Origin of the sequence: Lactobacillus xylocopicola (assembly GCF_033096005.1) — a bacterium.
Lineage (GTDB): Bacteria > Bacillota > Bacilli > Lactobacillales > Lactobacillaceae > Lactobacillus > Lactobacillus xylocopicola.
On sequence record NZ_AP026803.1, the window covers coordinates 1,110,001 to 1,166,731 of the forward strand.

The 56,731-nt window shown below is 45.4% G+C and carries 63 protein-coding genes, 1 other RNA gene, 2 pseudogenes and 1 other annotated feature (2 of these 67 running past the window's edge); of the genes and pseudogenes, 4 read left to right on the forward strand and 62 right to left on the reverse strand.

Annotated elements, in window-relative coordinates; all coding sequences use genetic code 11:
* The 16 genes and pseudogenes from R8389_RS05520 to R8389_RS05595 all read right to left on the reverse strand — a co-directional run.
* Positions 1–348, reverse strand: partial view of a hypothetical protein gene (locus R8389_RS05520; protein WP_317637036.1) — the 5' portion only. The gene continues 171 nt to the left of window position 1, outside the view; only the first 348 of its 519 coding nucleotides appear in the window; its start codon is at positions 346–348; its stop codon lies beyond the left edge, outside the window.
* Between the two features lie 171 nt (positions 349–519).
* A complete protein-coding gene (locus tag R8389_RS05525) occupies positions 520–1,881 on the reverse strand; it encodes a DEAD/DEAH box helicase (protein WP_317637037.1) in 1,362 nt (453 codons plus the stop codon).
* Positions 1,874–2,830 (reverse strand): DHH family phosphoesterase, encoded by a 957-nt coding sequence (locus R8389_RS05530; RefSeq protein ID WP_317637038.1) that lies wholly within the window; start codon positions 2,828–2,830, stop codon positions 1,874–1,876. Before R8389_RS05530 ends, R8389_RS05525 begins: the two co-directional genes overlap by 8 nt.
* A gap of 58 nt (positions 2,831–2,888) precedes the next feature.
* On the reverse strand, positions 2,889–4,025 hold the full coding sequence (gene dinB / locus R8389_RS05535) for a DNA polymerase IV (protein ID WP_317637039.1): 1,137 nt from the start codon (positions 4,023–4,025) through the stop codon (positions 2,889–2,891).
* Positions 4,018–5,466 (reverse strand): glucose-6-phosphate dehydrogenase, encoded by a 1,449-nt coding sequence (gene zwf, locus R8389_RS05540; RefSeq protein WP_317637040.1) that lies wholly within the window; start codon positions 5,464–5,466, stop codon positions 4,018–4,020. The genes dinB and zwf overlap by 8 nt, the downstream gene beginning before the upstream one ends.
* A gap of 138 nt (positions 5,467–5,604) precedes the next feature.
* The gene (gene yajC / locus R8389_RS05545; RefSeq protein ID WP_317637041.1) at positions 5,605–6,012 is read right to left on the reverse strand and encodes a preprotein translocase subunit YajC; all 408 of its coding nucleotides are present in this window, start codon (positions 6,010–6,012) and stop codon (positions 5,605–5,607) included.
* A 66-nt stretch (positions 6,013–6,078) separates the two neighbouring features.
* Positions 6,079–7,074, reverse strand: coding sequence for a Holliday junction branch migration DNA helicase RuvB (gene ruvB / locus R8389_RS05550; RefSeq protein WP_317638256.1), 996 nt, complete (start codon positions 7,072–7,074; stop codon positions 6,079–6,081).
* 62 nt (positions 7,075–7,136) lie between these two features.
* Entirely contained in the window at positions 7,137–7,721 is a 585-nt protein-coding gene (gene ruvA, locus R8389_RS05555) for a Holliday junction branch migration protein RuvA (protein WP_317637042.1), read from the reverse strand.
* Positions 7,722–7,725: 4 nt separating this feature from the next.
* A complete protein-coding gene (gene mutL, locus R8389_RS05560; RefSeq protein WP_317637043.1) occupies positions 7,726–9,603 on the reverse strand; it encodes a DNA mismatch repair endonuclease MutL in 1,878 nt (625 codons plus the stop codon).
* A 2-nt stretch (positions 9,604–9,605) separates the two neighbouring features.
* On the reverse strand, positions 9,606–12,206 hold the full coding sequence (mutS, locus tag R8389_RS05565; RefSeq protein ID WP_425604623.1) for a DNA mismatch repair protein MutS: 2,601 nt from the start codon (positions 12,204–12,206) through the stop codon (positions 9,606–9,608).
* 115 nt (positions 12,207–12,321) lie between these two features.
* On the reverse strand, positions 12,322–12,969 hold the full coding sequence (pcp, locus tag R8389_RS05570; RefSeq protein ID WP_317637044.1) for a pyroglutamyl-peptidase I: 648 nt from the start codon (positions 12,967–12,969) through the stop codon (positions 12,322–12,324).
* Between the two features lie 26 nt (positions 12,970–12,995).
* Positions 12,996–13,919: pseudogene (locus tag R8389_RS05575) on the reverse strand (DUF979 domain-containing protein).
* Positions 13,919–14,586, reverse strand: a pseudogene (locus tag R8389_RS05580) (DUF969 domain-containing protein). Before R8389_RS05580 ends, R8389_RS05575 begins: the two co-directional pseudogenes overlap by 1 nt.
* Before the next feature lie 159 nt (positions 14,587–14,745).
* Positions 14,746–16,371, reverse strand: coding sequence for a chaperonin GroEL (gene groL / locus R8389_RS05585; protein ID WP_317637045.1), 1,626 nt, complete (start codon positions 16,369–16,371; stop codon positions 14,746–14,748).
* Between the two features lie 16 nt (positions 16,372–16,387).
* The gene (gene groES, locus R8389_RS05590) at positions 16,388–16,672 is read right to left on the reverse strand and encodes a co-chaperone GroES (protein ID WP_317637046.1); all 285 of its coding nucleotides are present in this window, start codon (positions 16,670–16,672) and stop codon (positions 16,388–16,390) included.
* Positions 16,673–16,841: 169 nt separating this feature from the next.
* Positions 16,842–17,477, reverse strand: a complete 636-nt coding sequence (locus R8389_RS05595) for a redox-sensing transcriptional repressor Rex (RefSeq protein ID WP_317637047.1) — start codon at positions 17,475–17,477, stop codon at positions 16,842–16,844.
* A 223-nt stretch (positions 17,478–17,700) separates the two neighbouring features.
* Here R8389_RS05595 and R8389_RS05600 point away from each other — a divergent pair, with 223 nt between their 5' ends.
* The gene (locus R8389_RS05600) at positions 17,701–19,617 is read left to right on the forward strand and encodes an ABC-F family ATP-binding cassette domain-containing protein (RefSeq protein WP_317637048.1); all 1,917 of its coding nucleotides are present in this window, start codon (positions 17,701–17,703) and stop codon (positions 19,615–19,617) included.
* Positions 19,618–20,012: 395 nt separating this feature from the next.
* The gene (locus R8389_RS05605) at positions 20,013–20,417 is read left to right on the forward strand and encodes a GNAT family N-acetyltransferase (RefSeq protein WP_317637049.1); all 405 of its coding nucleotides are present in this window, start codon (positions 20,013–20,015) and stop codon (positions 20,415–20,417) included.
* Between the two features lie 61 nt (positions 20,418–20,478).
* Here R8389_RS05605 and tsaD read toward each other — a convergent pair whose 3' ends face one another.
* The 38 genes from tsaD to R8389_RS05795 all read right to left on the reverse strand — a co-directional run bounded on the left by tsaD (position 20,479) and on the right by R8389_RS05795 (position 47,926).
* A complete protein-coding gene (gene tsaD, locus R8389_RS05610) occupies positions 20,479–21,528 on the reverse strand; it encodes a tRNA (adenosine(37)-N6)-threonylcarbamoyltransferase complex transferase subunit TsaD (RefSeq protein ID WP_317637050.1) in 1,050 nt (349 codons plus the stop codon).
* A 16-nt stretch (positions 21,529–21,544) separates the two neighbouring features.
* A complete protein-coding gene (gene rimI / locus R8389_RS05615) occupies positions 21,545–22,105 on the reverse strand; it encodes a ribosomal protein S18-alanine N-acetyltransferase (RefSeq protein WP_317637051.1) in 561 nt (186 codons plus the stop codon).
* On the reverse strand, positions 22,071–22,811 hold the full coding sequence (tsaB, locus tag R8389_RS05620; RefSeq protein WP_317637052.1) for a tRNA (adenosine(37)-N6)-threonylcarbamoyltransferase complex dimerization subunit type 1 TsaB: 741 nt from the start codon (positions 22,809–22,811) through the stop codon (positions 22,071–22,073). Before tsaB ends, rimI begins: the two co-directional genes overlap by 35 nt.
* A gap of 23 nt (positions 22,812–22,834) precedes the next feature.
* A complete protein-coding gene (locus tag R8389_RS05625; RefSeq protein ID WP_317637053.1) occupies positions 22,835–23,353 on the reverse strand; it encodes a folate family ECF transporter S component in 519 nt (172 codons plus the stop codon).
* A 54-nt stretch (positions 23,354–23,407) separates the two neighbouring features.
* Positions 23,408–24,145: an acyl-[acyl-carrier-protein] thioesterase gene (locus R8389_RS05630; RefSeq protein ID WP_317637054.1), complete on the reverse strand. Its 738-nt coding sequence runs from the start codon at positions 24,143–24,145 to the stop codon at positions 23,408–23,410.
* A gap of 9 nt (positions 24,146–24,154) precedes the next feature.
* Positions 24,155–25,009: a 16S rRNA (cytidine(1402)-2'-O)-methyltransferase gene (gene rsmI, locus R8389_RS05635; RefSeq protein ID WP_317637055.1), complete on the reverse strand. Its 855-nt coding sequence runs from the start codon at positions 25,007–25,009 to the stop codon at positions 24,155–24,157.
* Positions 25,010–25,021: 12 nt separating this feature from the next.
* Positions 25,022–25,357, reverse strand: coding sequence for a DNA replication initiation control protein YabA (gene yabA / locus R8389_RS05640; protein ID WP_317637056.1), 336 nt, complete (start codon positions 25,355–25,357; stop codon positions 25,022–25,024).
* Between the two features lie 7 nt (positions 25,358–25,364).
* Positions 25,365–26,225 (reverse strand): DNA polymerase III subunit, encoded by an 861-nt coding sequence (locus tag R8389_RS05645; RefSeq protein ID WP_317637057.1) that lies wholly within the window; start codon positions 26,223–26,225, stop codon positions 25,365–25,367.
* Positions 26,225–26,548 carry a cyclic-di-AMP receptor gene (locus tag R8389_RS05650; protein WP_317637058.1) on the reverse strand — a complete coding sequence of 108 codons (324 nt, stop codon included), beginning with the start codon at positions 26,546–26,548 and terminating at the stop codon, positions 26,225–26,227. Before R8389_RS05650 ends, R8389_RS05645 begins: the two co-directional genes overlap by 1 nt.
* A complete protein-coding gene (gene tmk / locus R8389_RS05655; protein WP_317637059.1) occupies positions 26,548–27,201 on the reverse strand; it encodes a dTMP kinase in 654 nt (217 codons plus the stop codon). Before tmk ends, R8389_RS05650 begins: the two co-directional genes overlap by 1 nt.
* Before the next feature lie 103 nt (positions 27,202–27,304).
* Positions 27,305–27,532: a YaaL family protein gene (locus tag R8389_RS05660; protein ID WP_317637060.1), complete on the reverse strand. Its 228-nt coding sequence runs from the start codon at positions 27,530–27,532 to the stop codon at positions 27,305–27,307.
* Complete coding sequence (gene recR / locus R8389_RS05665; RefSeq protein WP_317637061.1) at positions 27,532–28,131, reverse strand: recombination mediator RecR; 600 nt, start codon at positions 28,129–28,131, stop codon at positions 27,532–27,534. The genes R8389_RS05660 and recR overlap by 1 nt, the downstream gene beginning before the upstream one ends.
* Positions 28,132–28,461, reverse strand: coding sequence for a YbaB/EbfC family nucleoid-associated protein (locus tag R8389_RS05670; protein ID WP_317637062.1), 330 nt, complete (start codon positions 28,459–28,461; stop codon positions 28,132–28,134).
* Positions 28,462–28,480: 19 nt separating this feature from the next.
* Entirely contained in the window at positions 28,481–30,286 is a 1,806-nt protein-coding gene (dnaX, locus tag R8389_RS05675; RefSeq protein ID WP_317637063.1) for a DNA polymerase III subunit gamma/tau, read from the reverse strand.
* A gap of 52 nt (positions 30,287–30,338) precedes the next feature.
* An RNA gene (gene ffs / locus R8389_RS05680) (signal recognition particle sRNA small type) lies at positions 30,339–30,436 on the reverse strand.
* A 26-nt stretch (positions 30,437–30,462) separates the two neighbouring features.
* Positions 30,463–30,990, reverse strand: coding sequence for a tRNA adenosine(34) deaminase TadA (tadA, locus tag R8389_RS05685; RefSeq protein WP_317637064.1), 528 nt, complete (start codon positions 30,988–30,990; stop codon positions 30,463–30,465).
* Positions 30,990–31,610: a class I SAM-dependent methyltransferase gene (locus R8389_RS05690; protein WP_317637065.1), complete on the reverse strand. Its 621-nt coding sequence runs from the start codon at positions 31,608–31,610 to the stop codon at positions 30,990–30,992. Before R8389_RS05690 ends, tadA begins: the two co-directional genes overlap by 1 nt.
* Before the next feature lie 187 nt (positions 31,611–31,797).
* Positions 31,798–32,163, reverse strand: a complete 366-nt coding sequence (gene rplL, locus R8389_RS05695) for a 50S ribosomal protein L7/L12 (RefSeq protein WP_317637066.1) — start codon at positions 32,161–32,163, stop codon at positions 31,798–31,800.
* A gap of 42 nt (positions 32,164–32,205) precedes the next feature.
* Positions 32,206–32,715: a 50S ribosomal protein L10 gene (gene rplJ, locus R8389_RS05700; RefSeq protein WP_317637067.1), complete on the reverse strand. Its 510-nt coding sequence runs from the start codon at positions 32,713–32,715 to the stop codon at positions 32,206–32,208.
* A 41-nt stretch (positions 32,716–32,756) separates the two neighbouring features.
* Positions 32,757–32,879, reverse strand: a sequence feature (ribosomal protein L10 leader region).
* A 29-nt stretch (positions 32,880–32,908) separates the two neighbouring features.
* Entirely contained in the window at positions 32,909–33,577 is a 669-nt protein-coding gene (phoU, locus tag R8389_RS05705; RefSeq protein WP_317637068.1) for a phosphate signaling complex protein PhoU, read from the reverse strand.
* A gap of 14 nt (positions 33,578–33,591) precedes the next feature.
* Positions 33,592–34,347, reverse strand: coding sequence for a phosphate ABC transporter ATP-binding protein PstB (gene pstB, locus R8389_RS05710; RefSeq protein WP_317637069.1), 756 nt, complete (start codon positions 34,345–34,347; stop codon positions 33,592–33,594).
* Positions 34,348–34,359: 12 nt separating this feature from the next.
* Positions 34,360–35,157, reverse strand: a complete 798-nt coding sequence (gene pstB / locus R8389_RS05715) for a phosphate ABC transporter ATP-binding protein PstB (RefSeq protein WP_317637070.1) — start codon at positions 35,155–35,157, stop codon at positions 34,360–34,362.
* A 9-nt stretch (positions 35,158–35,166) separates the two neighbouring features.
* Positions 35,167–36,060 (reverse strand): phosphate ABC transporter permease PstA, encoded by an 894-nt coding sequence (gene pstA, locus R8389_RS05720; RefSeq protein ID WP_317637071.1) that lies wholly within the window; start codon positions 36,058–36,060, stop codon positions 35,167–35,169.
* 6 nt (positions 36,061–36,066) lie between these two features.
* Positions 36,067–37,059 carry a phosphate ABC transporter permease subunit PstC gene (gene pstC / locus R8389_RS05725; protein WP_317637072.1) on the reverse strand — a complete coding sequence of 331 codons (993 nt, stop codon included), beginning with the start codon at positions 37,057–37,059 and terminating at the stop codon, positions 36,067–36,069.
* A 1-nt stretch (position 37,060) separates the two neighbouring features.
* Positions 37,061–37,927 (reverse strand): phosphate ABC transporter substrate-binding protein, encoded by an 867-nt coding sequence (locus R8389_RS05730; RefSeq protein WP_317637073.1) that lies wholly within the window; start codon positions 37,925–37,927, stop codon positions 37,061–37,063.
* A gap of 204 nt (positions 37,928–38,131) precedes the next feature.
* Positions 38,132–38,824, reverse strand: coding sequence for a 50S ribosomal protein L1 (rplA, locus tag R8389_RS05735; protein ID WP_317637074.1), 693 nt, complete (start codon positions 38,822–38,824; stop codon positions 38,132–38,134).
* A 72-nt stretch (positions 38,825–38,896) separates the two neighbouring features.
* Positions 38,897–39,322 carry a 50S ribosomal protein L11 gene (rplK, locus tag R8389_RS05740; RefSeq protein WP_317637075.1) on the reverse strand — a complete coding sequence of 142 codons (426 nt, stop codon included), beginning with the start codon at positions 39,320–39,322 and terminating at the stop codon, positions 38,897–38,899.
* 125 nt (positions 39,323–39,447) lie between these two features.
* The gene (gene nusG, locus R8389_RS05745) at positions 39,448–39,996 is read right to left on the reverse strand and encodes a transcription termination/antitermination protein NusG (protein ID WP_317637076.1); all 549 of its coding nucleotides are present in this window, start codon (positions 39,994–39,996) and stop codon (positions 39,448–39,450) included.
* Positions 39,997–40,097: 101 nt separating this feature from the next.
* On the reverse strand, positions 40,098–40,268 hold the full coding sequence (secE, locus tag R8389_RS05750) for a preprotein translocase subunit SecE (RefSeq protein ID WP_317637077.1): 171 nt from the start codon (positions 40,266–40,268) through the stop codon (positions 40,098–40,100).
* A gap of 5 nt (positions 40,269–40,273) precedes the next feature.
* A complete protein-coding gene (rpmG, locus tag R8389_RS05755) occupies positions 40,274–40,423 on the reverse strand; it encodes a 50S ribosomal protein L33 (protein WP_317637078.1) in 150 nt (49 codons plus the stop codon).
* A gap of 168 nt (positions 40,424–40,591) precedes the next feature.
* On the reverse strand, positions 40,592–40,807 hold the full coding sequence (locus tag R8389_RS05760; protein ID WP_317637079.1) for a P8 family protein: 216 nt from the start codon (positions 40,805–40,807) through the stop codon (positions 40,592–40,594).
* Positions 40,808–40,883: 76 nt separating this feature from the next.
* A complete protein-coding gene (locus R8389_RS05765) occupies positions 40,884–41,459 on the reverse strand; it encodes a sigma-70 RNA polymerase sigma factor region 4 domain-containing protein (RefSeq protein WP_317637080.1) in 576 nt (191 codons plus the stop codon).
* 192 nt (positions 41,460–41,651) lie between these two features.
* Entirely contained in the window at positions 41,652–42,404 is a 753-nt protein-coding gene (gene rlmB, locus R8389_RS05770; RefSeq protein WP_317637081.1) for a 23S rRNA (guanosine(2251)-2'-O)-methyltransferase RlmB, read from the reverse strand.
* Positions 42,391–42,816, reverse strand: coding sequence for a Mini-ribonuclease 3 (locus R8389_RS05775; RefSeq protein WP_425604670.1), 426 nt, complete (start codon positions 42,814–42,816; stop codon positions 42,391–42,393). The genes rlmB and R8389_RS05775 overlap by 14 nt, the downstream gene beginning before the upstream one ends.
* A 10-nt stretch (positions 42,817–42,826) precedes the next feature.
* On the reverse strand, positions 42,827–44,254 hold the full coding sequence (gene cysS, locus R8389_RS05780; protein WP_317637083.1) for a cysteine--tRNA ligase: 1,428 nt from the start codon (positions 44,252–44,254) through the stop codon (positions 42,827–42,829).
* A 161-nt stretch (positions 44,255–44,415) separates the two neighbouring features.
* The gene (gene gltX / locus R8389_RS05785; RefSeq protein WP_317637084.1) at positions 44,416–45,921 is read right to left on the reverse strand and encodes a glutamate--tRNA ligase; all 1,506 of its coding nucleotides are present in this window, start codon (positions 45,919–45,921) and stop codon (positions 44,416–44,418) included.
* A 76-nt stretch (positions 45,922–45,997) separates the two neighbouring features.
* Positions 45,998–47,374 carry a DNA repair protein RadA gene (gene radA / locus R8389_RS05790; RefSeq protein ID WP_317637085.1) on the reverse strand — a complete coding sequence of 459 codons (1,377 nt, stop codon included), beginning with the start codon at positions 47,372–47,374 and terminating at the stop codon, positions 45,998–46,000.
* On the reverse strand, positions 47,375–47,926 hold the full coding sequence (locus R8389_RS05795; protein WP_317637086.1) for a dCTP deaminase/dUTPase family protein: 552 nt from the start codon (positions 47,924–47,926) through the stop codon (positions 47,375–47,377). It lies immediately after the preceding gene.
* 111 nt (positions 47,927–48,037) lie between these two features.
* Here R8389_RS05795 and R8389_RS05800 point away from each other — a divergent pair, with 111 nt between their 5' ends.
* Entirely contained in the window at positions 48,038–48,346 is a 309-nt protein-coding gene (locus R8389_RS05800) for a hypothetical protein (protein ID WP_317637087.1), read from the forward strand.
* A gap of 298 nt (positions 48,347–48,644) precedes the next feature.
* Positions 48,645–49,991 (forward strand): aminopeptidase C, encoded by a 1,347-nt coding sequence (gene pepC, locus R8389_RS05805; protein ID WP_317637088.1) that lies wholly within the window; start codon positions 48,645–48,647, stop codon positions 49,989–49,991.
* Between the two features lie 73 nt (positions 49,992–50,064).
* Here pepC and R8389_RS05810 read toward each other — a convergent pair whose 3' ends face one another.
* The 8 genes from R8389_RS05810 to R8389_RS05845 form a co-directional block, all read right to left on the reverse strand.
* Positions 50,065–50,358, reverse strand: coding sequence for a nucleoside triphosphate pyrophosphohydrolase (locus R8389_RS05810; protein ID WP_317637089.1), 294 nt, complete (start codon positions 50,356–50,358; stop codon positions 50,065–50,067).
* 27 nt (positions 50,359–50,385) lie between these two features.
* Positions 50,386–51,891, reverse strand: coding sequence for a UDP-glucose--hexose-1-phosphate uridylyltransferase (gene galT, locus R8389_RS05815; RefSeq protein WP_317637090.1), 1,506 nt, complete (start codon positions 51,889–51,891; stop codon positions 50,386–50,388).
* Between the two features lie 13 nt (positions 51,892–51,904).
* Positions 51,905–53,071 (reverse strand): galactokinase, encoded by a 1,167-nt coding sequence (locus R8389_RS05820; RefSeq protein ID WP_317637091.1) that lies wholly within the window; start codon positions 53,069–53,071, stop codon positions 51,905–51,907.
* Positions 53,072–53,266: 195 nt separating this feature from the next.
* Positions 53,267–54,202 carry an AAA family ATPase gene (locus R8389_RS05825; protein ID WP_317637092.1) on the reverse strand — a complete coding sequence of 312 codons (936 nt, stop codon included), beginning with the start codon at positions 54,200–54,202 and terminating at the stop codon, positions 53,267–53,269.
* Between the two features lie 102 nt (positions 54,203–54,304).
* A complete protein-coding gene (locus R8389_RS05830) occupies positions 54,305–54,979 on the reverse strand; it encodes a 2,3-bisphosphoglycerate-dependent phosphoglycerate mutase (protein WP_317637093.1) in 675 nt (224 codons plus the stop codon).
* 4 nt (positions 54,980–54,983) lie between these two features.
* Complete coding sequence (locus tag R8389_RS05835; RefSeq protein ID WP_317637094.1) at positions 54,984–55,160, reverse strand: DUF308 domain-containing protein; 177 nt, start codon at positions 55,158–55,160, stop codon at positions 54,984–54,986.
* 9 nt (positions 55,161–55,169) lie between these two features.
* Positions 55,170–56,057 carry a cation diffusion facilitator family transporter gene (locus R8389_RS05840; protein ID WP_317637095.1) on the reverse strand — a complete coding sequence of 296 codons (888 nt, stop codon included), beginning with the start codon at positions 56,055–56,057 and terminating at the stop codon, positions 55,170–55,172.
* Between the two features lie 55 nt (positions 56,058–56,112).
* Positions 56,113–56,731, reverse strand: partial view of a histidine phosphatase family protein gene (locus R8389_RS05845; protein ID WP_317637096.1) — the 3' portion only. It continues 62 nt past the right edge of the window; the window shows 619 of its 681 coding nt (coding positions 63–681); its start codon lies off the right edge, out of view; the stop codon is at positions 56,113–56,115.

Sequence of the window (56,731 nt, forward strand, 5' to 3'; positions counted from 1 at the left end):
CAAATAATTTTCAATTGCTTGCGCATATTCCTTACGTAAGTTATGGTAAAAGATTCGTGGATCCTTTGAAATTAACCGAATATTAGCATAAAAAATTTTGTTTTTTTTGATTTTTTCAAGCATGCGGAAAAACATTTGCGTAATTGATTCTCCACTATTAGAACGCAAGGTTCTTCTAATCTGAATTTTCAGCACTTCCGTAAACATGTCACTCATATTGTGGTATCGCAGGTAAAAAAGCCGCCGACTGATAGCTGCATCTTCACAAAAATCTACTACCCGGTACCTTTTTCGCGAACAGTTTGATAATTTTTCCAGCAGTACTTGCTCATGTTCAATAACTTCCATATTTCCTCCTTTTGCCTAAAATGTATTAATTTGTAATCTAGATAGTTTAAATTTATCAGTTTTTCGGCAACTTAACAAGGCTAACTGTTAAAAAATACCATAAATTTTATTTGCAGTAATCATTAGTTTAATCAAATAAAAAGACAAAACTGAAAATCCAGTTTTGCCTTTTTATGCTTGGCTATCATGGCGTGCCTTACGCTGACGCATTGCCTTTCTAAGCTGATGACGCTGCTCAAGCTTACGTTTCTGGGCCCGATCACGCTGAATCACCTGTTTGATTTTTTTCTTATAGCCAGGTTTGCGCTTATTTTTGACCTTTTTTACATAGCCTTTTACCTTAGTGTCAACATCATGAACAGTTGCACTACGGTCACGGCGACTGCGGTAGTGTTTACGCGGAACTAATTCCTCATTTTTGATTTCCACAAAATCAAAGTGAATCCCCATCTTTTCCAAGCCCGCAATACTCTTCATTTCATCTTCACGAATTAAAGTCACGGCATGACCAGACATCCCATTGCGCCCAGTCCGCCCAATACGGTGCACCACAAATTCCAGATCACGCGGAAGCTCATAATTGACTACTAAACTAACACCATCAATATCAAGGCCGCGGGCGGCCAGGTCTGTAGCTACAACGTACTGGTACTGATCAGCCTTAACCTCGCGCAGGGTGCGCTTACGTTCACGCTCGGTAATCCCGCCATGAATCTTAGCAACGCGTAAGCCTTCGTCCTGTAAGAAACGTGTTAACTCATCAACCGTTTGTTTGGTATTAGCAAAAACCAAAGCCAAGTAGGGCTGCCCCATCGTTAATAGTTGGTATAAAACCCGCTTGCGCTTCTTCGCACCAACGTCAATTAGGTCATTTTTTATAGTTGGCGAAATTACAGCCGGATTATCGATAACAATCTGCTCTGGCTTGGACATGTACTTACGCAAAAAATTGCTTAACTTAACTGGAATGGTCGCCGAAAATGCAGCAAAGGTAGTACTTCTAGGCATTCTCTGGGCAATGAAGTCGATATCGCTCAAAAAGCCCATATCTAAAGTCATATCGGCCTCATCAATGACGAAACTTTTTACCTCATCAAGGGGTAGTAGTTTCTTTTCCACAAAATCATGTAAACGCCCCGGTGTTGCAATAACCACTTGCGGTTTGTGATTAGCTAGTTTCTTCAGCTGGCGGTCACGGTCACTGCCCCCCGCAAAGTGTGCAATTGAAATATTGAGTCCCGTCGCATCACGCAATTGCCGGGCAACCTGATAGAGTTGTTCTGATAATTCACGACTAGGAGCAGTTAAGATGGCCTGCGGGTACTCCAAACCTTCATCGAGCTCATTCAGCACCGGAATTAAAAAGGAGTGAGTCTTGCCCGACCCAGTAACAGCTTGGACTACTGTATTCTGACCCGCCAGTAAAACCGGAATCACTCTTTCCTGAACCGGCGTTGGGGTACTGAAGTTAATCTTGGTCAGGCCCGACCTAACGGCAGGTTTGAGCTGTTCATCTTGAAAAATATTACTCATGCTTCTCCTGGTATTTCTTAGTTACTTCAACCAGTTCAGCAAAGACCTGCTTTACTTCCGCCAGGTCCTTAGCATTGGCACCACTGGCTAGAGCGTGACCTCCACCATCATGTTGGGCGGCTAAGTCATTGATTACAGGACCCTTGGACCGGTAATGCACTCTGAAAGTACCGTCTGGCTTTTCTACAAACACGTTCCAAGCAATGATGTCCTTGATTCGGCCCGGGGTAGAAACTGTACAAGCTGCCTGTTCCGCATCAACTCCGACCTTATCCAACATTTTTTGGGTTAAAACAGCATAGGCGGCACCACTAGGATCAACCTTCATGCTATCCAATGTCTCTGCCTGTAACTTAGCTTGCTCAAAGGTCACATCGCTAATGTTACGGGCAATTTCGTTAATGTCGATCCCGGTTGATGTCAACTTTGCGGCCACTAAGAAGGTATGAACATTAGTTTCTGAATACATAAACCGCCCAGTATCGCCTACAAGACCAGCATATAAGGGATATGCAACTTCAGCTGTCAGGGGCAAATTTCGCTCCATAATGAATTCAGCCACAATTTGCGAAGCAGCAGGGGCATCTTCTTCAACGTAATTCAGGTCACCGTATGGTTCAACGTTGGGATGGTGATCAATCTTAATTAGCACTTTACCATGGTCATATAACTTATTAGCAATGCGAGCCGTGTTACCGGTATCGGTCGTAATTACCAAAGCACCATGGTAGTCTTCTTCCTTGACGTCATCCATTTTATTAATCCAAGCCAGGTCACCCTCATCATTGTCGCCAGCACACAGAATCCGCTTGTCAGGAAATTCCAACTTTAATGACCGTGCAAGTCCAGCTTGCGAGCCTAAAGCATCTGGATCTGGGCTGGTGTGACGATGCAAAATAATGGTGGAGTATTCCTCGATTTTTTGATAAATCTCTGCAAATGTGTTCATTTAATTTCTCCTTAAAAAATATTCTTTAGTACTTTAACTATTTTACCAGAAAACTTACTCAATCTGTAAACAAGTCTAAAGTAATGTTCTCGAAGTCTGCCTCAGAAAAGTCCGTTGCGGTAACACCAAGCAATCTGATACCAACATTTAAGAATTGCGTGGCCAGAGGATCAAACAGGGCGCGCGCAGCTTCATAAATTTCAGTTGAAGCATTGGTCGCATGGTCTAACTTATGACGCTTAGTGACTGTTTCAAAATCATTATTGCGAATTTTCAAAACAATAGTGTTAGCAAAAAATTCACGATTTTGCAATTTCTCCGACAAGTCAAGGGCGTAATTCCTGATGTTGGTCAGGGCTACTTGCTCATCATAGACACAAGGCTCATAAGTACGCTCAATTCCAATTGACTTACGATTACGTTCATTATCAGGGACTACTCGCGACAAGTCAATACCATTAGCATGCGCAGCCATCATATAACCCGCACGATTGAATTGATCAATCAGCTGGCGAACATGCATTTTTTGCAAATCACCACCGGTATAAACCCCCAGCTCAGCTAATCGAGCCTGTGTCTTGGGACCAATACCGTGAAAGTTAGCAATTTTTTGCCGGGCTAAAAATGACTTGGCTTCACTTGGCAGAATGACTGTCCGCCCAAGGGGCTTCGAGTACTCCGACCCCATTTTGGCTAAAAACTTGTTATATGTTGCACCGAACGAACAGTTCAAGCCAACTTCTTTTCTTATGCGTGCCTGCAAATCAATGGCCAGTTGAACTGATGAAGTAGCGCCAAGTTTATTCTGGCTCACGTCCAAGTAAGCTTCATCTAAAGCAATCGATTGAATAGTATCAGTCAGCTCAGCCATCATTTGATGAATCGCTAGCGAAACCTGACGATACTTGGCAAAATCTGGGTTTAAAAACTTCAACTTCTCTTGGGGAACCAGCCGCAACGCCTTAGCCGAGGCCATGGCTGAATGGACACCAAACTGCCGGGCAACGTAATTACAAGTTGCAACGACCCCATGCCCATTGTTGTTGCGGGGATCTTGGCCAATGACCACCGCCTTATTTTTAAGCTCGGGATGATCGCGAATTTCAACAGCAGCATAAAAGGCATCCATGTCAATATGGATGATTTTGCGGTGGGTGTCATTCTGCGGGAGCAAGCCGTCGCTATAGTCATTCATAAATCCAGCGCTCAGTCGCTGACTCAAATATTTCACTTGCAGCCCTTGGCCCCATGCGATATGGCAAGTACTGAGCTGGTTCTTGTCCAGCTTGGTTATCTTTTTGCCAGGCCGCTTCAACCGCATCAATAAAGAGCCAGAATTTCTTCAGTTCGTTCCATTGGGTAAAATTAGTTGCATCATTGACAAAAACATCCCGTAAAAGCCGTTCATAGCCATCTGGTACTTGGGCTTCTTCTTCTTTTGCAAAATGGTAGCCCAAATTTTCACGCCGAATACCAGGTTCATTGATTTTTTGGCCGTTAATCGTAATGTAAATCTGCATGTCGGGATCGATCACAATCGTGATGTTATTAGAATGGGCCTGACCGTATAAGTTGGACATGTGTTTTAACACAATGTCAATCCGGCTCTTCTTTTCCCGCATCTCCTTACCCGTCCTAAAGTAGATCGGCATTCCCGCCACGGGTCCCTGCTTAAACTTGACCTCACCAGCCACAAAAGTCTCTGTGGTTGAATCAGCCGCAACATTAGCTTCCTGCCGGTAGGCAAAAGTTGTATCACTCCCTAGATACTGACCACGCACAAAGTGCCGGGCAATTTCAGCTTCACTAGGAATCAGTAGACTATCCAATAATTCCTGTTTAGCAGCATGAATGCTCTTAGAGCTTAAGTCCTCAGGCTCGGGCATCGCCAGCAGGGTAATAATTTGAAAAATATGATTTTGAACCATATCCCGCAGAGCACCTGAAGTTTCATAGTAGCCTCCCCGCGCTTCAACGCCGAGCTGCTCGGCCAAGGTTACCTGAATGTTTTTAATTGTAGAATTATTCCAGACGTTTTTAATTAGCGGGTTAGTCAGCCGCAGCGGCAAAATATTCTGGATCATTTCCTTACCTAAATAATGATCGATCCGGAAAATATCGTCTTCAGTAAAGGAAGCCGTAATTTGTTGGTTCAACTTTTCAGCCGAAGCTAAATCGCGGCCAAATGGTTTTTCTATTACAATCCGATTGAAGCCCGTACTAGTCAGGTGCTGGTCATTGATATGTTCCGCAATCGTACCAAAAAAGCGTGGGGCCATCGCCATATAAAAAATTCGATTACCTTGGGCACTATAGCGGTCATCAAGTTCCTGGGCTAAACTTTTGAGTGTCTTGTAATGGTCAATATTGGTCACATCATGAGATTGGTAGTAAAAGTGACTGGCAAAGGTTTTTAAGTCATTTTCATTGACGGCACTGTGCGTTTCATGAACGGCGTCACTGACCTGATCGCGCAAGAAGTCATTGGTCCACGGGCGGCGGGCGGTGCCAATAACCGCAAAATTATCGTGAATCAGTCCCTGTTCATAGAGATTGAACAGGGCTGGATAAAGTTTACGGTGAGCCAGATCGCCGCTTCCGCCAAAAATAATCATCACCACTGGAATATTTTTCATGAAAAGATCCTTTCCCTAAAATACTTTTGATTAGTCTTATTCTATAATACTTTCTTTAGAAACTTTAGTCTTTGACCCCAGTTAAGCAAAATCTTACCAAACTAGCCAAAATAAAAAGTGCCAAACTGGCACTTCTTGCTATTCTGCTGAATCATCTTTAGAATCATTTGCTTGGTCTTTTGTTGGCTTTTTAGCCGGCTCAGCAGGTTTAGCTTCTTTGGCGGGTTCAGCTTCCACTGGTTCAGAAGAAGCGGCAGGGATGATCTGCTGCACTGCCATCCGGTTAAAGGTCAGGTAGATCCCATCAGCGTCAACCACTACGGTCTTATCTTCAGTGTTAACCGCGTCAATCTTACCATGGAGTCCGTCAATCATGACCACGTGGTCACCTTTTTTCAGCTCGTTCATCATTTCCATTTTTTGCTGTTGCTGCTTCTTTTGGGGCTTGATCATGGTAAAGTACATCAAGCCAATCACAACTGCAAAAATTACAATTGTCCAGATGCTATTCATGCCGGTATTAGCTGCTAAAAATAAAGTATTCAATTTTACACCTCATCAGTTTAAAAATATCAATCAAGTTAATTATACAAAAACTATTGCGTATTTGCACTACTCATTTGGAACAGGCAGCCCTAGCTGCAAATACGCCTTCTTTGTTACCATCCGCCCGCGCGGCGTCATCAACAGAAAACCTTGCTGCAATAAGTAGGGTTCGTATAAAGACTGGATTGTTTCCACATCTTCTCCCGTATTAGCGGCCAGCGTCCGAATACCAACCGGTCCACCGTGATAGTTCTTGATAATTACCTGCAAAATCTTACGGTCGGTCTGGTCTAGACCTTCATCATCAACTTGCAGCTGCTTAAGCGAAGCTGCCGTAGTCGGAAAGGAAATTACTGATTCACCCTTAACTTGGGCGAAATCGCGCACTCGCCTGAGCAGACGGTTAGCCACCCGCGGCGTTCCCCTTGACCTCCGAGCCAGTTCCTGGGTAGCCGCGGGTGCAATCTTAATGTTAAAAACCGCGCTAGACCGGCTAATAATTTTGCCTAATTCAGCGGTCTTATAATACTGCAAATGCTCCACAATCCCGAAGCGATCACGCAGCGGCGCTGCCAGTTGACCAGCCAGAGTTGTTGCACCAATCAGGGTAAAGGGTGGCAGCGGAACGTGAACCGCATGAGTTGTCTGACCTTCACCAATGACAATATCAACATAGTAATCTTCCATCGCCGAATAGAGTACTTCTTCAATCGGCTTAGCCAGGCGGTGAATCTCGTCGATAAACAAAATATCACCTGGCTCTAGGTCGGTCAGCAAGGCAACTAGGTCCCCCGCCTTCTCAATGGCGGGGCCACTCGTACTCTTTAAGTGCACCCCGAGTTCATTGGCAATTACAAATGCCAAGGTTGTCTTTCCTAAACCAGGTGGTCCATATAACAGAACATGGTCGAGGGCTTCATCACGCTTTTTGGCGGCTTCAATATATACTGCCAGCTCTTTTTTGACCCGCTCCTGGCCCAGATACTCGTCCAGCGTCTGCGGGCGCAACGTGAATTCCGTCTGCTCTTCCGCTTGTCCCTGACTTTCAGCCGAAACAAGCATCTTTTCATTATCTGCCACCTGTTTCACTCCCCTCTAATACTTTACTTCCATTATAGCAATAATTACTTCTTAAGAAGTAAGGCCAAGCCTTTTTTAATATATTGTTCAGCGCTTAACTCATCTTCTTCTGCCAACTTAGGCGTAATGCGGTCGACTTCTTTTTGCGTATAACCCAGAGCCAGTAAGGCCAGTAGCGCATCGTTTAACTCTGGTCCGACTTCTTGGTCGCTAGCTTGGTTAAGCTTTTGAACGTAGTCGCCCAACTTGCCCTTTAAGTCGAGCACAATTTGCGACGCCGTCTTCTTGCCCACCCCAGGAAAATGGGTCAAGTACTTGACCTCACCTTGCTCGATAGCCGCAGCAAGCGAGTTACTATCCTCGGCAGCCATAATCGCCAAGGCCGACTTGGGTCCGATTCCGCTCACACTAAGCAACTTCAAAAAAAGCCCCTTGTCTGCTTCAGATCGAAAACCATACAGGGCAATGCCAGTATCCCTGACAATCTGTTCAATAAAAACTTGGACCTTTTGGCCCTCTTGGTAGGCAAAGGGAGTGGGGCTGAAGACTTTATAGCCCACACCGCCAACATCAATAACAAGGTAGTTCGGCTTTATTGCACTAATTTTTCCAGCTAAATATTCATACATTAACTTAATCCTTTTTAAACATTTTTTGTAATTCACTCTGCCGCAACTGCACAATTACTACCTGACCGTTAGCATCATGGTAGGGGTCAGTCAGTGCTCGTAAGTGCGCCAAAAGGTCTTCGCAATCCGCCGTCGTTAATTTTTTACGGCCAGTGACTGCCCGTTGCGCCTGATCAGCAGCAATGTGTTTAAACAAGTTGGCCAAATTGTTTTGGTCAACATTCAAGAAACGGTCAAGGATAGCGCGCACTGACTTTTCTAGCTCTCCACTGAGCCAAGTGGGATAGGACCGCAAAACAAAAGTATTTTGCCCAAAGTCTTCGAGGAAGAGACCAATTTTTTTGATTTCGTTCAACTTTTCCTTAATCTGGATAAACTCCAAATTGCCGAATTCTAACATTAAAGGAGTAAGCAAACCCTGCTGGTTGATCTGCTGCTGTCCGTCAAGTTCACGCTTAATCTGGTGAAAACTGATAAGCCGCCGAGCGGCTACCTGGTCAACTAGGTATAAATCGCCAGCACTAGCCGCCACCAGATAGCTACGCGTCTGTCCCACCAGGCTTAATTCGGGCAGGCTACTCCCCAAACGTTCATCTCCTTTGGAGATAACCGTTTTCCCGCCGGCAGTTGGAAAAGGGGTAAGCTGCTCTTGCCGAGCAACATTTTTTTGCCAAGTTTTAGTAATTAGATAACGATCATCATCACGCGGTTGATTCAAGTCAACATATTGCTGGTGCGATTTGCTGTCTATTTGCGTTGCTGGGCTTTCATTGACCTCATCCACTACCGGGGCACGCTCAGTTTCGACCACATTTTTGTTTAAGTTAAATTGCAGTTGATCAACTAAGGTTGTTGCCCTAGTTGCCCTCAAGTTGGCTAGCGCCGAGCCTTGAACTTCTTTGTCCAGTAGTGCGTCACTAATTGCCCCAGTAATCAACCGGCGCAGACCAGTTTCCTTAGATAATCGCACCTCACGCTTAGTGGGGTGGACATTTACATCGACTAACAGTGGATCGGTCTCAATTTGCACCACTGCGATCGGGTAATGCTTAACCGCCAGATTAGTGCCATAGCCATCCAAGATTGCCGCTGCCAGCTGGAAGTTTCGAATGTAGCGACCATTCAACAAAAGTGAGATGAAGTTGCGGGTTGACCGGGTGAGTTCCGGTTTGGAAATTAATCCAGAAACCGTAAAATCACTGTCACTGCTGCTGAATGGAATCATTTTACTGGCAATATTACGTCCGTAGACATTAGCCACCGTCTGACCCAAGTTACCATTGCCAGCTGTTTGCAACAAGGTTCGCCCTTCATTAACCAAGGTAAGCGCTATTTGCGGGTAGCCCAAAGCAAGGCGGTTAATAATATCAACAATTTTCATCATTTCCGTACGTGGACTACGCAAATACTTTAGTCGCGCTGGCGTATTATAGAATAGGTCCTTAACTGTAATTTGGGTACCTTGGACTGCAGCAGCATCTTCCTGAATCGTTTTAGTCCCCGCCGTAAATTCTGCTCGCGTGCCGGCCGCGTTACCGGTATTAGTCAGAATTTCCACCTGACTAACAGCGGCAATCGAGGCCAATGCTTCGCCGCGAAAACCTAAGGTACTTATGTTAAACAAGTCATGCTCAGTATTGATCTTACTTGTTGCATGCCTGGTAAAAGCAAGCTCCAGCTGGTTACCAGCAATACCTGAACCGTTATCCTGAACGATAATTTGCTTGAGTCCAGCATCAATCACGTCAACCCGAATACGGCTACTACCAGCATCAATCGCGTTTTCGACCAATTCTTTGACTACACTAGCCGGTCTTTCAATTACCTCACCAGCCGCAATTTGGTTGGTTAAGTTAACCGACAGTTCATGAATTTTAGCCATGATTATTGCTCATCCCTTAATTCTGCTTGCCAACTTTCAACTAACTGCATCACTTGCAGTGGTGTTTGATCTGCTAAATAAAGATTGGAAATATCGTCCAAAATATCTTTTTCCTTGTCTGACCGTTCGGCCTTGCCTGCAGTACCGATAGCGTCTTGTTCCTGGCTTGCTTGATCTACACTGAATAAGTCAAGCTGGGCTGAAGTTGGGTTAAGGTTGCTGCCTTGTGCCTCAAGTCGATTCAATAACTTAGTGGCCTGACGCAAAACCTTGCGCGGCATCCCAGCAAGTTGAGCCACGTGGATGCCGTAACTCTGGTCGGCCGGCCCCGGCAAAATCTTGTGCAAAAAAATCAACTTGCCATTTTCTTCTGTCGCACCAACATGAATGTTTTTGAGGCGGGGTAGGGTCTGCTCCATAGCCGTCAATTCATGGAAGTGGGTGGCAAACAGTACCTTGGCCCCAATCTCATCATGCAAGTACTGGACAATTGCACCAGCTAAAGCCATGCCGTCATAAGTAGCAGTTCCGCGACCGATCTCATCAAACAAGACCAGACTACGCTTAGTGGCATGCATCAAGGCATCATTAGCCTCGGTCATCTCAACCATGAAGGTACTCTGTCCTGATATTAAATCATCTGCTGCCCCGATCCGAGTAAAAATTTGATCAAAGATTGGTAAATCCGCACTAGCGGCCGGCACAAAGGAGCCTACCTGGGCCATCACGGCAATCAAGGCCATCTGCCTCATATAGGTACTCTTACCAGACATATTGGGTCCGGTAATAAGAAAAATATCGGTATCTTCTGCTAACTTAACATCATTGGGGATATAAGAGCCAGCCTGCATTACCTGTTCAACCACCGGATGCCTACCTAGGGTAACTTTTACATCCTGATTATCAGTGTGAAAGCTAGGCCGACAATAATTATTGTCTTCTGCAACTTGGGCAAAAGAGCAGTATACATCTATAGCGGCAAGCTGCGCAGCCAGGTCTTGTAAGGCTGGAATGTACTTCTTTACTTCGTCACGAAGTTTTACGAACAGGTCATGTTCCAACTCAGTTGACTTAGTTTGCGCTTCCAAAATCAGGTTTTCATGTTCCTTGAGTTCTGGTGTGATGTACCGCTCCGCATTAGATAGTGTCTGTTTGCGTGTATAACGGTCGAGTGGCACCTTACTCTTATTTGAATTAGTGACTTGAATATAATAGCCAAAAACAGAATTAAAACCAACTTTCAGATTATCAATCCCAGTTTGCTGTCGTTCGCTTTTTTCCATTTCCATCAGCCACTTTTTGCCATTGTTCATTGCGTCACGGTAGCGGTCGAGCTGACTATCTACACTAGCTCTGATTAAGTTGCCTTCAGTTGTTGAAATTGGGGGCTGATCGACCAGCGTGGCAGTAATTAACTGCGCCACACCCTTGAGCGGGTCAATCTTTTGCGCAAAATCTTGCAATATCTTACTATCCGACTTTTGTAAGGTTGCCATTATCGTTGGCACAGCTGCAAGAGAGTGCGCCAACTGTAACAGTTCTCTACCGTTAACATTGCCAAAGGCGATGCGCCCGGTTAAGCGCTCCAAGTCATAAACTCCCTTGAGTGCGTCTGCCACGCTCGCGCGCGTAAAATAACCATCAAGTAGTGCTTGGACCATCTCCTGGCGGTTAGTCAGCTTAGCAACAGTTAACAAGGGGCGCGCTAGCCACTGCTTAAGCAATCTGCCACCCATTGCTGTCTGGGTCTTATCCAGTACCCAAAACAAGGAGCCCATCTTCTTACCGGTTTTAGCCGACGCAATCAGCTCCAGATTCTCTTGCACAGTATGCGACATCTGCAAATACTGGCTCACTTCATAACTGCGCGCAACCTGCAAGTGCGCCAAACTGCGATGTTGCGTTTGAAGAATATAAGCGACTAATTGAGCCACCGCTGCTTTTTCTGCTTGATTAGTTAACTTTTGTTGGGCAAAGGAAATTTCAGCGTGTGTTTCAGTCAACTCCGCCGGTGCCGAAACAGTAATGTTAGCCTGATGCAAAAAATCGCTGGCACTGTCACTCAAGTGACCATTATAAATAACTTCTCTCGTGCGCAATGACAAAAGTTCGTTAGCAACTGCCGACCAAGCCTTCAAATGCGTAGCAAACATCTCCCCCGTCGACAAATCACTGTAGGCCAGGCCAAAAGAATTTTTCGTAGTCACCACCGAGGCTAGGTAGTTAACCTCCTTAGCTTGGCTAGGCTTGTCACTAATGTGTGTACCGGGGGTCACTAACTGAATAATGCCCCGCTTGACCATGCCCCGAGCTTTTTTAGGATCTTCTAGTTGTTCACACAAGGCGACCTTATAACCCTTTTCGACCAGCGTATCGACATAAGATTCCACTGCAACGTGAGGGACCCCCGCCATTGGAATAGGGGTTTCACTCTTGTTTGACCGGTGAGTTAGTGTCAATTCCAATAGTTGCGCACCCTTAACCGCATCATCTTCAAATAATTCATAAAAATCGCCGACACGATAAAAAAGAAAAGCATCGGGATATTGTTGCTTAATTTTATGATATTGCTCCATCATTGGAGTAAGACTTGCTTTTGCCATCTATTCCTCTTTTTCTCTGCTTTACTGCTATTATACCTAACTTGACATTAAAAGAAAAAAGACCGCAATTAAACGATCTCTTTTCTGTTGGGGTTAATATTACACTTCATCATTTTTAGGCAATCTGGCCCTCAACGCTCGGGATATCGTCTTTTCCATCCAAGTCGACAATTGTCTTAATTGCCGCGGTAATGCCTTTGACATCGTCTACTAAACTAAGGCTGGGCATTTCTGGCCGGTCAATTACTTGCTCCGGCAAAAATGGAATGTGCATAAAACCAGCTTTTAGCTCAGGAAATTCCTGATCAATCATATATTGTACTTGGTACATAATATGATTGCACACAAAGGTTCCGGCAGTAGTTGAGACGGCTGCTGGAAGACCCGCTTGCCGAATTGCCCGCACCATCGCCTTAACTGGCAGCTGGGTAAAGTAAGCATTTTGCCCAGCCGCTTGAATCGGGGTGGCAATCGGTTGATAGCCCTTGTTGTCAGCTATCCGGCCATCATCAAAGTTAATGGCTACCCGTTCAGGCGTCAGCGCTGCGCGGCCTCCGGCTTGACCAATATTCAGCACATAGTCGGGGTGCTCTTTCACAATTGCATCATGTACCACCCGGGCACACTCGCCAAAGACGGTGGGAAGCTCCAGTTTAACGATTTGGGTGCCCGCTATCTCATCAGCTAGACGATTAACAGCTTCAATTGCGGGGTTAATTTTATCTTCTCCAAAAGGATCAAAACCTGTGACTAAAATTTTCATTATTTTTCTCTTTTCTCTTCTATATTTTAAAAGGCTAAAAAGTACATCAGTACAATATGAACCACTAGCATACTCAGCGCAATTGGAACTTGTTGCTTAATTACCCCTAACGGGTCTTTCATTTCCATCAAGGCAACGGGTAAAGTATTGAAATTAGCTGCCATCGGTGTTAACAAGGTACCACAATAGCCTGCAGTCATTCCTAAAGCAGCTACAATAACAGGCGAACCGCCTTGAGCAACTACAGATGGAATACCAATCCCAGCAGTAATAACGGCAAAAGCAGCAAACGCATTACCCATGATAACTGTAAATAAGGCCATCGAAATGCAATAAAGGCTGACTCCCAAAAGGTGATTACCCACGGGAAAGATACCAGAAATAGCCTTGGCAGTAACGTCTCCAACCCCAGATGCAGTAAAAACTACCCCCAGAGTTGCCAACAGTTGCGGTAAAATACCAGCAGAACCAACTGAGCGCACCATTCTTTGCGTGTCTTCATAGGCAACTTTAGCAGTTGATCTAGTCAGAATCATGGCCATAATCAAGGAAACAATCGCAGCAATGCCAATACCAACTTGTCCGCCTAAACTAGTAAATTGACCAATTACGAGTGCCTAAATAGCCAGTAAGATACTAGGGACAAAAATCCAATTGCCGATCCTTTTTACTGTTTGGTCAGCTAACTTTTTATTTATTTTCTTAATATGACCAACACGCACCTGCTTAAACAATGACAGTAAGGCAATTACCACGAGTAACCCGCCACTGACTTCACTTGGAAGCCATTGTCCAGTGGCAAACAATAAGGCAAACAAGAACCAAAATAGTCCTGTTCCCCAGCGTACTGAATTAGTTTGATCGCGCCACGACTCAATCGCAGCTGCTAAAAAGAACAAGCCGATTAAGATAAAAAAACCGAGCAACATATTATTAACTAATGCGACCATTATTTCTCCCTCTTTGTTTGCAACTTTTGATCAAAAGCGTGGTTATAATATAAACAGAATAGATAACAAATCAGTGCAATCGGAATAGTATTCAACACGATCCCTGACGGATTAACTGGGTAACCTAATGACTTCATGGTACTTGAAATCAATAAAACACTTGAGGAGGCCACAAAGAGGTTTTGGGCGAAGAAGTTTCCAAAATTCTCGCTGGCCGCAGCTCGGCCTTTAATTTGGTCAACTTCCAAAGCCGTTAATTCTCCGTTAACTTTACCCGCTGCCTGCGCCATTGGATTAATTAAGGGAGCAATAAACTGAACATGCCCCTGAAGTGAAATACCAAAAATGCCCGCCAGTTCACGAATTGCCGTATAGATATCGAAATCCGACCAGGCGTCAAGTTCTTCAGCTTCTTAATTAAATTAACTGAGGCTTGCTTGAGACCATGCCTTTCTAAAATACCGATTGTTGGTAGAGTCAGGAAAAACAAGGATACCATTCGGTTATCAACAAAGCCCTTACCCAAATTCCGTAAAAAAGAGACAAAATCAATACCTGAAACTAATGCCGTTACAAGCGCAGCAATGACCACAACGGCTACAGTATCCAGGCCGAGTGCAAACCCTACGACTATGACTAAAACGCCTAATAAACTTAAGCATTCCATTAACTATCCTTTCATGTGAAAATAATAATAATAATAATACAAGTAAACATATTAATATTGTTATCATATAATGTCAATAGTTTGACGGAAAGCCAGCATTTTAACTTACAAAAAAACTGCTCAAGCGAGCAGTTTTTAGCGTATATTCAGTTATATCAACTACATCATGCCAGGAGCACCTGCAGCAGCGGCAGGATCAGCAGCCGGTTTATCTTCTGGAATTTCGGCAACGACAGCTTCAGTTGTTAGCAGCAAGGCAGCAATCGAAGCGGCGTTTTGCAGAGCGGTCCGGGTAACTTTAGTTGGGTCGATGATACCGGCCTCAACCATGTTTTCCCATTCGCCATCAGCGGCATTGTAACCAACTTCTTTGGCTTGACTTTCAAGCTTGTTCAAGATGACGGAACCATCTTCACCAGCATTTTCAGCAATTTGCCGAACTGGGGCAGCCAAAGCCTTAAGTACGATATTAATCCCAGTCTGTTCATCGTCATTGTCACCCTTAAGGTCTCTAACAACACCCATCACGTTAATTAGAGCAGTACCACCACCAGCAACGTAACCTTCATCAACAGCTGCACGGGTAGAGTTCAGAGCATCTTCGATGCGGTAGCGACGTTCCTTAAGTTCAGTTTCAGTAGCAGCACCAACGTGAATAACTGCTACCCCACCAGTCAACTTAGCTAAACGTTCTTGCAGCTTCTTCTTGTCGAAGTCTGAAGTGGTTTCTTCAATTTGCTTTCTAATTGAATCTTCCCGCTCCTTAATTGCTTCATCCGAACCAGCACCATCAACAATGGTCGTTGAATCCTTGGTAATCGTGATGCGACGTGCTTGACCCAATTGGTCAAGCTTAGTGTCCTTGAGTTCAAGGCCGAGGTCTTCGGTGATAACCGTACCACCAGTTAAGGCAGCAATATCTTGCAGTTGTTCCTTGCGCCGGTCGCCAAAACCTGGAGCCTTAACGGCAACGACGTTGAAAGTACCACGAATCTTGTTCAAAACTAAAGTAGGCAGTGCTTCGCCCGACACATCATCAGCAATAATAAGCAGTGACTTACCTTGTTGAACGATCTCTTGCAAAAGTGGCAAGATGTCTTGGATATTAGAAATCTTCTTGTCGGTAATTAAGACGTAAGGACTTTCTAAGTCAGCTTCCATCTTATCGTTGTCGGTTACCATGTATTGTGACAGGTAGCCGCGGTCAAACTGCATTCCTTCAACCACTGACAATTCAGTTTCGATTCCCCGTGAGTCCTCAATGGTAATAACGCCGTCATTACCCACCTTTTCCATGGCATCAGCGATTAGGTCACCGACTTCCTTGGAAGCTGAGGAAACGGAAGCAACTTGGGCAATTTGATCCTTTGAAGAAACCGTGTGGCTAATTTTGTGTAATTCGTCCACAACTGCTTTAGTGGCCTTCTCAATTCCGCGCCGCACGCCAACTGGGTTGGCACCGGCAGTTACGTTCTTCATCCCTTCGCGCACGATTGCTTGGGTCAAAACAACAGCAGTCGTAGTACCGTCACCGGCAATATCGTTAGTCTTCTGAGCTGCTTCAGCCACCAGCTTAGCACCCATATTCTCATAGTGGTCTTTCAGTTCAATCGCCTTGGCAATCGTTACACCATCGTTAGTAATATCCGGGTTACCATAAGATTGCTCCAAGACAACGTTTCTACCCTTAGGGCCAATCGTAGCCTTAACGGTATTTGCCAACTGGTCAACACCCTTTAATAAAGAACGTCTTGCTTTTTCTGAAAATTTAATATCTTTTGCCATTTTATCCGCTCCCTAACTACTTAACAATTGCTAAAATATCTTTTTCGTGCAGGACCAGGTACTTCTCGCCCTCGTACTTGACATCAGTACCTGAGTACTTATCATACAGGACGACGTCCCCTGTCTTCACCGTCATTGGAATCTTGTTGCCATTCTCAGCATAAGTTCCCTCACCAACCGCGACAATTTCGCCTTCAGTTGGTTTTTGTTTAGCATTCGAAGCAAGGACGATTCCGCCTACAGTCTTTTCTTCTTCCTCTTTAACTTTAACGATCACGCGATCACCTATTGGTTGTAACACGTTTGTCCCTCCTATTAGTAAAAATCTTTTTAATTGTTAGCACTCATATTCATCAAGTGCTAACTTACAATTAAGATAATAACCTTTTTTCAGATAAAATGCAAGAAAAAATTAGCACTTTTTCAGTTAAAGTGCTAATTATTCTTAACTCTTATCCGCAGGCTGTTGCTTACTTGGGTTTATCGGCGTCAAGAAAGTAAATCAAGGTCTGTAATTCCGTCGCTAAGTCAACGTTCTGGACCCTGATCCCACTTGGAGCTGAGAGTCGAATTGGGGTGAAGTTCATGATCCCCCTAATTCCAGCTTCGACCATATCGTCTGCCGTCTGTTGGGCAGTGGTCGATGGCACCGTCAAAATCGCAATTGTAATCTGTTGGTCGCTCAACTGTTGCTTCAATTCGCTCATACCGTATACCGGCACCCCGCTTAGGATTTTACCGGTAATCTTGGGATCAATATCGAAGGCACAAGAAATCCGAATATTGTTACTACGCTTGAAGTTATAGTTGAGCAGTGCATGTCCCAAATTACCAACGCCGACCAGGGCCACATTGGTCAATGTATCCTGATTTAGAATCTTTTTAAAAAAGGAAAGCAAATTTTTGACATCGTAACCATAACCGCGTTTGCCCAGCGCGCCAAAATAAGAAAAGTCGCGTCTAATCGAAGCACTATCAACCTGAACTGCTTCCGAGAGTTCAGTTGAAGAAACTTTATCTTTGCCCGCTTCGTTTAAGATAATTAAATAGCGATAGTACAGCGGCAAGCGCTTAGCTGTCGCCGTGGGTATTTTTATTTTTTCCATTTTTTAAAAGAGCCTCCAACTTAAATATTGCCTGAGCCTTCTTCTTGTGAATTGCTCATCAATTAGTATTATTTTACCCGTAACGTTACGCTATTTGCAAATATTTTTTTCACAATCTTGCAAACACTGTCAACGAGGGCTACTTTCAACTTTCTTTGCTTAATAGTAAGAGGCCCACTGTAAGTTCTTTTCGTATGCTAAAATAGTTTCTAGGTGAAAAAATATGATCATTGCACAAGGACACGATTTAGAAAAACAATTTGGGGCGAACACCCTATTTCAGCATGTTAACTTTTCAATTGCTGACCAGGCCAGAATTGGCTTAGTTGGGCCTAACGGTGTTGGCAAAACAACTTTACTCAAAATTATGACGGGCGAGGAAGAGGCTAGTCGGGGCGAATTTACTGTCAATAAGGCCGTCGAGGTCGGTTACCTTGCCCAAGAAAACGGACTAGCTGAAGATAAGACTATCTGGGACGAGCTGGTCGAGGTCTTTGCTGCGCTCATTAAGATGGAGCAACAGTTGCACGCTTTGCAGGCAGAAATTACCGCCCAACCTCATAATCCAGAACTATTAAAGCAATATGACCAGTTGCAGTTCGATTTTGAGCAAAAAGGGGGCTACACTTACCAGGCTGACATCAAAAGTATTTTGAATGGTTTTAACTTTCCTGAGGCGACTTGGTCCAAGGTCATTGCTAATCTATCTGGCGGTGAAAAGACGCGGCTTGCTTTTGTAAAGCTGCTCCTGCGTAAACCACCTCTGCTCCTACTCGATGAACCGACTAACTACCTTGACCTCGATACTTTGGACTGGCTGGAAGGCTACCTAAAAAACTATCCTGGGGCAATCCTAGTTGTGTCGCACGACCAATACTTCCTAGACCACTTAGCTACCCAGATTTTCGAGTTACAATTTGGCCAATTAACTGTGTTCAAGGGCAATTACACTAACTATGTACAAGAGCGCGAATTGCGCGACCACCAGCAGGAAGAAGCCTTCGAGAAACAGCAAGAAAAAATTAAGAAGGACGAAGAATTTATTCAGAAAAACATCGTCCGGGCCAAAACAACTAAACGGGCTCAAAGCCGCCGTAAACAGCTCGAAAAGCTCAAGCGAATTAATCCGCCCAAGCACAAGACCAAGGTGCGAATGACCTTCAAGGCTGACCGACCTTCCGGTAAGGAAGTCTTGATTTTGCGTAATTTGGCGATTGGCTACCCCACTAAGACCATGGTTGAGGATATTTCTTTACAAATTAATCAAGGAGATCGCGTAGCCGTGATTGGCGCTAATGGGATTGGCAAGTCCACCTTGCTCAAGACTATTATGCGGGAACTGCAAGCTAAGGCTGGTTCAATCAAGTACGGAGCAGCTCTCGATACCGGCTATTACGACCAAGAACTCCAACTGCTCGACCCTAGCCAAACCGTCTTGAATACCATTTGGGACCGCCACAAGACCATGCCAGAACGGGATGTGCGCTCGATTTTGGCTAGTTTCTTGTTTACCGCCAAGGATATTGATAAGACGGTCAGCCAACTTTCAGGTGGGCAAAAGGCTAGGTTAACTTTGACGGTTTTGGCATTAGAACATAATAACTTCCTACTAATGGATGAGCCAACCAACCACTTGGATCTAGAGGCTAAAGAGGTTTTGGAACAGGCCCTCCAGGACTTTGACGGCACTCTCTTGTTTGTGTCTCATGACCGCTACTTTATTAACCAGCTAGCCAACAAAATTGTCGAGGTTAAAGATGGCCAGGCTCAACTCTACAACGGTAACTATAACTATTATTTAGCAGAAAAAGCCAAGCAAGATAACCAAAGTGCTGCAGTCGTAGCAGCCACCAGCAGTAGTCAAATTGATGACAAGCCAACTAAGTTGTCTTATCAAGAGCAGAAACAACGTGACTCCCAGCAGCGTAAACTACAGCGCCAGGTTGAAGAAGTTGAAGACCGGATTGATCAACTGGAACACCAGCAAGAAGAGCTGCAGACGCAAATGGCGGATCCCGAGATTGCAACTAACTTCGACCGTCTGGGACCGCTCCAAGACCAGCTGACGGCGATTGAAAAAGACCTGGCCCAAGCCAACAGTGCCTGGGAAACAGCTCTGACCGAGCTAGATGAATTTTAATTAAGTTAAAAAAGCTTTGGACTACGACCTAATCCAAAGCTTTTTTGCCGCTTGCCTTGGTATTCAGGCGGCTGCAAAATTATCATAATTCAACGTTGGCATGAAGCAGACTAATTAAGTGTTCGAGGCTATATGGCTCTAATAACTGGCCAATCGTTATAGTCTATTGCCTGACCGTATCTCTAACATTTACTTCCACCATTTTTCTTGTATTTTTTGCACTTTGTCGTGGCACTTAACCCTAGTTAGTACATCCCCAAAACCATTTTTTATTAAGACTTATTGTGCTAAAATTTACATTAGCAAAAATATCCTAATAGACCAACAATGGGTGCAAACTTATGGGAAAATTACGTTCTACTCTTTAATTTAACCTTAAATTAAGGAGGACACTAATGGAATACAATACCAGTAAAAACATCGACTTAGACCAACTAATTAAGTTATATACCAGCGTAGGTTGGACTGCATACACGCAAAGCCCAGAAAATTTATCTGCGGCAGTAGCCAATTCGTTAACTGTCATCACGGCAATTGACGCTGGGCAGCTAGTAGGACTCATTCGCCTTGTTGGTGATGGTCTCTCCATCATCTACGTGCAAGACTTACTAGTCCAACCAACTTACCAGCGACGCGGTATTGGCACCCAGCTACTTAACTTGGCCATAAACCAATATCGGTCTGTCCGTCAAAAAGTATTACTAACTGAAGAAGCGGCTGAGACGCGTGCGTTTTATGAAAAATGCGGTTTTAGTTCCTGTGACCGGGGTAACTTGGTCGCCTTTTACCGCGAGTTTTAAGAAAAAAACCAATTTTGGGGGTCACATCATAATGTGAACTTCAAAATTGGCTTTTTTATGTTTAAGTTAGCATTGACTGGGCATAAGGTAGCTCCAGCGATGGATTCGCATTTAGGGTTAGGTCGGCAAACTCACCTGCTTGATACAGGTTATAAGCAGCTGCCCCAATCATCGCCGCATTATCGCCGCACAACTTCAGGGGAGGCAAGATAACCTTGGGCTTCAGCTCCTCCCTAAAGTTGTCAATCTCCTGGCTCATGCGGTCGCGCAGCCCGCGATTAGCTGCAACTCCCCCGCCCATAATAAAAGTGCGCGGTTGGTAAGCTTTAATTGCCCGCAACGTTTTGGTCACCAAGACTTCAACCACGGCTGCCTGAAAGCTTGCTGCTAAATCATACTTGTCTAAACTCTGATGAATCTGGTCAGCGTGATGGCAGGTATTGATAAAGGCACTCTTAAGTCCTGAAAAAGAAAAGTCATAATTGTCATCTTCCATCATCGCCCGGGGAAAGTTGAAAGTATCTTTGCCCTGGTGGGCCCACTCGTCGATGGTCTTTCCAGCCGGGTAATTGACTCCTAGCACGCGACCAATCTTATCGTAGGCTTCTCCCGCAGCATCATCACGGGTATCGCCAATGATTTCCAAATGGGTCGGATCTTTCAGTAAGACAATTTCGGTGTGCCCACCGGAAACTTGCAGGGCTAATGCGGGATAGTCAATTTCGGCGGTTAACTGAGCGGCCATAATATGACCCATAATGTGGTCGACGCCAATTAGTGGAATACCCGTTGCCATTGCTGCCGCCTTGGCTGCACTAACACCGATCAGGAGGGCGCCAACTAGGCCAGGACCACTGGTCACAGCAATAGCATCAATCTCTGACCAATCTACACCAGCTTCAGCTAGAGCTTCACGAGTGATTTGGCTGATAACTTCAATGTGGTGCCGACTCGCAACTTCTGGTACAACACCGCCAAAGCGTTGATGGCTCTTTATTTGGGTGGCCACAATCAGGCTTTCCACTTTGCGACCGTTCTTGACTACAGCAGTGGAGGTCTCATCACAAGAACTTTCATATGCCAAAATACGGACATCTTTTTTATTATCCAAAACTAATCCCCTTCTTCTAATCTAGCCTTAACACCATCTTCAAGCCATCTTGCTGAACATCTTGATAGTAATTTGGTCGCACAAATTTAACGGTAAAACCAAATTCCTCATATAATCGCCGCGCAATCGCGTTATCAGCCCGAACTTCTAAACTAACCCGTTGACAGCTCCACTGCTGGGCTAATTGAATTAGTCTTTCTAATAAGCAGCTCCCCAGACCTTGCCCTTGCCAATCAGGGTCAACTGCCAGATTGGTAATATGGGCTTCGGCACTGCCCCACCGAATACCAGCCAAAGCAACCAGGGTGGCAGCTTCGTACACAACCAAATAAAGTGAACTTTTTTGCCGTAATTCGCTTTGTAAAGTCGCTCGGCTCCATGGCACTCGACCATTATAGACCCGCTTTTCAAGTAGCAGCAAAGCCGGAATATCTCCACTTTTTGCCTGCTGCACCTGCATTGAATGATTGCTCACGCTCAACCCAAGGGGCTTAAAGGTCTGGTCAATGGGAGGCCGGTGCTGCCTAAATTGCACCACCTGCTCAAACTTCTTCCACATAATCCTTGTCGGGACCATACGGTTGCCCTGTCTTGTGGTGCCAATCAACTTCTGCTTGAGTTCGCCGCAGATATTGGGGCAATAAGCGGTCCGGATCAACTGGTTGGGCAGTAAGGGCCAACTTCCCAATTAAACCAGCATGGATCAAGTTCTGGTCATCACTACCATACCTAAAAGGAAGGCCCAGTTGCTTAATCTGTCCCTCCTGCTTTTTAAAACCAGAACCGATGAAAATTACCTGTTTTATTCTTTCGGTATTTACATACCGACCGATAGCTTCTAATAAAGTAGTAATGTGGTAATGGCCGTCGGCAATTACCCTGCTTGGCTGGCCTTTGCCGTTGACATAGGCACCTGCAAAGTAGTTGTCATTGCGGGCATCAATCCCCGTCACAATTAAGGTATCTTCATCTGGGCAACTCGCTGCTAAGGCAGCTAAAGTTGAAATCCCGACCACTTCTTTACCCAAAATGCTGGCAAACAACTTAACTGTGGTCACACCAATTCTTAACCCAGTATAGGAGCCCGGACCAATCGCTACGGCGAAGCGATCAATCTCACTTAATTTAAGCTGCTGATCAGTCAAGATTTGGTTAATTAACGGATCCAAGTGTTCACTATGGTTATGCCGGTCTGGTTCACCCTTTTCAACCAAAATGGTCTGATCCTCATTTAACGCAACACTCAGGTGATTGGTTGCCGTTGACACACTTAATACTTTCATGACAAATTTACCCTTTTACAAAACTACTTTCTTAATTTGACCCGAGCTAGCGCCGTTAAAACAAAGTAGTCAACTACCATTTGAATCCACGGTACAATGGTTTCTTTGGGCAGGCGCTGAATTAGCGCCGCTTTAATGTCTAGACCATATAAGAGGTGCACCCAAACCGTGTTCAGACCGAGATTGATAATAACCGTAACTAACAGTGTGGCCACGATAATACGCCAGATTTTGACCGGTTTTTGATAAAAAAACCAACCGTAAATCAGGGGCCCCAGCATTGCACTGAGGGTAAAGCCGATGAAAAAGCCCCCCTGATTACTAAACAAAACCGATGCAACCAAATCACTAATACCACCGCCGATTGCGCCCCATACGGGGCCAAACATATAGCCAAGCATAACGCTACCGATAAAGCCCAGACTCACATGCACGACATTACTGCCAATGCTGAAACGGCCCAGGATAATTTTCATTGCGATAATAATTCCCAGCAGAACAAGATCACGCAATTCGATTTGAGGTTTTTCCTTGGTAACCATTTGTAACACATTCTTTCATTAAATTAAGCGGTAATAACTTTAAATTCAATTATATTATAAGTTGCGCCAAGTTAGTTCACAAACGGCTTTGTCGCTACGCTCTTCATCCTCAATTACATGGTAGGATTTGATGTCTTCGCCCGCTTCAGTTAGGCTAACGCCAGCAGTTGGCATTTGTGCGTAACGGACCTCCTGGTTAAAGCGAATATCAATTGTCTTAACCATGTGCGTGCGCAGAAAGTCACGATCCAAAGTATCGATAAACCAGTTAAAGTAGTGGCCGTTAGTCATGTGGTGGTTCGTGTCCAGATCATCATAGCGCACGCGGTACTGCCGCTTGTTTTGATATTCCGCTTGCGGACGCATTCGCGGAAAACGCGGTAATTTTTTCAGGCGGGGAACCCCTAAGGCGTCCATCATCTCCTTGTCGGTAGAAACCATCTTACGCTTTTGCAGGTCAAACAAAACCCATTCACTTTGAGCTTTAATTAACTCCTTACCTTCAGTATCAGTGAAAATAAAATCCCGATACTCTAAAAAGCGGTTATATCCAACCGGTTCAGTAGAAAGCACAACTTGTTCATTGGAATGCGGCAGCCGCGTTAGTTCGATGTGGTACTGGGTCACAACCCAGCCCAAGCCCTGATCATTCAAGGCATTAGTGCTAGCATTACTACTCGTCAATTGCCGCTCTGAAACACCCATCATGAGGTCAATCATTGCTGGTAACTTTAAGTTTTTGTTTTCATCACATTCATAAAAGTTGATTTGATGTTGTTCACTATATTTCATAATCTCTTCCTAACTATGGTGGTATTGCTCATATAATTCATTTTTAGAGACCCGGTTTGCTTGGGCGACCGCCTTAATAGCAGACTTCTTGCTCTCACCGCGGGCGACTTGCTCATCAACCAGCTTAATTAATTCGGGCCACGATTTTTGCACCGGCGCCGCAGTGTTTGGCGCTATTAGAATGACAAATTCACCGCGCGGATCATTCTGGTCAAAATACCGACATACTTCACCCAATGTGCCCCGAATGAACTCTTCATGAATCTTGGTTAACTCGCGCGCCGCTACAATCTGGCGCTCAGTGGCAATGACAGTCGCCATGTTATTAAGGGTCTTAACCAAACGGTGGGGAGACTCATAAAAGATTGAGGTAGCACGGGCCTCGTTCATTTGTTCAAAAAAAGGCTTTTGTTCACCAGCCTTGCGCGGTAAAAAGCCATAATAAGTGAATGGTTGGGCATCAAAGCCCGAAGCAATCAGGGCTGTAGTGAAAGCCGAGGCACCTGGAAGTGGCACTACCGGAACATCTGCCTTGATACATTCCTGCACCAAGATATATCCGGGGTCCGAAATAACCGGCATACCTGCATCACTAATCTCGGCAATCACCGCACCATCCTGCATCAGCTTGACCAATTCCGGTGCTTTGGCCTTTGAATTGTACTTGTGAAAAGCGACCATGTGGTTATGCACACCGATTTGGGCCAGTAAAAGCCCACTAGTTCGAGTATCTTCGGCTGCAATATAATCTGCTTCTTGTAAAATCCGCTTGGCCCGAATAGTAATGTCTTCCAAATTACCAATTGGTGTTGGTACCAAATAAAGCTTGCCCGTTGCACGTGCATAGCTACTCTGCTGCTGCATTTGTCTTTATCCTTAATGTGCTTTCTTTTTTCCGCCAAAATTATCGAGAATGTCGAGGCAGAACATGCAGTCTGAACTGGGATCTCGGTGTGAGCCGTAGTACATGTTGCAAATATGATAACCCGAAGTATATATTTGACGCAAAGATTCTAGACCACTTTGCGTTTTAACCGGGTTATGTGCGTTATTCAGCTTGTCCATCTTGTCACGTAATAACTGGTTCTCAACCTTCAGTTCCGTATTTTCTTTGAGTGTTTCTAAGATATTATTTTCAAGGCTTTCGATTGTCTTGGTCATGTTGACCATTGTATCGTGTAGCCGCTGCAATTCTGAGTATGAATCTGCCATCAGGCACCTACCGTTTCCACTGCAGGGCAAGATAGTCGAGTATGTTACGAAAACTGACATTGCTATACTGCAGCCGGTCAATTTCAAGCAAATACTTTAACATCCTTGCCCCTTCCTCTTGACTTTCACCGTTCAAATCTTTTTGGGCGCGCTCCTTCAGCCAAAGTACCAGATATTTTTGTTCAGGTTTACTCTTAGCCAGTTCGGCCAACTTATGCGCACTGACCAAAGCTAAGGGACTGCCTTCTACCAGCTCTTGATAAAAGTACTTGGTCGCCTGGTCTAGCTTAGCCGTGTCGCCTAGTTCAGCAACTTCACTATCATTGAAGCCATTGTCGATCAGCCAGGCACTTTTGTCTCTTTCCTGGTCGCTTGCGCCAAAGTTGATAATTTGGGAACGTGAGCGAATCGTGGGCAAAATCTGATCAAGATTAGTCGTAATAAGAATCGTAACCACTGGTGCTATTGGCTCTTCAAGCATATTTAACAGTGCATTGGCCGCTGGTAAAGTGAGCTTTTGCGCCTCATTAACCAAAAAGAAACGTGTGCTACTTTGCACTGGACTCTTAGCCAGTTCTTCTTTCAACAACCGTATTTGGTCAATTCCTAAACTCTGCTTACCTTCTGGACCAACTAGTAAAACATCAGGGTGGTTGCCAGCAATAATTTGACGACAATTCTGGCAGCTTCCGTCTGGCTTGTTTTGACCAGTACAATTAAACAAGCAGGCCAACCAATAAGCCGTGTTCAGCGCCGCGCGCCCATTGGCAGCACAGAATAGGTAGCTGTGTGCCAGTTTATGCTGGTCTAATGCCTGCCGCAAAAAAGCGGCTGGTCGGGCACTGCGCTCAGAAATCTCAATTGCCATTAAAACTGCTTAAAGTCTTCTACAGGCAGGACAAAACAGGTGGCACCGCCAACTGACACCTTAACCGGCTGACTACTGAGGTCAAAGCCGTTCAAGCCAATACTTGGGTTCAGATATTCTTCGCGCCCTTTTGACTCTTCCTTGATTACCCGCAAAACCTGGTTAACGTGCTTCTCATCAATTCCAATCAAAAAAGTCGTATTTCCTTCACTTAGAAAGCCTCCGGAAGTCGCCAACTTAGTTGCCCGAATACCTTCTTTGGCAAAAGCACCCTGCAGCCTGCCAGCATCTTCTTTTTGAACAATCGCAATTATTAATTTCATTAAAATCCATCCTTTAGCAACTCTGTTGGTATCTGGTTTGCGATAATTTTAACACAAGCTTCGACCACTTGCTCAAGTGGTCCACTCGCATTCACTACTTTAATCCGGTCAGGATATGCTTGCTTAACTTCTTGATAACCCTGGTAAACTTGCTCGTGAAAAGTCAATTGCTCTTGCTCCAGGCGATCTTTTTGCCCCGCCCGAACTTTAGCTATTCTGGCCAAGCCAACTGCCGGTTTAACGTCCAAAAAAAGAGTCAGATCCGGTTCAATCTTACTCGTCGCAAAATCATTAATTTGCTTGACTGGAAAAATCCCCAGCTTACGTCCCACACCTTGGTAGGCTAACGAACTATCAACGAACCGATCTGCAAAAATCACTTTACCCGACTTGAGAGCCGGAATGATTGTTTCACCCATGTGCTGACTACGCGCAGCCGCGTAAAGTAAGGCTTCCGTCTTGGCCGCCATTTTTTCATTGGTCGGGTCCAAAATAAGTTGCCGAATTTTCTCGGCAATCACTGAACCGCCTGGTTCACGCGTCACTAGATATTGTGTTTTAAGCCTGGGGCCAATGCGCGCCACCACTTGCTCCAAAACGGTGCTTTTACCAGAACCGTCAGGCCCCTCAAAGCTGATAAAAAAACTTTTCATAAAACTCTCCATGACTCTATTTTACAAGAGTTCACTTGAGAAAAACACCCATATGACATTTTTTAATTTTGGACCAAATAAAAAGCCCTCAAATGAGGACCTTCTATTCAGATATCGCATTGGTGAACCCACTAAATCTGGTATGTCGAATACGGGCTTCGTCATATAAAAAAGAGTACTTCGCCCGCAAAATTTTTCTGGCAACAATGTTATTGTCTGACATATCCAACGTAGTAAGGTCCAAACTCTTCTGGACCGCAATTTCTTCTTGTAGCTTGGCGATCGTTGCGATCAACTGGTCATCGCCCATTTGCTTTACTCTACGTGCCATTAGATTGACGTTCTCCCTTGTACTGCCCGTTTCAGGGTAATTGAATTAGCATATTCAATGTCACTGCCGACTGCTAACCCGGCGGCCAGACGAGTCACCTTAAGGCCAGCCGGTTTAATCAATTTGCCGATGTACATCGCCGTCGCTTCTCCTTCTGGGGTCGAATTGAGCGCCAAAATCACTTCTTTCACCTTGTCCTGTTTTTGCAAACGAAGGATCAGTGACTTGATATTAATTTCTTCTGGACCGATCCCATCCATGGGTGACAAGACTCCGTGCAGCACATGGTAAAGGCCGTTATACTCGCCCATCTCTTCAAAAGCCATGACATCCTTAGGCTGTTCAACAACCATAATTGTTGACTGCTCACGATTCTGGTCGGCACAGATGGAACAGGGATCCTCTTCTGTAATGTTGCCACAGATAGAGCACCGCCGTAGCTTTTCTTTGACCGCATTTAAGGCTGTGCTGAAGTTATGAACATCTTCAGTTGGCATATCGAGCGTATAAAAAGCTAAACGGGTCGCCGTCTTTTCACCAATACCAGGCAATTTCAGATAAGAATCAATTAAATGCGCAAGCGGTGCTGGATATTGCAATTAGATCATACCCTTCGTATATTTACCTAAACTCGACTGGGTCGCATCATCAATTGCCGCCAAGCCCTTATTAACCGCATCAATGATTAAGTCTTGGAGCATATCTGGGTCATCTGGATCAATGGCAGCTTGATTAATATCCACCTTTTTAAGTTTACGATCCCCACTAAAAGTGGCCACGACTAAGTCCTCTGCAGATTTGCCGACAAATTCCTGTGCTGTAATGGTTTGTTGCTCCTGGGCCATTTGCTCTTGCAATTTTTTAGCCTGTTTCATCATTTGTTGCATATTCATGCCACCCATTGCACCAAAATTAGGTTTCTTACTCATTGTTTTCTCCTTACACTAATTAATCCTTAACGTTGACAGTATCGCCAAAGAGGTCTTTAGCCTGCTGCACAACTTCGTTGTCATTGTCATTGTTAACTTCTGACTGCTTTTCGTCAGTTGCACTCGTCTTGCTCTTGCTCCTTAGTTCTTCGCGATGGGTTTGCAAGAACTCCTGGCGGACCGTGAACCAATCCTTATCAGGAACCAGCACAATTTCGTATTCATGCTGGGCAAATTTGGCAATTTGTTCAGTTAAAATTGCCAGCAGATCATCATCAGAACTGGCCTTTTCAAACCAGAGGGCATACTTGCATTTCATCACTACTTGATCAGGGCTCGCCGCTACCGGTTCAAGCACATCAAGCAGGGCCCGTTGTGAAACAGCCAAAACAGACTGCAGGTCTGGCCAGACTGCTTTAATAGCCTGCAAGTCTTGTTTGGTTGCATTTTCCAATACATGATAGACCTGCTTGCGATTTTGCTGATCTTGACGGGGGGCGTTTTTGACCCGTTGGGGCGAACTAGCCGCCTTATCCGCCTGCTTAACTGGCCTAGTCTGTTTGACCGGACTTGAACTATGGTCGTCGAGATGAAAGATCTGCTCACTGCTTTTTCCGTGCTGCTTACCCCAAGCCGTAAACTTGGTGGTCAAATCAACTACTTGCTTTTTCAAGGCCGTCACTTCAGCTTGTAAGTCGTCAGCTCCCGGTTTTTCACCTGGTTTGTTGGCCGCTGCTGCCGGTGTATTTGCTAAGGGGGTGGTGCTTTCAACCAGAAACACCTCTAAGGGAATCTGCTGCTGGTTAGTATAGCGCAAATTGCCCAAGGCCGTATTAGCTGCTGCAATCAGACCAAAATAGCGTTCTGGCGGTATATCCGCCACCTTGCTAAAAAAATCCTCATTTAAAAACTTACGTTCAGTTTGACCGCCGGTTTTAACAGCTAGCAAGGCCTGGGTGGCTAAGTCAATAAGTTCAGTCAAGATGTTCTTGGAGCTGGCCCCCTCCTGCAACTGACTTTGAGCAAGGGTCAGGGCCCCACTGGTATCCCGATGCAAAAGTGCCAGCAAAATTTGTTCAATTTTTTCTTTTGCGGCAAAACCGGTTATTTCCAAGGCGGCTCTATACTCAACCCGGTCTGTTTCGTAACTTAGCAGTTGGTCCAGGATACTTAACGCATCCCGCATCCCGCCATCGGCTACCTGAGCAATTACGGCCAAGGCCTGGTCATCATACTTAACCTTTTCCTGATCCAAGATATATTGCATCCGTTCCTGCAGTTTGCTCGCACTGATACGTTTGAAGTTGTAGCGCTGCGTCCGCGAAATAATCGTCGCTGGCACCTTCTGTAATTCCGTTGTCGCTAAAATGAAAACAACGTGTTCGGGCGGCTCTTCCAATGTTTTGAGTAGGGCATTGAAGGCTCCCAGCGAGAGCATGTGCACCTCGTCAATAATATAGACCTTGTATTTTCCTTGGGTCGGCGCGTACTTGACTTTGTCGCGAATTTCCCGAATCTCATCTACCCCATTATTGGAAGCCGCATCGATCTCCATAATGTCCGCCATTGCACCCTTGTCCGCCGCCTGACAGTTGGCACACTCATTGCAAGGCTCACCATCTTGCAGGTTAGTGCAGTTCAGGGCTTTAGCAAAAATCTTAGCACACGAAGTCTTGCCCGTCCCACGCGGTCCGGCAAACAAAAATGCATGCGAAATCGTGCCACGCTTAATTGCGTTCTTTAGCGTATTGGTAATATCTTCCTGACCAACGACACTGTCAAAGGTTCGTGGCCGCCACTTGCGGTATAACGCTTGATAAGCCATGCTCTATCTTTCCTAGTAAAAAACTCTTAACTCTTCGAAAGAGTTAAGAGTTTGTGAATGTCTATAAAAGGCACATGCCCGAGCAACCTTAGTGCTGCTACCTTCCGGTCCTGACACGCTTCAGAAGTCAAACATTGCCCACAGATAATACTACCGTATTTGCCAACATTTTTCCACTAATTTGTCGTATTTTTATTATTTTCACCGCTGTCACTGATAAGTTTCTGTTGCTTTTGCTGGCGTCTAATTTCTTGAAAAAACTTTTTCAACATCTGACTCGCTTCATCCCGATACATGCCCCGAATAATCTGCGGATGGTGGTTGAACTTGGCCACATCAAAGAGGTTGACTACACTGCCAGCTGCCCCGGCTTTAGGATCGGCAGCCCCGTAAACCACCTGCTTAAGCCGGGCATTGATAATGGCGCCAGCACACATCGGACACGGTTCCAAGGTAACAAATAGGCTGCAATCTAACAGCCGCCAAGTGCCTAAAGTAGCGCAAGCCTGTCTGATGGCAATCAGCTCGGCATGCTGAGTCGCATCTTGATCCAGCTCCCGGTGATTAAAGCCGGCCCCCACAACTTCTCCGTTAGCGTTTACTACAATAGCACCAATTGGGACTTCGTGCAGGTCTTGGGCCTTCTTAGCCTCGGCAAAGGCTAGTTCCATGTATTTTTTCTTTGCAGCACTTGACAAATCCATTAATTATTCACCGCTTGCAGAACATAATAGCCCTTGTCCCGCACCAGAATGCTACAGTTGCCAAAAGTGGCCTGCAGTAACTTACGTGCGCTCGGTTCACCCTGCTTCTTTTGGATTACGACAAGTAAAATGCCCTTTTCAACCAGGTGGTTCTTGGCTCCGGACAAAATACTTGTAACAACCGCTTTCCCAGCTCTAATTGGCGGATTAGTAACAATTAGGCCAAACTTTTTACTGGCAGCAACTTCTTCATAAACATTGGAAGAATAAATTAGCACGTTGGCAATATTGTTCACTGCGGCATTCTGCCGGGCTAAGTTAAGTCCCCGCTCGTTAACATCGACCATTTCGACCGTCTGCTCAGGCCAGAACTTAGCCGCAAAGAGGCCTAAAGGGCCATACCCAGTTCCGACGTCGAGAATATTGCAAGGCGGAAAATCAAGCCCTACCATCTGCTTAAGCAAAACGCCCGTCCCATAGTCAACCTGCAACTTCGAAAAGACTCCAGCGTCAGTTGTGAATTTCAGGTCTATTCCATTTACCTGGTAGTCAACCACATGCTCATCGTGCTTGGAGGTTGGATTACTTTCAAAGTACATTTGATTTTTTGTCTCAGTCATTATTTGCTCGTTTCTAAAACACTATTCTTGAGATAATTTTACCGAACCAGCGGTTTTTTGCAAATTTATTGCCAAACTCGACGAATTATTTAACACTAGGAACACAAACTCGAAAAACACAAAAAGGCGCAAGCCCAAATCGTTGAGCTTACGCCTTTTTTGATTGCTTGGTCCAGTTGGACTGTAACTATTTAAGCGTTACAGAAGCGCCAACTTCTTCAAGCTTAGCTTTAATGTCGTTAGCTTCATCTTCAGAAACGCCTTCCTTAACGTTCTTAGGAGCGCCATCAACAAGATCCTTTGAGTCCTTAAGGCCAAGTCCAGTGAGATCACGAACAACCTTAATAACCTTAACTTTTTCTTGACCTGCTTCAGTCAATTCAACATCGTATGATGATTTAGCGGCAGCATCGCCACCAGCAGCACCAGCTGCGGCAACAGGCGCAGCAGCAGTAACGCCAAATTCATCTTCAATCGCCTTTACCAGGTCGTTTAATTCAAGAATTGAAGCATTTTTCAAGTCTTCAATAATCTTTTCAGTATCTAAAGCCATACTTATGTATCCTCCGAAATTTAATATTCAAAATTATAGTTCTTATTCTGCAGCTTCATCTTTTGAATCAGCAACAGCTTTAACAGCATATGCGACGTTGCGAACAGGTGCTTGCAATACAGAAATAAGCATTGACAGCAGGCCTTCGCGTCCAGGGATAGCGGCAAGAGATTTGATTTCTTCTTTCGAAGTTACCTTACCTTCCAGCATACCACCCTTAATTTCAAGAACGTCGAAATCATCCTCGTATTTAGAAACAATCCGGGCTGGTTCAGTAACGTCTTCTGCATTATCAGTATAGATAACAGCAGTCGGACCAACAAAAGTATCATTAAGACCTTCCATGCCAGCTTTAGCAGCAGCACGTCTAAGGTATGTGTTCTTGATAACCTTCATCTTGACATCGTTATCACGAAGTTCCTTACGCATGTTAGTTACTTCTTCAACCGTTAACCCAAGGTAGTTAATTACCAAAACGGCCTTGGCAGCCTTAAGTTCTTCAGCAATCGCATCAACGAGTTTTTCTTTTTCAGCAATAGCAGCTTTACTCAATCAAATTCACCTCCACTAATTAAATTTGTTAATAAATTCCATTAGGCCTAAAAAAACTCCATGCCAAGCAAGACATGGAGGATTAATATCTTCATTATCTTCTGGCCTCGGCGGGAAATTAAGGCTTACGCCACCCGAGTCTTAGGTAGAATTTACTTAATTAACTATAGCAGGGCAAGCGCCCAAATGCAAGTTATTTCTTACCACTTTCCATCAGTTCAAATAATTCCCCTGAGGTCTTGTAAATAACCCAACTAGCAATATTGACGATGTGGTCGCTAATTCTCTCTAGCAGCCGGATAATGACAAAATAACTGGCTGAGGCGACCGCAGCATTGGGGTCTTTTTCTACACCATCAATAATCAATTTGCGCGCTTTTTTATAGTCCGCATACACTTCCTGGTGGCCACTGACCATTGCTCGAGCCGTCTGTTCGTCTTCTTGAACATAAGCGGTCAAAACCTGGATCAGCATCGTACGTACCTGGTGCGTCATTTGCGAAATAATGGTCTCTACGTCAGCGATCCGCGGATTACCCTTCACCCTAACCGTTTCAACGGCAATACTGTTGGCATTCTCGCCAATCCGTTCTAAGTCCGTAGTTGCCTTCAAGATACTAATCACAACCCGAAAGTCAGTGGCGACCGGTTGCTGCAAAGCCATTAGCGACAGGGCCTTTTTTTCAATCTTAATCGCCTCTTTGGCAACTTCCTTGTCTTCGGCAATCATTTCTTGGGCAATCTTTTTATCGTGGTCGACAAACGAGCGCGTCCCTTTGTCAATTAGGTCATTGACCAAGACCCCTAATTCCATAAACCGGGTATTTAACTTCTTTAATTCATCTAAAAATATTTCGTGCATAATCCACCTCTACTCTATCCAAAGCGACCATTAAGATAATTACTAGTAATTTCTTTTTTAGGTGCCATAAACATCTCTTCTGTTGTTCCCACTTCAATCAGATTACCGTCCATCAAAAAGGCCACTTGGTCGGCTACCCGGCTAGCCTGCTGCAGATTGTGTGTCACCATAATAAAAGTGTATTTCTGCTTTAGGCCGGTCAAAGTTTCCTCAATTTCGGCACTGGAAATCGGGTCAAGGGCCGAAGTTGGTTCATCAAGTAGCACCACTTCGGGTCTAATTGCGAGGGCTCGAGCAATACAGATACGCTGCTGCTGGCCGCCAGAAAAGGCCATGGCATTCCGTTGCAAGTTATCCTTCGTTTCTTCCCAGATGGCGGCCTGCTTCAGGCTCTCTTCCACCCGTTGATCGATCAGGTCCTTGTCCCTAACGCCAGCCACACGCAGTCCATAGGCTACATTGTCATAAACCGAAAAAGGAAATGGCGTCGGTTGCTGAAAGACCATCCCGACCCGTTTACGCAGAGCAACTAAGTCCAGGTGATGATCATAAATATTTTTACCTTCCAGCGTAATCCTGCCCCTGATCTTGATGTTGTCAATATCGTCGTTCATGCGGTTAAGGCAGCGCAGAAAAGTCGACTTACCACAGCCGGAAGGTCCAATTAAAGCCGTCAACTTCCGGTCGGGAAAAGCAAGGGTAATTCCATGTAGTGCTTCATACTTACCGTAATTTAATTTAACGTTTTCGGCTTCCATCACATTTGTCATCTTGCTGCTCCTTTATCCAAAACTACCCTGAATGTACTTCTCCGTGATTTCACCTTGAGGATTGGTAAAAATATTGGTAGTAGTGTCATATTCAAGGGCGTGCCCTAAGTGGAAGAAGGCAGTATACTCACTAATTCGTGAGGCCTGCTGCATGTTGTGGGTTACCATAACCATCGTGTACTTCTTACGCAACTGCTTCAAGGTGTCCTCCAGTTTAGCCGTTGAAACCGGATCAAGGGCACTGGCCGGCTCATCTAACAGCAAAACTTCCGGCTTGAGTGCAATTGCCCGAGCAATGCACAGACGCTGCTGTTGACCACCCGATAGGGCTAATGCACTCTGGTCAAGCTTGTCTTTAACCTCATCCCAGAGGGCGGCGGCCCGCAAACTCTCCTCAACAATCTGGTCTAATTTTTGCTTGTCCTGCTGACCATTGGCCTTCAGCGCATAAACAATATTCTCCCTGATTGACTTAGGAAAAGGATTGGGCTTTTGAAAGACCATCCCAATTGCCTTGCGTAGTTCATAGACATTGACCTTTTTCTGGTTGACATTAAGGTCATGAAACATGATCTGACCATCGACCCGGGCAACCCGGTCATTCATCCGATTGAGTGACCGCAAGAAAGTTGACTTCCCTGAACCCGATGCCCCGATGAGGGCAGTAATAGTGTTTTTCTTAAAACCTAAGCTAACCTCAAATAATTTTTGGATAGTACCACCGTAGAAAACCGACAAATCTTGCGTATAAATCGCACAGTCATCTTCGCTGAAGGTCTTAATATGCCGTGCTTGCTCTAAATTATCCATATGACTTCCTTATTTAATCTTAGCCGCGGTTAACCGGCGGTAAAGCCAGTTGCCCAGGGCGCGTGCGCCAAAGTTAAACATAATTACCACAATTACCAGTAAGGCCGAAGTGGCGGCTGAAACAAGGTTAACATCTGGAATAATGCCTTCCGTATTAACCTTCCAGATATGCACTGCCAATGTTTCGGCTGGCCGCATCACGTTTAAAAAGCTGGTCGGACTAAACGGGTTCCAGTTGGAATAGTCGACGGTCGACCCACTCTGACCAGCAGTATAAATCAGAGCCGCCGCTTCACCAAAGACGCGGCCGGCGCTTAAAATTACGCCCGTGATAATGCCAGGAAGAGCTGCTGGCAGAACAATGCCTCGGATAGTCTTCCAATTAGAAAGACCTAGCGCCCAGCCAGCCTCACGCTGGGTCTGAGGCACGCCCTTGATTGCTTCTTCAATGTTACTAGTCAAGATTGGTAGGTTGAAGAAGGTCAGTGCTAACGCGCCCGCAATAATAGAAAAGCCGAGACCGAATTGAACTACAAATAACAGGTAGCCAAATAGTCCGACGACAATTGATGGTAGCGAACTCAGAATTTCAATGGTAGTTCTGATCAACTGCGTCAACCAGGTGTCACCAGCATATTCAGCCAAGTAGATGGCCGCGCCCAGTGCAATCGGAAAAGAGATTAGCAAAGTGAGTAGCAACAAGTACAGCGAGTTAAAAAGTTGGTCGCGGACACCGCCGCCTGCTTCAAAAGAAGAGGCTGTCGCGGTCAGGAAGTGCCAGGACAGGTGGGGCAAGCCTGAAATGAGAATATTGCCAATGATTCCAACCAATAGCAGAATAACAATGCCCACCAGAAAATAAATGACGCCCGTAGCAATCCGGTTAGTTTTTTTTGAATTCATAGGCCTTTAACTCTTCTTTCCAATCAAGTGTACTAAAAAGTTGAACACCAGAGACATGACAAGTAACAACAGGGCCAAAGACCACAGTGCATTATTAGGCAGGGTGCCCATGACGGTGTTTCCCATTTGACTAGTCAACTGACTAGTTAAGGTAGCAGCTGGACTGACCAAATTAGCTGGCATTAAGACTGCATTACCAATTGCCATCTGCACAGCCAGAGCCTCGCCAAAGGCCCGCGCCATGCCAAAGATGACTGCGGTCATAATCCGTGCTCGGGCAGCCCGTAAGACAACGTGAAAAATAGTCTGCCACTGCGTTGCGCCAAGAGCGGCTGAAGATTTCCGCAATTCTTTGGGAACAGCCTTGAAAGCATCAACCGTGAGCGAGGTAATTGTCGGTAAGACCATTACAAATAAAATCAGTGTGGCCGTTAAAATACCAAAACCGGTACCACCAAAAATTTTCCTGACGGCCGGAACAATAACGGTTAAGCCCAAGAAACCATATACCACTGACGGAATACCAACTAGTAGTTCCATCACAGATTGCAAGAGGCGCACTTTCCGGCCCGATTCATATTCGGTCATAAAAAGCGCTACCGCAATAGAAAATGGCGTAGCTAAAAGCGCTGCTAGCAGGGTCACTGCAAAAGAGGTGACAATCATGGCAGCTGCTCCTACGTGTTCTTTACCAGCACTTGGGTTCCAATCAGTCGTAAAGAGAAAATGAAAGACATTTACCCTATCAGCAAAAAAGGTGGCCAACCCCCGCAAGCCGACAAAGCCAATAATGGCAACAATCAAAATCCCAATTAAGCCAATTGCCAACAGGGTTAACCCTTTGCCCCAACGCTCTTGCCGCGTTTCCTTAGATGGCTTGGTTAAGCGTGCAATATCAATATCCTGAGGGTCAATACCCTTGAACTTGACGTGTGGTACCTTTTGCTGGGCAATTGCCTTTTCGACCACTTTTTGCAAATCTTGTTTCTTTTTTCCCATCTTACTTACCTATCTGCGTAATGTTATTTTGACTGTCACGCGCAACTTTCATCTCGTGGATGCTGAGATAACCAATCTTCGGTACCAGATCCTGTTGCACCTTCTTGCCCAAGACGTACTTGATGAAGGCCGCCGTTGCCTTGTTTGGCTTGCCCTTAGTATACATATGTTCATATGACCAGAGGGGCCACTTATTAGCGGGAATATTCTGATTATCTGGTCGAACACCGTTCAAACTCAATTTTTGAATGTTTTGATCATTAGCATAGGGAAAAGAAATATAAGAAATTGTACCTGGGGTGGTGCTGACAATCTTTTTGACGGTGCCATTAGAATCTTGTTCTTGGGAATTAACCGCTTCCTTGCCCGACAAGATAAGATCTTCAAAGGTTGTTCTGGTACCACTGCCCCGGGAACGGTTAATGACAATAATTGGCAAGTTTTTTCCGCCAACTTGACGCCAATTTTTTACTTTACCGGTAAAAATCGCTGCTAGCTGCTGGGTCGACAGGTCCTTAACCCCGACCCCCTTATTAGCAATCGGGACAATCCCCACCACGGCCACCGGGTAATCCTTGAGCTCTGCTGCATCAATCCCCTTCTGGGTAGCAGCAAAAACGTCAGACGTGCCCACTTCAACTGCGCCGGCCTGTACCTGGCTGAGTCCAGTACCAGAACCGCCGCCCTGCACGACAATATTACTGCTCATGTGGGCCAAGTGGTAATCATTTCCAGCTTGTTCAATTAAGGGCTGCAAAGCACTTGAACCAACAATAGTAATCTTTTCTTGGTTCTTACTGCAACCAACTAAAAAAAGCGGCACAACCACGATGACAGCCAAAAGTTTGACCAAATTATTTTTCCGCATTCAAAATTCCTCAATTAGACAATTAAATTAGTTATAGTTTACCAAATCTTGCCCCCTCGTTAAACCATAAATTCTTTGAAGATAAAACCCAAGGGACTAGCTTGCAATATTTAAAGCTGTTTAACATAAAAAATCCTGCTGATAGAATCATCTCTACCAACAGGATTTATTTTATCAGCCGTAGCCAACAAGATTATTTACTTATTAGTCTAAGTTCAATGGGTCCAGCTTAATCCCTGGGCCAAAAGTTGCGGCAACAGCCACACTCTTAACATATTGCCCCTTAGCAGCTGATGGACGAGCCCGCAGAATAACATCGCGCAGGGCGTCAAAGTTCTCAACCAGTTGCTCATCAGTGAATGAAACCTTACCAATAGCAGCGTGGATGGCAGCTTGCCGGTCAACTCGGTATTCAACCTGACCAGCCTTAACATTTTCAACGGCCTTGGCAATATCCATGGTCACAGTACCAGTCTTAGGGTTTGGCATTAAGCCTTTTGGTCCCAGTACCCGACCCAAACGACCAACTTTAGCCATCATCGTTGGTGTTGCAACAACAACGTCAAAGTCCAAGTAACCGTTTTGAATCTTTTCTACCAGGTCATCTGAACCAACTTCATCAGCACCCGCTGCCTTAGCTTCTTCAGCTTGAGCACCTTCAGCAAAAACAACTACCTTTTGAGTTCTACCGGTACCGTTTGGCAAGACCAGTGAACCCCGAATTTGTTGATCAGCTTGCTTAGGGTCAACGCTCAAATTGTATGAAACTTCAACTGAAGCATCAAAGCCTGCATATGAAGTCTCTTTAACCAACTTCATTGCTTCGGCAACCGAATATAACTTCTTTGAGTCTACTTTTTTAGCAGCTTCTAAATATTTTTTACCATGCTTTGGCATGTGATTTCCTCCTTAATATGTGGTCAAACGAGCACGCCGGCTCTCCCACCTAAATTGTTATAAATAACAGGATTAGTCTTCGACTTCGATACCCATGCTTCTAGCAGTACCTTCGATCATCCGCATAGCAGCCTCGACATCAGCAGCGTTAAGGTCTTGCATCTTGGTTTCCGCAATTTCCTTAACCTGAGCCTTGGTAACCTTACCAACCTTCTTGGTGTTCGGTTCACCGGACGCCTTATCAATCTTGGCAGCTTGCTTCAAAAGAACTGGAGCTGGTGGAGTCTTAGTTATAAATTCGAATGAACGATCTTCATAAACCGTGATGACTACAGGAATAATCATGCCTTTTTGGTCAGCAGTTCTAGCATTGAAGTCCTTGGTAAAACCTACAATGTTAATTCCCGCCTGACCTAAAGCAGGACCAACTGGGGGTGCAGGTGTTGCTGCACCAGCTGGTATTTGTAATTTGACAACGTTAATAACTTTCTTTGCCACGGTCAAAACCTCCTTGATTCCGTGCGTGGTTAAAATGGAAAACTAACCTATTTTCCTCCCACAATAATAAAAGTACTTTAATATCGTACCATCGTTTACCTACTTTTGCAATTACTTGCCCAACTTTAACTAATCTTCTTAACCTGGTCGTAGTCAAGTTCAGTAGTGGTTTCCCGGCCGAACATATCAACCAGGACAAAGAGCTTGTAGCGGTCGGCTTGGACTTCGGTAATCTTACCCTCAACCCCGTTAAAGGCACCATCGGTAATTGTTACCGTCTCTCCGACTTCAAAGTCAATCTGCGGCCGCTTAGCCGGCTCACCTTGCTGACGCAAGAGCCGATTTACTTCTTCTTCAAGTAGTGGGGACGGCTTAGAACCACCCCCGTGAGAGCCAACAAAACCCGTAACATTAGGTGTGTTACGGACAACGAACCAGCTCTCGTCGGTCATGACCATCTCCACCAACACATAACCTGGGAAAACTTTTTCCTCGACCTTTTTCTTCTTATCATTGACCTTTTCAATTTTTTCTTGTTCCGGGACCATCACCCGAAAAATGTAGTCTTGCATCCCCATACTTTGTGCACGTGACAGCAAGTCGGACTTAACCTTATCTTCATAACCTGAATAAGTATGAAGTACAAACCATTGCTTCTTAGCTGTTTCAACCATTACGATGAATTCTCCTTTAGTTTTGGCAAACAAAAAAACCTCCACGTCAGAGGTCTTCTTTAATTATCATTATTCTATCACAAGTAGCGCATCTTTGCTACTTACATAAATAATTGCGTCAACTTGCCAAAGAGTAGGTCAAGCAAACCTAGATACGAGGCAAAGAGAATTGAGGTTACAATTACGATTCCCGTGTCATGCCGGTTTTGCTTAGCTGATGGCCAGGTTACCAGGCGCATCTCTTTACCAACGCTCTTAAAAAACTTAATCATTATCCTTACCTCGTTTCTTTATGTAGGGTCTTTTTGCCGCAATGCTTGCAAAACTTGTTCAGTTCAAGCCGCTTCGTGCGATTGGTGCTTGCGGTGATCGAGTAATTACGCGAGCCGCAAACGCTGCAGGCTAAGGATGCTTTTTTCACTGCCATAATCTCACTTCCAAACTACTGTATTCTAGCAAAAAACAACTTTTTAAACAAGAAAATAAGCCAGATTCTTCAAGAAGAAAACAAAGGCAGCTACTCTATCCGAGTAGCTGCCGCCCTGAGTTGGTGGTCAATCCAAGTAAAACACTGCGTCAGTGTCTTGGACTTGACTTACTTCTTAAGTTTTTCTTCGATCAAGGCTTTAAGCTGATCGTCTGAATAATTTAGAACCGGTAACATCGTTTCTTCAGTCTTAATGGTATCGTGGCCATTTTCTTCCATAAAATAATCCCACAGAGCATCTCTAACTGGAATATCGGCATCACTCCAGTCAAACACTTCTTTCATGTGCCGGTCAAGTAATGCTGTCTTCATCTCTTCTGCCATTTTAACTACCTCCTGAATTTTTTCTTTTACTAGTTTTATTGTAACGCTATTTAGTTTGCCCACTGCTTAAAAAACACTATTTTAACAAGGTAGCGCGCATTTTTTGTAATAAACGTGAACGCGCCCGGCCAAGGGCCTTGTGATCAACCGCTAGGAGCTCAATAACGTCTTCTGGGCTAGCCATCCCTAGGGTTACCAACAAGGCATTCATTTCCAAGTTGGACAAATTAGCAACCACTTCCGTCAGACTCTCGGTTAGTGGTACTTGAGATTCGGACACCTGGTCGCGGTGTAGCGGTCCGAGGCCATTTTCTTGGGCTGTTTCCAGCGATACCGACTGTAGCAGCGCACGGCGCCGATATGCCGTATTGTATCTGACTAGGGATTTAGCGTGGTTGGTTAACCGAGTTTTATAATAACTACTGAAGCGGCCGCGCTGGCAATCGTAATTTATGGCTGACTGGTGGCAGATGATCAACGCCTCTTGATCCCAATCCTGACTATCATAATCGCGCACGTGGTACTTCTGCTTAACACTGTTGATTAGCGGCTGATACAAGTAATACAGCTTTTTCAGGGCATCATCGTCGCCCGCCTTAGTTTGGAGAATCAACTTATCTTCACGTTTTTTGGTTTGTTCGTATTTTTGCATGTGCTGCTCCTTCATCTAACTGGTAAAATGAAGATTATGAAAATAAGTTGCTGCCAGCTATCGAACCATTGTTTATTTTGTCCGAAAATTGGCTAACGCACCTTAAACTCGAAGCAGCTCCTGCTCGCTGATAAATTACTTGTAGCAAAAAAAGATTCTGGGCTAACTGCCCAGAATCTTTTTGACTTTTGCTTAAAGCGGATTACGGCTATTTAGCATCTGATAAAGCAAAACTCCCGTAGCAACACTCGCATTCAACGACTGCACGTGGCCTACCATGGGTAGAGTTAACATCTGATCCATCTGCTCCTTGAGTAGCCGGGAAATACCCTTGCCTTCATTGCCAATCACCAGAACTGTCTTGCCCTTACTATCCCACCTGCGATAGTCTGTACCATCCATGTCTGTACCAAATAGCCAGTAGCCCCGCTTCTTTAGCAGTTGACTTGTCTGCACCAAGTTGCCGACGCGAGCAACAGGAACATGGTCAATAGCGCCCGTCGACGTCTTGGCAACCACTGAAGTAAGGCCAGTTGCATGACGCTTGGGAATGATTACAGCAGCCACGCCAGTGGCATCCGCCGTCCTCAAAATTGATCCTAAGTTGTGGGGATCCTCAATTGAATCCAGCATTAACAAGAAGGGATCCTCAGCCCTCTGGTCGAACTCAGCTAAGAGAGCGGTCAGTTCCGCATATTCAAAACTTGCAACTGCCAAGACTAAGCCTTGATGATTGCCCCCAGCTACTAGCCGATCAAGCTTGTTCTTCGGTACGGTCTGTATAATCAGCCCTTTATCTTTAGCTAAGCCATACACTTCTTTAGCAAAACTCTCTTGGACACCCTGTTGCAAAAAAACTTTGTTAATACGTCCAGCATCTTGCGTTTTTAAAAAATCCAAACCCGCATGTTTACCAAACACAAAGTCGCGCTCACTTGAACTCATAATTATCAATACCACCATTCTCTACGGTTTTAATGCACCACTCAGTTAATTCATGAATCCGTTCATGCTTTCCCAACAACTCTAGATAACCCCAGACCGCCTCAAAGCCGGTCGACAGCTGATAGGTTGCTAGACTGGTGTTTTTGGCCTTGGTGTGGCTTTTGGAATTGCGGCCCCGGCGAAAAGTCGCCAGCTCGCCTGCCTCCAGTAAATGCTCCGCTTGGAGTTTAGTAATAAGCGACGCCTGCGCCTTCGCTGAGACATAGTGAGTAGCACGGCGTTGCAGCACCTGAGGCTTAACCACCCCGCATTTAATTAAGTGCCGCCGAATCGCAATTTCGTATACCGCATCCCCCAAATATGCCAGCGTTTGGCCGTTCAACGTAGCTGGATTGACCGCCTTTTCAATCATTTCTGTGTTTTTAGTCACGTCTCCACCTTGTTCCCAGCGGGGTGTCCTCTACCGTAATCCCCATTTTTTGCAATTGTTCGCGCAATTCATCACTTTTAGCCCAATCCCGGTTCTTGCGTGCTTGATCACGCTCCTTAACCAGCTGGATGACCGCTGCATCTTCGTCGGTTGAGTCAGTCTCAGCCGTTAACTGATCGGCCTCAATCCCAAAAATTGCCAGCCATGCTGTCAACCGTCCGCGCGCCTGTCTTAGGGTAGTCTTGTCAGCCTGTTCAGCCGCACTGTTGGCGTTGAGCTCAGGTAATAGTTCATAAATTGCGGCTAAGGCATTTTGCACATTAAGGTCATCATCCATTGCTGCAACAAATTTCTGCTCAGTTTGTTCCAACTTCTGACTGAGTGCTGCCGACGCCACACTTGAACTGGTATCCTTTAAACGGAAATCAACATTGACCAAGGTGTGCTTAAACCGCTGCAAAATATTTTGGGCCTGCGTCAAGTTTTGACTAGAGTAGTTAATCTGGCGCCGGTACTGCACACTAGCCATAAAAAAGCGTAAGGTTTGGGGATCCGTTGTCTTCAACAGGTCATGCACGGTCACAAAGTTACCCAGTGACTTAGACATCTTCTCTTGGTCTGCACCAACCGTAACAAAACCGTTATGCATCCAATAATGAACAAACTTCTTGCCGGTAGCGGCCTCACTTTGGGCAATTTCGTTTTCATGGTGAGGAAATTCTAAGTCTTGTCCGCCGCCATGAATGTCAATCGTGTCACCTAAATACTTGGTGGACATCACGGAACACTCAATATGCCAGCCGGGCCGCCCCTTACCCCAGGGTGAATCCCAAGCAAGCTCATCAGACTGCTTCTGCCCTTTCCACAAGGCAAAGTCAATTGGATCCTCCTTGCGTTGCTGCTCGTCATCATTCAGGTGGTCTGAAGCCCCCTCTTCCAGTTCGGCAATATTCTGACTGCTTAATTCACCATAATGAGCAAATTTTTTAGTATGGTAATAGACATCACCGCCTGCTTCATAGGCGTAGCCCTTATTGATCAGTTCGGCAATGAAGTCAATAATTGCGGAAATCTCATGCGTAGCACGCGGATTCAAAGTTGCCGGTTTCACATTCAAGGCGGCCGTATCTGCCTTGTAGGCCGCAATATAGCGCTCAGCCAGAGCAGCTACAGTAATACCCTCAGCACGCGCTGCGTTAATCATCTTATCATCAACATCAGTAAAGTTGGACACATAGTTAACCTGGTACCCCCGGTATTCAAAGTAGCGCCGAATGGTGTCAAAGGCAATCGCACTCCGAGCATTACCGATGTGAATGTAGTTATAAACGGTAGGGCCGCAGACGTACATTGTTATTTGCCCCGGCTTAAGCGGCCGAAATTCTTCCTTGGTCTTGGTCAGAGTATTGTAAATTTTCACGGCTTTTTAACCTTTCTAGCTTAACTTTTATCTTCATTTTACCAGAAACCAGCCCAGATTCTAGTCAAGCACTACCAATAAGTCAGTCCTTGTGCCTTCTTACTTTACTCCCGCCAACATTTAAAAACGTTGAGTAATTCACTTCCTCAACGTTTTTTGGTTTATAATCCGTTCTCACTCATTTGCTGCAAGGTCAAGTCCAAGTGCTCGTGCACCCTATCCTTGCCCAGCAGTTCCATTGCTTCACCAATGCCAGGTCCAACCATTGATCTGGTAGTCGCAATTCTAATCGGCATGAAGAGGCGTCTACCCTTGATGCCTGTGACTTTACGGGTGGCTTGAACTGCATTCATAATCTGGGCAGACGTGAAACGCGGCAGCAGGTCAATCTGCTGCTTAAATTCTTCAATCACTGGTCTAGCCTCATCCTGGCGGATTTCGTCCATTTCTTCAGCACTTAGAGCTTTTGGTGCAGCAAAGAAAATCTGAGCCAAATCAACAATTTGCTTGGTATAAGACATCTGCACCGCATAGATGTTAACTAGTTGACGAACCCACTCCATTTTTTCTGGGCTTGGACTAGTCTCAATCAGGCCAGCCTCTTGTAGGTTACCAAGAGCTAAGTCAAGTAGGGTATCACGATCAGCCTGCTTGATGTACTGGTTGTTAATCCATTCCAGCTTTTTACGGTCAAAGGCAGCAGGTGACTTAGAAAGGCGCTCGGGGTCAAATTGCTTAATCAAGTCGCGCTGACTATAGATTTCACTTTCACCCACCGGTGACCATCCAAGCAGGGTAATGAAGTTAAACATTGCTTCTGGAAGGTAGCCCATTGCCCTGTACTGCTCAATAAACTGGAGGATAGACTCGTCCTGTTCGCGCTTGGATAGCTTCTTGCCCGTCTCAGCGTTGATAATCAAAGTCATATGACCAAACTTGGGTGGCTCCCAGCCAAGTGCTTCATAAACCGCTAATTGCTTAGGCGTGTTCGACACATGATCATCCCCGCGCAAAACGTGCGTGATTGCCATCAAGTGGTCGTCTACTACGACCGCAAAGTTATAGGTCGGCATCCCGTCGCGCTTTTGAATGACAAAGTCGCCGCCAATAGTGTCAGACTCAAAACTCAAATGCCCCTTAACAATATCCTCCCAGGCGTAGGTCTCCATTTCAGGAATATGAATCCGAACCACTGGCTTTAAGCCTGCAGCCTGGGCCTGGGCCTGCTTTTCAGCAATTTCAGCAGCAGTTAGGCCTTCATACTCATAGGTATAGTGGGGCGCAATCCCCATCATGCGCTGCTCCTCACGCTGTTCCTCTAGTTCCTCTTCGGTCTTGTAGGAATAGTAGGCCTTACCCTCGTCGAGCAGTTGTTGGATATACTTTTGGTAAATATCCTTGCGTTCTGATTGCCGGTAGGGGCCATAGTCGCCGCCCTGGTCTGGACCCTCGTCCCAATCAATACCCAACCAGTGCAGGTTATCCATCTGTGACTTAGAACCACCTGCAATATTACGCTTCTGGTCGGTATCTTCAATTCTTAAGACAAAAGTACCCTTATTGTGTCGCGCAAATAAGTAATTAAATAGCGCAGTCCGTGCGTTACCAATGTGTAAATGTCCCGTAGGACTTGGGGCATACCTTACCCTAATCTTTTGTTTTGCCAAAGTTCATGCCTCTTTCAAATAGTATCGTTAAATCAATATAAGTTTACCCGTAAACCGGGAAAAGTTCAATGGATCCTTAGCCCAAAACCAGTTTCAGCGCCTGCGGAATGCTTGCCACCGGAATTACCTCGATCCCCAGCTGCGTAAGACTGGCCCGCATGTTGTGCTTAGGAATGAAAATTCGTTTGAAACCGGTCTTAGCGGCCTCCTTAATGCGGGAATCCACCTGGTTGACACGGCGAACCTCACCGGTCAAGCCCACTTCACCGACAAAGCAATCAGTCGGTGAGATTTCTTGGTTTTTATAACTGGAAGCGATGGCCATCACCACCGCCAAATCAACCGCTGGCTCGCCCAAGCGAATACCACCAGTAGCGGTCAAATAGACGTCTTGGTTTTGTAGCATGAGATTGCCCCGCTTCTCCAAAACCGCAAGCAGCAGCGCGGCCCGGTTGTAGTCGAGCCCAGAGGTAGTACGCTTGGCATAGCCAAAGGCGGTCGGCGTAACTAACGCTTGGATTTCCGCCAGGATGGGCCGCGTCCCTTCTAAAGAAACAACAATCGCCGACCCCGTTGACTGCGGCAAACGCTCATCTAGAAAGATGGCTGATGGATTGGTAACCTCCTGCAGCCCCTGGTGAACCATCTCAAACATCCCAATTTCATTGGCCGCCCCAAAACGATTCTTAACCGAATGCAGGATACGATAAGCATGGTGTTCATCACCCTCAAAGTAGAGTACCGTATCCACCATGTGTTCTAGAATCTTCGGCCCTGCAATGGCCCCTTCCTTGGTGACGTGTCCAATGACAAAGATTGTAATGGCATCCAGCTTGGCCATTTTCATCAGTTCACTGGTAACTTCACGTACCTGCGAAGCCGAGCCCGTCATCGAGTCCAGACTAGGCTCATTCATTGTTTGAATCGAATCGATTACCACAAAATCTGGCTGCAGCTCCTCAATCTGTTGCCGAATATCCTCCATGTCCGTTTCAGGATAGAGCAACATATCACTAGCTTCAAGACCCAGCCGGCTGGCGCGCAGCTTAATCTGATTGGCTGACTCTTCGCCCGAAACATATAGCACTTTGTGCTTGGTCGACAAGTCACTCATAATCTGCAGCATCAAGGTAGACTTGCCAATACCGGGATCTCCGCCCACCAAAACCAGCGAGCCGGGCACGATACCACCACCTAAGACTCGGTTTAGCTCGCCCATCGAGGTCTGAATGCGTTCTTCTTTTTCTGCTTTCACATCTTCTAGCTTGACTGGTTCACTTACGCCCGTCTTCTTAATTAGGCGACTAGGGCTGCCCTTGCTCGACCGGTTCGCAACGGCCTCTGTCTCTTTTTCAAACTGGTTCCAAGCACCGCAGTTAGGACAGCGGCCGAGGTAGCTGGCCGAGATATAGCCACATGAGCGGCACTTGTACTTGGTTTTAAGCTTGGCCATTTAACTCTCCTTCTTGTTAGTTGAACCGAAACCACTCAGCCGTTCCCGGCTAACTGGCTGGTCATCGTCAGTCTTGCGGTATTGCACAAAGATACCTTGAGCAATCCGATCACCCTGATGAATTTTAATTGTTCTGACACCGTAATTCAGTAGTTGGGCAAAAAGTTCGCCCTCGTTATCAGGATTATTGTAGTAGTCAGCATCAACTACGCCAATGCCATTGGGCAGACTTAAGTTGCGCCTAAAGGTATTAGAGGACCGATTAGCCAAAATTAAGACTTCATCCTCAGGCATGTATGCCTTGACGCCCGTGGGAACTAAGAATGGTTTCAAAATTGCTTCAGCCTGCTGATAGTCCGATTCATATAATTGGTGGCCATTCCTAATAATCCTAAAAATCCGCACAAAGTTAAGCCGCCAGATACTCGGAATCTCCATATCCACAGCTGCTGCGAGATCATAGCCCGCGCTGGCAATGGTCTGGCGCCTGGGCAGCGTGATATTTTCATCCCGATATTTAGATACAATTTCAAAGCCGCGTATTCTCGTCATTTTTTCTCCCTTAAGTTTATCTAATATTATTTTACATTAAATTGCAGCTTTGATAGAAAATCAACTATAATTAACTACGACAAAAGCTAAATTTATTTCGAAAAGGAAAAAATGATGTTTAATCTTGATGATCCCCACCAATTTTGTGAAGTTTATGATGATGAAGTATTAATTTGCCGCTGGACAATGGACCGACTTGAACGCCAGGATGGGCCGGTTTGGATCATGAATCACTTTTTCATTAATCCAAGTGCCAACCACAAGCAAGTTCTTAGTGAACAACTGAACGTTGTCCAGACGATTGCCCAGCAGTCTCACCTGTTGGTCTGGCCACTTGATCCCCTGGTCATTGACTACTTCAAAGAACATCCCCAATTTGATAAAATTTGGTACCACAAACCGGCTGGTCAGTTTGACTAGACCGCAAAATAACTAACTTAAAATCAATAATTGCTATTCAGGAGGGCAACGATGGGCTTTTCAGTTTTTTATTTTATCTTTTGAATAATTGGCTTGACCTTTTTAATTCTGGGCCGCCACCATCAAAAGAACTGGTTAGCTTATCTAGGTGCAACTATGCTAATCTTGTTTTTGGCGGTGCTGCTTTACTTTTGGCTGTCTCCAGACACCATGTGATCAAAAAAGTTAGTTGTGCGTGATAGACTAGTAAGCCTTGATAAGCTAAAATAGTAGTTAATTATCTCAAGGAGGAAACAAGATGACTAAAGAAATTACTAATGATGCAATAGCCAATTATACTGCCGACCTGGCTAAGCATGCTGGCTTTAACATTGCTAGCCATGCTGCCCAAGAAAACGGCATTTACAAGGCGAGCCAAAACTTACAAGCCAAGATTGACTTAACCCCAACCTTTTCAATTGAAATCGAAACGGGTAAGCCATCCAACCAGCAACAATCAGGCCGTTGCTGGATGTTCTCTGCGCTCAATACCATGCGTCACCCACTGCAAAAAGAATACAAGGTGAAAGATTTTGAATTATCGCAGAACTACACCAACTTCTGGGACAAGTTCGAAAAGTCTAATTGGTTCTTCGAAAACGTGATTGCTTCTGCAGACAAGCCACTGGGTGACCGTAAGGTCAGCTTCCTGTTCGCCACTCCGCAGCAAGATGGTGGCCAGTGGGACATGCTCTGCGGCCTAATTGAAAAATATGGAATTGTGCCTAAGTCAGTTTATCCAGAAACAGCTAATGCCACTAATTCCAGCGCCTTAAATGATACGCTCAATACGCTTTTGCGCAAAGCTGGTCTGGTGCTACGCGACTTGGTTAATTCCGGCAAGTCTCAGGATGAAGTTGAGGCGCGCAAGAACGAGTTTTTAAACGATGTTTTCCGGATTTTAGCAATTTCTCTTGGTGTGCCTCCTAAGAACTTTGACTTCGAATATAAGGATGACGATGGCAACTACCATCGCGAAGCCGGCCTCACGCCGAAGGCCTTCTTTGACAAGTACGTGGGCATGAACTTGGAAGACCATGTTTCTATCATTAATTCACCAACTGCAGACAAGCCGTACCACAAGGTCTTCTCCGTTGAATATCTAGGCAACGTGGTTGGTGGCCGGCAAGTACGCCACCTCAACTTGAAGATTGACGAGATGAAGGAGTTAATCATCAAGCAGCTCAGGGCTGGCGAGGTGGTTTGGTTTGGTTCAAACGTGGGTAAAGATTCCGAGCGGCAACTTGGATTGCTTGACACCAACATTTACAAGCGCGACGAACTCTTCGATGTTGACTTTTCAATGTCCAAGGCCGAAAGACTTGATTCAGGCGAAAGCATGATGGATCACGCGATGGTCATTACCGGGGTTGACTTGGTTGATGGTCAGCCAACCAAGTGGAAGATTGAGAACTCTTGGGGTGAAAAGCCTGGTTTTAAGGGCTACTTCGTGATGAGCGATGCCTGGTTTGACGCCTTTGTCTATCAAGCCGTAATCAACCAGCAGTTCCTGCCTGAAGACCTGAAGAAGGACTTTGTCGCAGGCGCCAAGCAGCCAATCGAACTGCTTCCTTGGGACCCAATGGGTGCTTTAGCTTTTAAGTAAAAATTACAAATCAAGAAAAGCGTTGAGAAAATCAACGCTTTTTTGGTGCCTACTAACTAGCTCGCCCCCGTACTTACTGTTTCATCGACCAAAATTCAGTAAAACCACCATTTGATGAGCGCTTTTTTTCAACCAGTTTGAGAAAATCTGCCCGGCTAATCCCCTTGAAGTTCAGGTAGGCTACAAGTACCTCATAGACATCCCCTAACTCTTCAAGCAAGTTGTCTTCCGTCTGCGCCTCAAGAACTTCATTAGTTTCTTCAAGCAACTTCTTTTTTAGGGCTGGTTCAATCTCTTCCTCGCTTAGTTGGCGAAAACTTGCAGCCTTAGCTAACTCAGGAATTTTGTCTCGTACTAATTTCTCCATTTTTATTATCCTCTTTTTGAAATTTGGCTAGTCGTCACTAGGCGATGCGGACTGCTCAGCTAGTCCGACTTTTTGGACAAAACGCATAAAGGCTGTCTGCCCCGCTTGCGTCCGCTTGAAGACCCCAGCATCTTCAAGTACCCGCGCAAAGATCTGACCTAATTCCGCGCGCAAGATCTGATCGACATTATCTGCATTTATTCGCTGCCTTGCCCTAATTTGCTGCGCCCAGGGCAGATGCATTGGTGCCACCTGATTCGGCTCATCTAGCAAAAACTTTTTGACTTCCTCTAGCTCGGGTTTCAAGCGCGGCGGAAGAATAGCCAGACCCATGACCTCAATCAGACCAATGTTTTCTTTTTTAATGTGCTGGACATCTGGGTGCGGATGAAAGATGCCATCCGGGTATGCTGGGGAAGTCTGGTTATCGCGGAGTACCAAGTCCAATTCAAAATCATGACCGCGGCGCCGAGCAATCGGCGTTACTGTGTGGTGCTGCACGCCATTAGTGGTGGCCCGGACAGCAACTCGTTCATCATCATACTCACGCCACACCGTGGTGATTTTGGTAGCTAAATTTACTAGTTGTGCCTGGTCACGCGCACGCAACCGAATTACTGCCAGCGGCCAGTCGACAATCCCCGCCTGCACTTGATCAAAGCCGGCAAAGTGCAGCTTAGTGGTCACCGGTGCTTGTTCCATTGCAAACTGGTGCCGGCCACCCTGGTAGTGTTCATGAGCCAGAATGGAACCACCGACAATTGGCAAATCAGCATTGCTACCAGCAAAATAACCGGGAAACTGTGCAATAATATCCAGTAACGAGCTAAAAGTCCGCCGCCCAATGTGCATCTTTTCATGTTTAGCAGACAAAAAGATACAGTGTTCATTAAAATAGGCGTAGGGAGAATATTGAAAGCCCCAAACTTGGTCGTTTAGCCGAAAGCGAATAATACGGTGGTTGCGCCGGGCTGGATAATTAAGGCGGCCCAAATAACCCTCATTTTCCATGCACAGCTGACAAAGTGGATAGCCTGCTTGCTTGGCATCACGAGCAGCCGCAATTTCCTTAGGGTCCTTCTCGGGCTTAGACAGGTTGATCGTAATTTCTAAGTCACCATACTTAGTCGTTGCAGTAAAGTAAATGTTTTTGGCAATCGCTTGCGTCTTGATGTAGTCACTGCGTATACTAAGTTGGTAAAAATCAGCAATTGCTCGTTCAGGTGATTCCTGGTAGGTCTGCCAAAAGTCGCGGTTAACCTTACTAGGACGAGGAACAATTAGCTCCATTAGCTGGGTCGCCACCCGATCACGAGCGGCGCTACCCTGCTGGCAGCTTCCGTTGTCTTGAGTTGCGTTAACCAATTCTACTTGCAGGTCCAGTAGTTTTTGACTGCTGGTGGTCACCGCTCTAGCACTATCCCCCACTAGCGCCAGCACCCGGTTGCGCAGATAAATTCGGTCCAGGTCCTCGTAATCACTATTGGCAATAACTTGTGTAATAAATTTTTCAACTAAATTTGACTCAGCCATCTTGATTCCCTAATTACTGTAAAACTTTCGCTCCATCTGCTGTTTCTGCTAGATAAAACGACGGTGCATAGCCGATTTCACGTTCATAGCGTTCAGCTACATTGTCCTTAAAGGCGGCGACCTGGTCTCGCTTAACTAGAGCAATCGCACAACCACCAAATCCGGCTCCGGTCATGCGGGCACCCAAAGTCCCAGCTTGGTCCCAGGCCGCGTGAACCAACGTGTCAAGTTCCTTTCCGGTTACTTCGTAGTCAGCTTCAAGCGAAACGTGCGAGGCGTTGAGCAAGTGGCCGAACCGAACCAAGTCTCCATTTTGCAAGGCCGCTTTAGCAAGTAGCGTCCGTTGGTTTTCCCAGACGGCATGCCGGCTACGCTTAAGCAAATTTGCTTGCGGCAGCAAGTAGCTGTACTCGTCCAGCGTTGTAGTGTCTAAGTCGCCAAGCGACTTAATCTCAAGCTGCCCCTGCAACCAATGTAGCGCCTGGTCACACTCACTGCGGCGTTCATTGTACTTAGAGTCAGCTAACTCCCGGCGCTTGTTAGTGTTCATAATGACAATTAGGTTATCCTGCAAGTCAAGTGGAACCAGATCATAATCTAGAGTCTCTGCATTGAGCAAAATTGCATGATTCTTTTGACTCAATTCAACGGCGAATTGATCCATAACGCCAGAGTTAACCCCGATAAAGTCGTTTTCGGTTTTAACGCCGAGCTTGACCATGGTAAGGTGATCAATCGACAAGTGGAACTGGTCTTCAATCATGGTTCCGACCAACATTTCTAAAGCAGCCGATGAAGATAAACCGGCACCATCCGGGATATTACCATCAACATAAACGTTCAATCCATGATCAAGCTGGTAGCCACTTGCAAGTAGAAAGTGAATCATCCCCTTGGCATAGTTGGCCCAACCGTCTTCCTTAACATAGCGTAACTGGTCCAGGTCAACCTCAATTACCCCAGCTTGGACAAAACTGGTGGAATAAAGCCTAAACTTGCGGTCTACACGCGGACTAGCGGCACCATACAAGCCAAGCGAGATTGCACAAGGAAAAACATGACCGCCGTTATAATCCGTGTGCTCACCAATTAGGTTGATTCGACCGGGAGCAAAGTAATACCCACTTGGCAGCTCCTGGTAAATTTGCTTAAATCCTGCTTGTATATCTGCAATTTGCATTATCATCACTCTTTTTCTTAAAAAACACTAATAAAAGCGATTACACCTCAATTATACCGTTTTTTTGCTTGCACGACAGCTAACTTTTTACCATTATTAGCGCAATAAAGACTTTCGCTAGTCCAAAATTACCAGTAATACAATAAGAGCTCAATCCACCAAAGTTGTGAATTGAGCTCTTATTTTGCTAAGCAGCTACCAGATGTGCAAGAGCCGATCTGGTTGTAACTTGCTTAAGTTGAATTGATGCACGTGTTGTGGCCTACTCTGGGGATAGTCCAGGGCAAAGTCGGCCAAGTTAACTAATCCAGTTGAATAAGTCCACACACCCTTGACCTTCTTAATGGGATCAAAGACTTCATTGCGCACCGGATAAGCCGAAATGAGAAAGTGTTTATGATGAAACTTAAATACAAAGTACGGCAAGCGGAAGTTGTCGATAATTTCCGTGCTGGTCTTACCGATTGTTACCACGTTGCGGTATGTCCCGTACCTTTCCGTAAACTGATCATTAAAAGAAAAGTAAAAATTGGAAATATGAACATGAGGGAAATCTTCCTCCGGTACCTGGTCAGGCACCGCAAACACATGGGCAAAGTGATCTAAATTACTTTCCCGCTGTGATAACGCCCGGCTCAACTGGTTGGGATTAATCACGTGTGCCCACTCGGGAACCTGCTGATTCTCTTGGTAAGCTAGGTACATCTCCCTAATCACTTCTGGCTTGACCCAATCGTACTGCCGGCGAATTTCATTGCGATTGAGCAAGTTATTCAGGGTCTTGTGGTACATCAGGTCAACAATGAAGGCTTCATAACGGTATTGTTCGACCCAGGGCTGGTAATGGTCAATACTCTCCGCGGAAATATGGGTGCTGTCAACAATGACCGTTTCACCTCGCTTCATCTTTGCTTCAACCAGGCTGTCTACCAAGCGTTCCGTTTGCTCGTTAGCATAACGGGGCACAACTTGGTGTAGGCTATCGGATTCTTCTTCATAATAATAGGTTAAATTGGCCAACAATAATCTAATCTGATCACGGCTAATCGCATATGGCTGTAAGTGATGACGGGCAATGAAAGAAGATTTTCCGGAGCCGGGTGCGCCTCTTAATAAAAATATTTTACGCATACCTTTACTCCAAACTAAGAATGTAAAATTAAATTGATATCGTAATAAATTTTACCACATATCTGAATAATTCCTTAACCTGAAATAGTATGCAAAGCAAAATTAGTGCAGAATTTCCCGGTTAACCAGCCGTAACTGCTGGTCCATGGTATAAACAAGCGGCTCTGCATTGGGTACTTCCACTTGCACGATGGCGGTGTCACTGATTTTTTCTAACTTTTTGATCAAAGCACGCAGACTGGAACCATGAGCCACAATTAATTGGTCTTCACCCTGCAACAATCTATTGGCCACGCAGTCTTGGTAATATGGTAAGAGGCGTTGTTGCGTCTGGTACAAGCTCTCAGCTCTGGGCAAGCTAGGCATATCATAATTGTGATATGCTCGTCCACTGACTGGTTCACCGGCAGGCGGAATCGCATAAAAGCCCCGTCGCCATTCCAAAACCTGCTCTTCACCAAAAATCACACGTGAAGCTTCCTTATTGAGACCACGTAGTTTGCCGTAATGGCGTTCATTCAGTCGCCAAGTCTTCATGATGGGCACGTACAAGAAATCACTGGCTGCTGCCACAATATTGGCCGTCATAATCGCTCTCTTTAAAACAGAGGTATGGATACAAGTGGGCTCAAAGTCACTGAGGCCGGCAATGAGTTCGCCTGCTGTTTGAGCTTGCCTAATTCCCCGGGCAGTCAATTCGACATCGTTCCAACCCGTATACACATTAGAAAAATTGGCGATACTCTCGCCATGCCTAATTAGTACTAACTTAGGCATCTTATTAACCTAACCAGTAGGCAATTAGCATTCCGATGCCAGCAATGGTAAACAATGTTCCCAATAGCATAAATGGTTTACTGCCTCGGTTGTGGTTGCGCCGATTATAGCCATAGGCTAGGTCATATAGGCCTACAATAAGGACGATAATTGCCGTAACCAGATTAATTTTAAGATTCATTTCCTATTCCTATTCTTGCGACCGTTCAGAAGTAATCATCTGGTCATTCTTGCCCCGCTCGCATTCTACTTGAAAGTTGATGTGATTAATGCCGAAGCGTTCAAGTTTTTGTGCGATTGCCTGGGTTAACGCCTCAAATTCGCCTGCAGTCAAGTCAGCATTCACGTTAACGTGGGCATCTAACATGACATAGCGGTCACTATAACGCCACACGTGCACATGGTGAATATTCTTGATTTCGGAGTAAGACAGCACAAGTTGATTCACCTGGTCTAGATCGATGTCCGGATTAGACTCCATTAGGACATCAGCTGCCTTACCGGTTAAAATGCAGGCTTCTCGGAAGACAAAGACTGACACTAACATTGTCATTACTGGATCAATCCAGGTAATGTGCCAAAAATAAATAAAAATGGCCCCAATAACAACGGCAACACTAGAAAGAGCATCGCTCAACATGTGAATAAAGGTAGACCGAACATTCAGATTATCGCTGCCCGCTTGGTGCATTACCAACATTGAAAGCAGATTTGCCAGTAGACCAATAACGGATACCACTAACATAATGCCACCACTAATCTCGGTGGGCTCCCAAAAGCGCTCAAGCGCTTCAATAAAGAGCGCAACACTAATCAGGATTAAAATAACCCCGTTAGTAAAAGCCGCTAGCGTCTCCGCCCGGTCATAACCAAAGGTTTTCTTTTGATTGCTACGACGATTACTAATCAGGTGTGCCACAAATGAAATAATAATGGCTCCGACATCACTCAAATTATGAACTGCATCAGACAGCAGCGACAAGGAGCCTGAAACAAAGCCCCCAATAAATTCAGCAACCGTAATAAGAACATTTAGCGCTGTAACAAAGGCATAGCGCCTGGTCGTGTGATCTTTCATTTTGTTTTCCTTCCAAAATTATTGTAACAAAAAATCCTACTTTGATAGTAGGATTCTAGATATCTTTTGCATCTACATTGTAATCGACAATTTCAAACTCGCCGTTTTCATGGAGTATGCCCCGACTGACACTGCCATTATCAGGGAAAATGATGTCATGTAACCCATCACTCTTATTCCAGTACTTGATTCCTAGCGTCTTGATGAAATCACCGTGAGAAACGATTAACACCCGTTGTTCCTGGCGGCTTAAGTCACCTAAAACCGAGATTGCTTGTATCATGCGCTCATCTAGTTCAGCCTTGTTCTCGGCTAGGTGGCGCGGATCGGCCTGCTTGGTCGCTTCCCGGAACTCATAGATACCAACTTGGTTGATAATTCTGGTAACATCATCTTCATTGCTAAGTCCAGCAGCATGAGCCACTTGCTTCCAAGTATCGCGAATATCGTCGCCTTCAAATGAACCAAAGAAGACCTCCCGGAACTCCGGCAGCTTTTTGATCTTACCAATTTCTGAAACCTGGTTGGCATCCCTCATTAAATGGACAGTATCGATTGCACGCTTTAGGTCAGAAGAATACATATTGTCGAAGTAAACTTGACTGAGCACCTGCGCTGTCCGTTTCAAATCATTAATCCCCTTAACAGTCAACGGCGAATCGCACCATCCTTGA

Excerpts from the sequence above, each read along its gene's own strand:
- R8389_RS05525 (WP_317637037.1), bottom strand. The coding sequence starts at position 1,881 with ATGAGTAATATTTTTCAAGATGAACAGCTCAAACCTGCCGTTAGGTCG.
- R8389_RS05530 (WP_317637038.1), bottom strand. The coding sequence starts at position 2,830 with ATGAACACATTTGCAGAGATTTATCAAAAAATCGAGGAATACTCCACC.
- dinB (WP_317637039.1), bottom strand. The coding sequence starts at position 4,025 with ATGAATGACTATAGCGACGGCTTGCTCCCGCAGAATGACACCCACCGC.
- zwf (WP_317637040.1), bottom strand. The coding sequence starts at position 5,466 with ATGAAAAATATTCCAGTGGTGATGATTATTTTTGGCGGAAGCGGCGAT.
- ruvB (WP_317638256.1), bottom strand. The coding sequence starts at position 7,074 with ATGCTTGTTTCGGCTGAAAGTCAGGGACAAGCGGAAGAGCAGACGGAA.
- ruvA (WP_317637042.1), bottom strand. The coding sequence starts at position 7,721 with ATGTATGAATATTTAGCTGGAAAAATTAGTGCAATAAAGCCGAACTAC.
- mutL (WP_317637043.1), bottom strand. The coding sequence starts at position 9,603 with ATGGCTAAAATTCATGAACTGTCGGTTAACTTAACCAACCAAATTGCG.
- mutS (WP_425604623.1), bottom strand. The coding sequence starts at position 12,206 with ATGGCAAAAGCAAGTCTTACTCCAATGATGGAGCAATATCATAAAATT.
- pcp (WP_317637044.1), bottom strand. The coding sequence starts at position 12,969 with ATGAAAATTTTAGTCACAGGTTTTGATCCTTTTGGAGAAGATAAAATT.
- groL (WP_317637045.1), bottom strand. The coding sequence starts at position 16,371 with ATGGCAAAAGATATTAAATTTTCAGAAAAAGCAAGACGTTCTTTATTA.
- R8389_RS05595 (WP_317637047.1), bottom strand. The coding sequence starts at position 17,477 with ATGGAAAAAATAAAAATACCCACGGCGACAGCTAAGCGCTTGCCGCTG.
- R8389_RS05600 (WP_317637048.1), top strand. The coding sequence starts at position 17,701 with ATGATCATTGCACAAGGACACGATTTAGAAAAACAATTTGGGGCGAAC.
- R8389_RS05605 (WP_317637049.1), top strand. The coding sequence starts at position 20,013 with ATGGAATACAATACCAGTAAAAACATCGACTTAGACCAACTAATTAAG.
- rimI (WP_317637051.1), bottom strand. The coding sequence starts at position 22,105 with ATGGTCCCGACAAGGATTATGTGGAAGAAGTTTGAGCAGGTGGTGCAA.
- tsaB (WP_317637052.1), bottom strand. The coding sequence starts at position 22,811 with ATGAAAGTATTAAGTGTGTCAACGGCAACCAATCACCTGAGTGTTGCG.
- R8389_RS05625 (WP_317637053.1), bottom strand. The coding sequence starts at position 23,353 with ATGGTTACCAAGGAAAAACCTCAAATCGAATTGCGTGATCTTGTTCTG.
- R8389_RS05630 (WP_317637054.1), bottom strand. The coding sequence starts at position 24,145 with ATGAAATATAGTGAACAACATCAAATCAACTTTTATGAATGTGATGAA.
- rsmI (WP_317637055.1), bottom strand. The coding sequence starts at position 25,009 with ATGCAGCAGCAGAGTAGCTATGCACGTGCAACGGGCAAGCTTTATTTG.
- yabA (WP_317637056.1), bottom strand. The coding sequence starts at position 25,357 with ATGGCAGATTCATACTCAGAATTGCAGCGGCTACACGATACAATGGTC.
- R8389_RS05645 (WP_317637057.1), bottom strand. The coding sequence starts at position 26,225 with ATGGCAATTGAGATTTCTGAGCGCAGTGCCCGACCAGCCGCTTTTTTG.
- R8389_RS05650 (WP_317637058.1), bottom strand. The coding sequence starts at position 26,548 with ATGAAATTAATAATTGCGATTGTTCAAAAAGAAGATGCTGGCAGGCTG.
- tmk (WP_317637059.1), bottom strand. The coding sequence starts at position 27,201 with ATGAAAAGTTTTTTTATCAGCTTTGAGGGGCCTGACGGTTCTGGTAAA.
- R8389_RS05660 (WP_317637060.1), bottom strand. The coding sequence starts at position 27,532 with ATGGCACGTAGAGTAAAGCAAATGGGCGATGACCAGTTGATCGCAACG.
- R8389_RS05670 (WP_317637062.1), bottom strand. The coding sequence starts at position 28,461 with ATGAGTAAGAAACCTAATTTTGGTGCAATGGGTGGCATGAATATGCAA.
- dnaX (WP_317637063.1), bottom strand. The coding sequence starts at position 30,286 with ATGGCTTATCAAGCGTTATACCGCAAGTGGCGGCCACGAACCTTTGAC.
- tadA (WP_317637064.1), bottom strand. The coding sequence starts at position 30,990 with ATGGATTTGTCAAGTGCTGCAAAGAAAAAATACATGGAACTAGCCTTT.
- R8389_RS05690 (WP_317637065.1), bottom strand. The coding sequence starts at position 31,610 with ATGACTGAGACAAAAAATCAAATGTACTTTGAAAGTAATCCAACCTCC.
- rplL (WP_317637066.1), bottom strand. The coding sequence starts at position 32,163 with ATGGCTTTAGATACTGAAAAGATTATTGAAGACTTGAAAAATGCTTCA.
- phoU (WP_317637068.1), bottom strand. The coding sequence starts at position 33,577 with ATGCACGAAATATTTTTAGATGAATTAAAGAAGTTAAATACCCGGTTT.
- pstB (WP_317637069.1), bottom strand. The coding sequence starts at position 34,347 with ATGACAAATGTGATGGAAGCCGAAAACGTTAAATTAAATTACGGTAAG.
- pstB (WP_317637070.1), bottom strand. The coding sequence starts at position 35,157 with ATGGATAATTTAGAGCAAGCACGGCATATTAAGACCTTCAGCGAAGAT.
- pstA (WP_317637071.1), bottom strand. The coding sequence starts at position 36,060 with ATGAATTCAAAAAAAACTAACCGGATTGCTACGGGCGTCATTTATTTT.
- pstC (WP_317637072.1), bottom strand. The coding sequence starts at position 37,059 with ATGGGAAAAAAGAAACAAGATTTGCAAAAAGTGGTCGAAAAGGCAATT.
- R8389_RS05730 (WP_317637073.1), bottom strand. The coding sequence starts at position 37,927 with ATGCGGAAAAATAATTTGGTCAAACTTTTGGCTGTCATCGTGGTTGTG.
- rplA (WP_317637074.1), bottom strand. The coding sequence starts at position 38,824 with ATGCCAAAGCATGGTAAAAAATATTTAGAAGCTGCTAAAAAAGTAGAC.
- nusG (WP_317637076.1), bottom strand. The coding sequence starts at position 39,996 with ATGGTTGAAACAGCTAAGAAGCAATGGTTTGTACTTCATACTTATTCA.
- secE (WP_317637077.1), bottom strand. The coding sequence starts at position 40,268 with ATGATTAAGTTTTTTAAGAGCGTTGGTAAAGAGATGCGCCTGGTAACC.
- rpmG (WP_317637078.1), bottom strand. The coding sequence starts at position 40,423 with ATGGCAGTGAAAAAAGCATCCTTAGCCTGCAGCGTTTGCGGCTCGCGT.
- R8389_RS05760 (WP_317637079.1), bottom strand. The coding sequence starts at position 40,807 with ATGGCAGAAGAGATGAAGACAGCATTACTTGACCGGCACATGAAAGAA.
- R8389_RS05765 (WP_317637080.1), bottom strand. The coding sequence starts at position 41,459 with ATGCAAAAATACGAACAAACCAAAAAACGTGAAGATAAGTTGATTCTC.
- rlmB (WP_317637081.1), bottom strand. The coding sequence starts at position 42,404 with ATGAGTTCAAGTGAGCGCGACTTTGTGTTTGGTAAACATGCGGGTTTG.
- R8389_RS05775 (WP_425604670.1), bottom strand. The coding sequence starts at position 42,816 with ATGATTGAAAAGGCGGTCAATCCAGCTACGTTGAACGGCCAAACGCTG.
- radA (WP_317637085.1), bottom strand. The coding sequence starts at position 47,374 with ATGGCCAAGCTTAAAACCAAGTACAAGTGCCGCTCATGTGGCTATATC.
- R8389_RS05795 (WP_317637086.1), bottom strand. The coding sequence starts at position 47,926 with ATGACGAGAATACGCGGCTTTGAAATTGTATCTAAATATCGGGATGAA.
- R8389_RS05800 (WP_317637087.1), top strand. The coding sequence starts at position 48,038 with ATGATGTTTAATCTTGATGATCCCCACCAATTTTGTGAAGTTTATGAT.
- pepC (WP_317637088.1), top strand. The coding sequence starts at position 48,645 with ATGACTAAAGAAATTACTAATGATGCAATAGCCAATTATACTGCCGAC.
- R8389_RS05810 (WP_317637089.1), bottom strand. The coding sequence starts at position 50,358 with ATGGAGAAATTAGTACGAGACAAAATTCCTGAGTTAGCTAAGGCTGCA.
- galT (WP_317637090.1), bottom strand. The coding sequence starts at position 51,891 with ATGGCTGAGTCAAATTTAGTTGAAAAATTTATTACACAAGTTATTGCC.
- R8389_RS05820 (WP_317637091.1), bottom strand. The coding sequence starts at position 53,071 with ATGCAAATTGCAGATATACAAGCAGGATTTAAGCAAATTTACCAGGAG.
- R8389_RS05825 (WP_317637092.1), bottom strand. The coding sequence starts at position 54,202 with ATGCGTAAAATATTTTTATTAAGAGGCGCACCCGGCTCCGGAAAATCT.
- R8389_RS05830 (WP_317637093.1), bottom strand. The coding sequence starts at position 54,979 with ATGCCTAAGTTAGTACTAATTAGGCATGGCGAGAGTATCGCCAATTTT.
- R8389_RS05835 (WP_317637094.1), bottom strand. The coding sequence starts at position 55,160 with ATGAATCTTAAAATTAATCTGGTTACGGCAATTATCGTCCTTATTGTA.
- R8389_RS05840 (WP_317637095.1), bottom strand. The coding sequence starts at position 56,057 with ATGAAAGATCACACGACCAGGCGCTATGCCTTTGTTACAGCGCTAAAT.